Consider the following 53,807-nt stretch of genomic DNA (forward strand, 5'->3'; position numbering starts at 1 on the left):
CGAGTTGACGTCCATCGGCGTTCTCCCGGTGCTCGACCGGCCTGGCGTCGGCCGCAATTTGCAGAATCACCCGTACATGTTCTTCGCACTCACGCTGCCACGCGGCAAGCGTGCCCGGGCCGATCTGCGACGCTTCGCCCTCGCAGGCCTGAGGTCGTCATCGCGAATGCCCGGCTCTCCGCCAGGCGACCTCTTCAATTTCATCATCGGGCGAGTGAGCGGAGAGTCCTATGGCCCCGACTTCGCGCTTGTGGGAAGCGCCCTCTACGCCCCGGAGTCGCGCGGCTCGGTCAGGCTGAAGAGCGCGGACCCGTCAATCGGACCGGACATCAACTTCCGCTTCATGTCGGACCCGGCCGATCCGCCACGCATGGTCCTGGCCGCGCGGCTGGCCGAGCAGCTGTTGCGTGATCCCGGTGTCGCCGCTCAGTACCACGAAGCATTCCTGCTGCCCGGCGCGCTGGCGGTGAAGCAATTCAACCGGCCCGGACTGGCTGGAAAATTGCTGTCGATGGCGGCCGAAGCCGCTGCCAACTCGCCCGCCTTTCTTCGCCGGACGATCTTCGGCCGCGCGTTCAAGAGCGGGGCACCCGCGATCTGCCGCGGTGGTGGCGCCCAGATCCCGGACCAGCGGATCCTGTCCTCCATCAGTCCGATGGGGCATCCCGTCGGCACCTGCGCCATGGGCCGCGGAGACGATCCGATGGCGGTCGTCGACGAGGACTTTCGCGTGCACGGAATGAAGAACCTGTTCGTGGTCGATGCCTCCGTGATGCCGGTGATCCCGAGTGCGAACACCAATCTTCCGACAGTGATGCTTGCCGAACTCGCGGCCGAGCGTGTAGGGCGCGAGCCCCGCTGAACACCCATCGATCCACACAAGCCCAAGGAGCCAAGACATGAGACATCCGACACGACGCAGCTTTTGCTGCGCGCTGGCTGCAGCCACCGTGGGCGCAGGCGCGGGTTCGTTCACCCCGAGTGCGCACGCACAGACCTATCCCGCCAAGCCGATCCGCATGATCGTGCCTTGGCCTGCGGGAGGCAGCACCGACGTCCTCGGCCGCGCATTGGGCACGGAAATGGGAAAGCAGCTCGGGCAACCCGTGATCATCGACAACCGATCCGGCGGCGCCGGAAAAATCGGCACCGCGCTCGCGGCGACGTCGCCCGCGGATGGCTACACGATCTATCTGGGGACCATCGCCAACTTCAGCGTGGCGGCCGCCTACGAGCCTTCGCTGCGGTACGACCCGATCAAGGACTTTGCGCCCGTCGCCTACGTCGCCGACTCTCCGGCCATGCTCGCGGTCAGCAGTTCGCTGCCCGTACACAACCTGAAGGAACTGCGCGACTACGCCCGGACTTCCGGGCGGCAACTGACCTACGCGAGTGCCGGCGAGGGAAGCGGCTATCACTTGATGGGCGAGCTGTTCAAGCTCCAGTCGAAGCTGGACCTGCTCCACGTCCCGTTCCAGGGAACTCCGCCCGCCGCGACAGCGGTGGCCGCCGGCCAGGTCGACATGACTTTCGATGCAGCCGGATTGAAGCCCTTCATCGAGTCCGGCAAGTTGCGCCCGATCGCGGTCACCGGCAAGGAGAGATGGGCCTTCGCTCCCGATGCCGCCACATTCGCGTCCCAAGGTGTCGACAACCTCGAAGGCAACAGCTGGTTCGCCATCTTCGTGCCCTCCGGAACCCCGCAGGAGTTCATCCTCAAACTGAACGGCGCTATCAACAAGTCGCTCGCCTCGCCGGAGCTTCTGGGTGTGCTGAAGGTGAATGGCTACATCCCCGTCGGTGGCACGCCGGGTGCACTCGGCAGCATGGTGGCCAAGGACATGGCGAAATGGAAAGACGTGGTGCAGACGGCCAATCTGCGCGCCGCCCGGTAATGTCGAAAGTCATTGGCTGATGAACAAGCAACGCATTCTGTTCAAGGGCGCGACCCTGCTGCCGATGGACGGCAAGTCCGAGGACCTGCCAGCGGGAGACCTGCTGGTCGAAGGCGACCTTATCGCGGCCATCGCCCCGGAGCTGCACATCGATGATGCGGAAGTCATCGACGCATCAGGCATGGTGATGTGCCCTGGCTTCGTCGACACGCACCGGCATACATGGCAAACGCCGCTGCATGGCGTTCGGACCGACTGGAATCTTCTCGACTACATGACGTACATCCGCGGCATGTACTGTGTCTGCTACGAGCCCGAAGACGCGGCGCTTGCCAACTGGGTCGGTGCACTCGAAGCGCTCGATTCAGGCATCACGACCCTGGTCGATCACTCGCACCTGCAGGTGTCCGAGGCGCACTCGGACGGCCTGGCCGAGGGCATCATCAAGTCGGGCATCCGGGGAATCTTCTGCTACGGCACCTACAGGAATCTCGTCTACACGCCGGGGCAGCCAGACCAGGACCTGCCCCGGCTCCTCGCGGATGTGAACGGTCCCCTCGACGAGTGGCACAAGCAGAACGCCGCCCGGATCCGCGACAAGTTCTTCAGCGACGATTCAGCCCGGGTCCGCTTCGGAATCGCCTCGCGCGAATTCGAAACGCTTTCGGAGGCGGGATCCATGCTCGATGAGCTGCGTTGGGCCCGGACCTTGAAGCCGGCGCGCATCAGCATCCACGTGGGGATGAGCGCCCGCGAGCCGCTGAATGTGGTGCGGGAACTGCACGACGCGGGCGAGATCGCCCCTGATCTGCTCTTCGTGCATGGCAATCACCTGACCGACGATGAACTCCGGATGGTCATCGACGGCGGAGCGTCGATCAGCTCCGAGATCGAGATCGAGATGACGTATGGAGCCTATCCCGTCGTCAACCGGTTCACGTCCATGGGTGGGCAGTCGAGCATCGGCGTCGACGCGACGATCGACCTTGCCGGGGACATGTTCGGGCCCATGCGGGCGCTCCTGAACGTGTGGCGGCTTGAGCGCTCGCTGAAGAATCCGCTCAGGATGACCCGGAAAGTGCATCAGAAGAAAGTCCTGGAGATCGCAACCGCCCACGCGGCCAAGGCCATCGGCCTCGGTGACATCACCGGCTGCCTCGCTGTCGGGAAGAAGGCGGATCTTCTGCTGATGAGAACCGACTCGCTGGGACTCGCGCCCATGTGGGACCCCTATGCGGCGGTGGTGAACTACGGACACCCCAGCCTCGTCGACACCGTGATGGTCGACGGAAGGATCGTGAAACGGCATGGCAAGCTGGTCGGCGTCGACTGGCCGGCGGTACGCAGGGAACTCGAGCGTTCGAGGGCCAACATTCGCCGACGCTTCTCCATGATCCCCGAGCCACCGATTCGCGACAGGTGGACCCAGGGCTTCCGGATCGACATCACCGACTGACAGGCCCTCCAAACACTCGCTCACCCAGATACCCGACATGACCAATCCATTCAAACTCGCGGCAAAAATCGCCTCCTCCTGCGTCCTGGCATGGATGGCCTTCAATCCTGCCTTCGCGCTTGCGCAGTCCTCCCCGTATCCGAACAAGCCGATCCGGCTGGTGATCCCCGTTCCTGCGGGTGGGCCCACCGACGCCTTGGGGCGGCGCGTTGCACAGTCGCTCAGCGAGACACTCGGACAGTCGGTCGTCGTGGACAACAAGCCCGGCGCGAGCGGAACCATCGGCAGTGCCGAGGTGGCACGCGCCGCGCCGGATGGCTACACCTTGCTCTTCTCGAACTCGGATGTGTTCATCAACGTCACCGGCGTCGTGAAGAAGATGCCTTACGACCCGCTGCGCGACTTCACGCCTGTCTCCATCGTCTGCCGCTACGGCGTGGCGATGATGGTGCGGCCCGGCATGCCGGCTCCCGGAGGCCTTCCCGATCTGCTCAAGTACATCAAGGACCACCCGGGCAAGGTGACCTACGGCTCCTGGGGGCCCGCCACCTACCCGCACCTCATTGGCGAGGCGCTCGGAAACCGGGCAGGCGCAGCGCTGGTGCACGTACCCTACCGAGGAGCTGCCCCTGCACTCCAGGATCTGCTCGGCGGCAACATCGACATCGCGTTCCTGGGCACGGCAGTGGCGGCAGGCTATGCACAGAAGGGACAGGTCAGGCTCGTCGCGGTCACGGGCGAACGGCGCGATCCTGTCGTGCCCGACACGCCGACGTTTTCCGAACAGGGAATGACCGACAGTCTCGTGCGCATGTCGCCCTGGATCGGCATTGCAGCGCCTGCGCGAACGCCCGACGCCATCGTCAAGAAGCTGCAGCAGGCCGTGGTCACCGCCATGGCGACGCCGGAGGTTCGCCGGACCTTGCGCGATCTCAGCATGGAAGCCGTGGCCTCGACACCCGCCGAATTCGCCACTCAGCTGAACAACGATTTTCCGCTGATGACGAAACTGATCCGCGATGCTGGCGTTGTCCCGGAATAGGCCGCCACCCGACTTCATTTGATGCAAACCACACGACTACCGAGAGCTGAATTGAACATGACCCAACTTGACATCGTCGGACTGTGCGGAAGCCTGCGTGCAGGCTCGATCAACCGGATGGCCCTCAACCTGGTCGGCCGGTCCATGCCGCAAGGCATGACGCTCGACACGGTTGAGCTCCGCGACATCCCCTTTTTCGACGGGGATGTTCTCGCCAAGGGCTTTCCGCCGTCCGTCCTGGCGCTGCGGGAGCGGATTCGCAAGTCCGATGGCGTGGTGATCGCCACGCCCGAGTACAACTTTTCGATCCCCGGGGTGCTCAAGAATGCGCTGGACTGGGTCAGCCGCGGCGACGACCAGCCGTTCGCCCACAAGCCCGTCGCGATCTTGTCGGCCTCGCCGGGCCCGCTCGGAGGTGCGCGGGTCCAGTACGACCTCAGGAAGGTCATGCTGTTCATGAACGCACAGGTGCTGGCCAAGCCAGAGGTCTTCATCGGTGCCGCGTCGGGGAAGTTCGCACCGGACGGGAGTTGTACCGACGAGGCGACCCGGAATTTCGCCTCCGACCAGATGGCTGCTTTCCAGCGCTGGATCGCTGGCGTGCAGCGGATGGCTCTTGCTTGAGCCGCACCGAGACTCACAGTCCCCACAGGAGCAAGGAATGTCCCAGGATGATCTCGCCGCGCTCAAGGCGCGCGTGCAGGAACTGGAGGATCGAAACGCGATCCTCGACACGCTGATGCGGTACGGCAGTGCCCTCGATTACGGTGACGTCGATCGTCTGGTGGACTGCTTCACCGAAGACACCGTGCGCGAGACCCGCCGGCCGGATGGGACCGTCAACCGGTGGGAGGGCGGTGCCGGCACCAGGGAGTTTGCGACCACCCATTCGCATGCGCCCGACAAGTACCACAAGCATCTCGTGCTCAACAGCCTCGTCGAACTGCACGGCGACACCGCGAACGTCGAAAGCTACATGTTCCGCTTCGACGCGAGCGACGGCGAGCGGTCCTTCGTCTGGGGCATGGGCCGGTACCTGGACACGATGAGGCGAGATCCCGACGGCCGCTGGCGCATCATGCGGCGGGTGACCTACATCGAGGATGAATGGCCAGGTCGTTCGCGACCTGCAACGGGTCTCGTGTCGGCAGAGCCGGCTGCGTCGCCAAAGTAGAAGGAACAGCAGCTGCCGCCGTGGCTGGCGCCTGGCCTTGCCACCGCGGCAGAGGCCGAAGCTACGCCAGCGCCTGCGGCCCGCGTATCAACCCGCCCGGCAGCGCACCGGTCACCTGGCCGTTCTCCATGATCGTCTCGCCCCGCTTCAGCGTCGCGCGATAACCCTCGGCGGTCTGCACCAGCCGCCGCCCGCCTGCCGGCAGGTCGAAGGCCACGTAGGGCGGCGGCAGGCGCAGGCGGTCGAAGTCGATGATGTTGATGTCCGCCAGGTATCCCGGGGCGAGCAGGCCACGATCGCGCAGGCCGTAGATGGCGGCGGTGTCGCGGGTCTGGCGCTGCACCATCAATTCGAGCGGAAGCGTCGGACCACGGCGACGGTCGCGCGCCCAGTGCGTGAGCATGTAGGTCGGCATGCTCACGTCGCAGATATAGCCGCAGTGCGCGCCGCCATCGGCCAGGCTCATCATCGTGCGCGGATGCTGCAGCTGCGTGTGCAGCTGGCTCAGGTCGTTGTAGGCGTAGTTGAAGCTCGGGAAGTAGATGATCCCGCGGCCCTCGTCGGCCATGAGCATGTCGTACGCCACCTCGAGCGGCACGCGGCCCTCGCGTTCGGCAATGGCGGCGATGCTGCTCTCCGGCGGCGGCTCGTAGTCGGGCTCGCTGCCCAGCGCATACATCTTCTGGAAGCTCTGGGTCAGGTAGGCGAGGCGCGTGTCGTACTTCGCCGCACCCATCAGCGTCTCCATGTCGGTGAGCTGCGCGCGCACTTGCGGGTCGCGCAGGCGGGCCAGCTTCTCGGGCCAGGGCAGCGGCGCGATCTGCTGCCACAGCGGATGCGACATGAAGGGATGGGTGGACCCCAGCCACGCCATCAGGATGCCCGCCGGCCGCCCAGCCACCGCGCCATACAGCGGGATGCCGGCCTTGTGCGTGTCGTCGAGCGTCGCCAGCAGCCGGGCCCAGGTGTCGGGCGTCTGGTCGGTCTGCACCAGCGCGAAGGCCACGGGCAGCCGGTTCTCGCGCGCCACCTCGGTGAGCCACGGCACCTCGGTTTCCATCTGGTAATGGTTGGAGGTCATCTGGAAGACGCCGTGGCCGACTTCGCCCAGCGTGCGCGCCAGGCCGAGGATCTCGTCCGGCGATGCGAAGGTGCCGGGCGGGTACTTGCGGCCGTCGTACTTGTGGATGATGGTGCGGCTGGTCGACAGGCCCAGCGCACCGGCGCGCAGGCCTTCGCGTGCGAGCGCCACCATGGCACGGATGTCGTCCTGCGTCGCCTCGTCGTGCGTCACGCCGCGTTCGCCCATCACATAGGCACGCAGGGCCGAATGCGGGATCTGGGCGCCCACGTCGAGCGCTCGCGGCATGCGCTCGAGCGCGTCCAGGTACTCGGGAAAGCTCTCCCAGTCCCAGCGGATGCCCTCGGCCAGCACCGTGCCCGGGATGTCCTCCACGCCTTCCATGACGCTGATCAGCCACTCGCGCCGATCGGGCTTGACCGGCGCGAAGCCCACGCCGCAGTTGCCCATCACCACGCTGGTCACGCCGTGGTCGGTCGAGGGGCTGAGGTAAGGGTCCCAGGTGGCCTGGCCGTCGTAGTGCGTGTGCACATCGACCCAGCCGGGCGTGACGATGGCGCCGTCCGCATCGATGGTGCGCCGGGCCGGGCCCAGCTTGTCGCCGATCTCGGCAATGCGGCCGGCGGCGATGCCGACATCGGCCCGCCGTTGCGGCGCGCCACTGCCGTCGATCAAGGTGCCGCCGCGAATGAGGGTATCGAACATGGGTGTCGGTCTCTTTCTTTCAATCGAGCTTGATGTTGGCGCTTCGGATGACTTCGCCCCACCGCTCGCTGTCGCTCTTCACGATGGCGGCGAACTCGGGCCCGCTCACGCCCGAAGGCTCGTTGCCCTGGGCCTCGATCAGCTTGAGCATCTCGGGCATCCGCGCCACCTTGGCAAGCAGCGACGCCACCTGCTTCGCGAGTGCCGGGTCCATCTGCCCGGGGCCGAAGATCCCTTGCCAGCCCACGATGTCGAGGCCTTTCACGCCCTGCTCGGAGATGGTGGGAAGGTCGGGCAGGACCGAGACGCGCGTCGGCGTGGCAGCGCCGATGCCCTTGGCCTTGCCGGCCTTGATGAGCGCAACGGCGCTCGCGGTGCCGTCGAAGTACAGGTGAACATCGCCACTGACCAGCGCCCGCGACGCATCGGCCGTTCCCTTGTAGGGGACGTGCACCATCCGCGTCCCGGTGCGCATCTGCAGCAGTTCGCCGTTGAGGTGCGACGTGGAGCCCGCGGAGTACGAGGCGTAGTTCAGCTTGCCCGGGTTGGCGCGCGCATAGGCCACCAGCTCCTGCACGTTGTTGACCGGCGCCGACGGGTTGGCGATCAGCACAGTCGCCGACTTGACCATCTGCGCCAGCGGCGTGAAGTCGCGCACCGGGTCGTAGGGCAGCTTCGCGTAGAGGTGCGGGTTCTGCGTGTGCGTGATGACGATCGTGTAGAGCAGCGTATGCCCATCCGCCGGCGCGCGTGCCACTTCCTGTGCACCGATGAAGGTGCCGGCGCCTGGCTTGTTGTCCACGATCACCGGATGCCCGCCGAGTTCGTCGCCCATCAGCTTCGCGATCACGCGCGCGGTCGTGTCCGAGCCGGAACCGGCGGGGAAGGGCACGATGATGCGGATCGGCTTGCCGGCGATCGGCCAGGACGGCTGGGCAAGGGCCGGCAATGCGAGCGCGGCACCAGCGACGAGCGCGCCTTGGAGCAGCAGGCGACGTGAGGAAGTGGGAGCGGTTTTCATCGGGGGTCTCCAGAAGGTGGGGCCCTGAAACGCAAGGCCCGGGCGTCTTATGCAAGCGCTTGCATTGAGCTTAAGGCGATGACGCAGAAGATGTCCACTAGGGGATTTCCCTGAGAGAACCAGGAATTGAGCGCCGGCGCCGGCCTTGCTGCTGCAAGCGCTTGCAAATTCGTATGATCAGCGTGCTCGCACGCCATGCCGAATTCACTCCGCCCATCGTCCCGCGCCGCCGCATCGAGCGCCCGCTCGGCCTCCCTGGCCGACGTGGCCGCGCTCGCGGGCGTGTCCACGGGCACCGTCTCCCGTGCGATGTCGAAGCCGGAGATGATCAGCGAGGCGACCCGGGTCCGCGTGATGGAGGCGGCCGACCGGCTGGGTTACGTCGTCAACGGTGCGGCGCGCGCCCTCGCGATGCGGCGCACCAAGACCATCGGCGCCGTCGTTCCGCGCTTCGGCAGCTCTTCCTTCCCGGCCATGATCCAGGCGCTGGAGGCCACCCTCGCCGAGCAGGGCTACACGCTGCTGCTGTCGGCGCCCGAGGGCCGGCGCGAGAAGGAGCCGGACATCCTGCGGGCGATGCTCGAGCGCGGCGTCGATGCCGTGGCGCTCCTGGGCACCGACCAGCCGCCGGCCGTCCTCTCCATGCTGGCGGCCCATCGCACGCCCTATGTGCAGATGTGGGCGCCGCCCGGTTCGGGCAGCGACGCCGTGGGCTTCGACGAGCATGCGGCCGGTGCGCAGGTGGTGGCCCACCTGGCTGCGCTGGGGCACAAGCGCATCGGCTTTGTCGGCGGCCGCAGCAAGGACAGCGAGCGCGCCCGGCACCGCTTCGAGGGCCTGGCGCTTGCATTGGCGCGGCACGACATGGCGCTCGACGAGCGCGCCATCATCGAAACGGAGTACGGCTTTGCGGAAGGCTTCACCGCCATGCAGGAGATCCTGGGGCGGCGCACGCCCGTGACCGCGATGGTCTTCGGCACCGACTACCTGGCGGCCGGCGCCCTGGCCGCGCTCGACCAGGGCGGCATCGCGGTGCCGCAGGCGCTTTCCGTGGCAAGCTTCAACGACAACGACTTCGCGGCGTACCTGCATCCGCCGCTGACCACGGTGCGTTTGCCCATCCGCGAGATCGGCGAGGCGGCGGGCCGGCTGCTGCTGGCGCGGCTGGGCGGCGAGCACTTCGAGCCGCCGCCAATGCACGTCGAGCTGATCGTGCGGCGCAGTACCGGGCCGGCCTGACATTCAGCGCCGGCATTCGTCACACCAGGAACCGAATGGAGCAAAGATCATGACCCAGGGAATGTTCGATCGTGAACTTGGAGACACCGGCAACATCGTTGCTCTCGAACACGTCAATCTTGCAATCCCCGACCAGCAACTCGCAACCGTCTTCTATGTGATGGGACTGGGCCTGACGCGCGACCCCTATCTCTTCACCGGCACCAACAACATGTGGATCAACATTGGCCGCAATCAGATTCACATGCCGACCGGCGCGCCGATGGTCTTGCCCGGCACCCTGTCGCTGGTGATGCCGCACCACGAAGCCCTGCTGCAGCGATTGGCGGGCGTGTCGGAGTTGCTCGCCGGGACTCGATTCACATTCGAAGCGCGCGCCGACCACGTTGCCGCCACCTGCCCGTGGGGCAACCGATTCCGCATCTTCGAGCCCTCGGAGCGCTTCGCACGCGCGCGCCTGGCTTTGCCGTGCGTCGAACTCGATGTCCCGCGTGGCACGGCCGCGGGGATCACGGCGTTCTATCGGGAGATCATGGGGGCCCGCGCAACGGTGGACTCGGACAGTCAGGGCGCATCGGCGCGCGTCATGGTCGGCCCGGGCCAGACGCTGGTATATCGGGAAGGGGACGAAACGATCGTGCCGTATGACGGCCACCATATACAGATCTATGTGAACGATTTCTCGGGGCCGTACGAGCGCCTGCGTGCGCGAGGGCTGGTCAGCCAGGAAGACGATACCTACCAGTACCGGTTCCGCCAGATCATCGATCCCGCGACGTCGCAGCCGCTCGTCATGCTCGAGCACGAGGTGCGCAGCCTGCTGCACCCACTCTATGGCCGACCGCTGGTGAATCGCGATCCGCGTGTGACCAACCGGAACTACGTGGCGGGTTGCGAAAGCTTTCGCTAGGGTCGTGGAAACCCGTTCAAGATGAGGGAAGTCGCGATTCAGGCGAGCAGTGCGCCTGCACCGGGAACAACGGGTTCGAGGTCGAGGTGATCGAGCATGCGCCGCACAGTGCAGACCGCGGTCGAGACGGTCCGGATGCCAAGCATGTCCTCGATGCGCTGGATGGCGGGCAGGGATGGCATTTGCACGCACGCGGATGCCACCACGACGTCGGCGCCGCGTGTGTCGAGGCGCCGCACGTCGTCGATGAGCAGCATCGGATCGCGCAGCCCGACCTCGAGGTTGTCGGGGATCTCGAAGCAGATCGAGTCGATCACCTCGATGCCTTCGTTTTCAATGTACTTCACGACCAGATCCGTGAGGGGCCGCATGTACGGCGCCATGATCGAGACGCGCCTGGCGCCCAGCGTGTTGAGGCCGTCGATCAGCGCACCAGCCGAGGTCATCACCGGTGCGATCGACTGGTTGGCGCGCGCCACTGCCGTCAGCTCGCCCTCGGTCTCCCGGTGGTAGCCCAGTCCCATCGCCATGATCGCGACCAGGCAGGCCGTGCTCATCACGTCGACCCGCGCGTCGGCCAGTTCGGCTGCGCAACGCAGGCTTTCCTTGTTCATAGCCTCGAGTTCTTCCTTCGTCACCTTGTGCATGCGCATGCGGCTCGAGTGGAAGGTGAAGCGCTCGGGTCGAATCGCTTCGCGCGCGCGCAGCATCGCGGGCACCTCGGTCTCCATCGTGGTGTTGGAACTGGGCACGATTTGCCCGATCCGGAAGTTGCGGGTCGTCATGAGGTTTCTTTCAGTCCAATGAAATGCTGGCGCGCTTGACGATGTCCGCGAAGCGGCGGGTATCGGCGGCGGCGACACGCGTGATCTCCGCAGGTGCCGCGCTCCAGGGATCGAAGCCGAAGCCAGCGAAACGCGCGCGCACTTCCGGCTCGGCCAGGGTCTTCGCCACGCTCGCATTGATGCGGTCGATCACTGGCTTGGGCGTTCCCCTGGGTGCGTAGAGCGCGACCCACGTGCGCAATTCGAAGCCGGCCGGGCCGCCGGCCTCTGCGACGGTCGGCACATCCTCGTAGCCGGCCAGTCGTTTCGCGCCGGCATAGGCCAGCAGCCGGACCTTCCTGGCGCGGTAGAGCGGATCGACGGTCGCCGCCGTACCGAAGGCCCAGTCGACTTCGCCGGTCGCGACTGCCGTGTACAGCTGCGGCAGCTCCTTGAAGGGAACGTGCATCATTTCCGTGCCGGTGGTGCCCTCGAGCTGGGCCGTGCCCACATGGGCCACGCTGCCGATGCCCCAGCTGCCAAAAGTGACCTGCCCCTTCTTCGCCTTGGCGGCCGCGATCAGGTCGGCCATGTTCTTCCATGGCGAGTTGGCGCCGACGACGACGAAGAAGTTCGTCGAATACAGCGGCGTGACCGGTTCGAAGTCTTTTACCGGATCGAAGGGCAGTTGCTTGTAGAGGTTCGGCTGCAGCGTCATCGGCGTGGCGTCGACGACCAGCAGGGTGTGGCCGTCGGGCGCCGCACGCTTGACCTCGCCGAGTGCGAGCCAGCTGTTGGCACCGGGCTTGTTGTCGACCAGTACCTGCTGTCCCCATTCGCGGCCAAGCTTGTCGCCGACGCTGCGCATCACGGCGTCGGGGCCGCTGCCGGCGGAGTAGGGCAGCACGGTGCGAACGGGTTTGGCCGGAAAGGTCTGTGCGGTGGCGGCGGCGGCAACAACCAGGCACAGGGCACCTATGCCCGACGGCAGGGCAAGAAACAACGAGTTCATGGCGATGATTCCTTCAGATGCTGTGGGGGTGGAGCGCTTCGTACGCCGCGGTGAAGTGCGGATCGCGCTGCTTCAGGTCGTCGTGGCCCACCTGCCCGGTGCGGCGCATGTAGTCGTAGGCGAAGCTGACCGGGTCGAGGTGCAGCTTGTCCGCAACGCTTTCATACCAGTCCAGGCTCTTTGCCGCCGCGCTCTGGAAGCTCGACGAGGCCGGCCGACGCGTCGCCTCGAACGCGGCAAAAGCCGCTGGCAGATCCTGCGGGTGCGCGGCCATGCCGCTCTGCAGGGCGATCGCGTCCTGCATGGCCATGCGCGTGCCCGACCCGAGCGAGAAGTGCACCGTGCGCAGCGCGTCGCCGAGCAGCACGATATTGCGATGCGTCCACTGCTCGTTCTTGACGATGTTGGCCTCGAACCAGAGCGACCGGTTGGTCAGCAGTTCGTTGCCGCCGAGCTCGGGGCGAAACACCTCGGCGCAGAAACGCCGGCTGTCGTCTTCGCTCGCGGTATCCAGGCCAGCGCGCCGCCACGTGTCGGGGTCCACCTCCACCAGGAAGGTGCTCAGTTCGGGGCTGTACTGGTAGCTGTGCGCGATGAACACGCCATGCGGCGTCTCGCGGAAGATCAGCGACACGGGGTGAAAGCGCTGGCGCGTGCCGTACCACGCGAACTTGTTGCGGCGCTTCTCGAAGCTCGGCCGGAAGTGGTCGGCGAACTGCCTGCGCACCTCGCTGTTGCCGCCATCGGCGGCGACCACCAGGTCCACCTCGCTGGCCAGCGCCTGCACGTCGTCGATGCGGCGGCCGTATTCGATCTGCACGCCCAGCCGTTGGCAAGCGCGCTGCAGCGTATTCAGCATGTCGATCCGGGCGGTGCGCGAGAAATGATTGCCGTGGATCTGCACGTGGGTGCCGCGGTGCACCACTTCCATGTAGTCGCACTTTTCATGGTGCGCGGTGAACTCGGCGAAGAACTCGGGGTCGGCTTCTTTCAGGAACGCCAGCCCGATGTCCGAGAACACGACGCCCCAGCCGTAGGTGGCGCCCTCCGGGTTCTGCTCGTAGATGCGGATCTCGTGCGAGGAATCGCGCTTCTTCGCGAGCAGCGAGAAATACATGCCGGCGGGACCGGCGCCGATGACTGCGATCTTCATGAGTTTGTCTCCTGGGTGGGATCGGCCTTGGCGCAGGCATCGCGGTAGCCCTGCAACGCCTGGCGGAAACTGTGCGGAATCTCGATGGAGCGGCGTTCGTCGCGCGCCACGCACACCGGCGTGAGCTTCGCGACAAACACGACCTCGCCCTGCAGCGTGCGGCCCGTGACGTCGAGCACGTAGGTGCGGCTGTGAATGTCGGCCACTGTCACGGTCATGTCGAACTCGTCATCGGGCCGCAGCGAACGATGGAATTCGAAGGACAGCGCGCGACTCGGCGTGCCGAAGCCCTGCTCGCGCTTGGCCCGCTGCGGCGTGGTGTCGAACAAAGCGCCATAGAACAGTTCGGCCGCCGAGATCACGTACTCCGAGAAAGTCACCGTGTAGACCACGCCGGCCGGGTCGCAATCGCCCCATTTCACGCGGCGCCGGATGACCAGGGGCAGCTGGCTCAGCACCTGCTCGGTGGCGATCATGTCGTGCTCCCCGCGGCTTCGGCGAGTTCGGCGGCCAGCTGGTCGGCGATGCGCTGCTTCAGTGCCGGCTTGTCGACCTTGCCCACACGCGTGAGCGGGAAGCTGTCGATGGCCTCGACGCGCTCCGGGCACTTGTATTTGGCCAGGCCCAGACCCACGAGGAAGGCGCCGAGGGTCTTGACGTCCGGGACGGTCATGCCGGGGCGCGGCACGATGTAGACGCACGCTTTTTCGCCATAGAACGGATCGGGCATCGCGATCAGCTTGGCGTCGGCCACCGCCGGGTGCTGGCTGATGAACGCTTCGACCTCTTCGCAGCCGATCTTCTCTCCGCCGCGGTTGATGTTGTCCCGAAGCCGCCCCTCGAAGGCGTAGCAGGTGAGGCCGTCGACGATGTGCGCGGTCATCATGTCGCCGGTACGGTAGAAGCCGTCGGAGGTGAAGGCCTTTGCATTCGCCTCGGGGTTGCCGAAGAAGCCGGTCAGGCTGGACGGGCCGCGAAAGCACATCTCGCCCATCTCCCCGGGCGCGCTGGGCTCCTCGCTGCCGGGCACGAGCAGGCGGATCTCGTCCTGCGGGCAGCCCGATGCGCCTTGCGTGTGGTGTCGAGCGAAGGCTGGCGCGTCGGCGGGAGACCCCAGCAGCAAGCCCTCGGTGATGCCGTACAGGTTGGAGCAAGGCAGGCCGAGGTGCTTTTCCAGGCTATCGGAGCGGCTCATCGTCGCGAACAGCTGCAGCGACGACAAGTCATGCCGGCCGATGTCGGTGTAGGCCAGCAATTGAGGCGCAATCGGCCCGATGGACAGTGCGTGCGTGACCCGGTGCTGCTCTATCAGCTCGAGCATGCGGCCGATGTCGACGCGGGGCATCAGCACCGTGGTTACGCCGAAGGCAGCGCATGGAATCAGCGCGTACAACTGCCCGGCGTTGTGCAGCAGCGGCAGCGACCAGATCACGCGGCTGTCGACCCCAATGCGATAGCGCCGCATCCAGCACGCCGCATGGCCGAGGTATTCGGCATGGAAGCGCGGAATGATCTTGGGAACGCCGGTGGTGCCACCCGACAGCTGGAAGCTCACCACGTCCTCGCAGCCCAGCGGCAGGCCGGACAGGCGTTCTCGCGCCGTAGCAAGCGGCATGCTTTCGATCAGGGCCTCCAGGCTCGACGCGCCGGCAGCCGCACCGCGCACGACCACCAGATGCCTCAGCGTCTGGTGTTCTTCGAGCATGCCTGCCGCGAAGCCGACGAGATCGAAGCTGCTGAAGTCGGCCTGCACGAAGTAGCCGCGGGCGCCGGATTGCCGGGTCAACTGCCCGATCTCGACCTCGCGGTGCTGCGGCAGGGAGCACACCGGGACGATGCCGGCCTTGAAGCAGGCGAGCAGCACCATGGCCGTCTCGACATTCGTGCCAAGCTGGCAGATCGCGCGGTCGCCGGGGACGAGGCCGAGATCCAGCAGCGCCGCCGCGAGGCGTTCTGTCATCTCATCGAATTCGCGGTAGGTCAGCGTGCGCTCGTCGCTGATGTAGGCGGCGCGATCAGGGTGGCGTTTTGCCGTAGCGCGCAGCGCATCGCCGACCGTCGCGGGAAACCACGATCCATTGGCCAATGAGGCCGCGGCGCGCTCGGGCCGCGGATAGCTTACGCCCTCGATGGGACTCAAGATGTTCGTCACGGTGTCTCCTGCTCTTGTCTGTGTTCAGGCTTGCGATGGCGCAATGACGACGCGGTCGCGATCCAGCACCTCGACACGGCCATGCACGCCGCCCGTGAACAGGCCGTACCAGACCGCCGGCTTCAGTTGGAGGGCCTTGCGCCGGAACTCGATCGGGGCGTCGGCCTCGATGCAGTTGTAGCCCTCGCTGGAACTGACACGGCAATCGCCGCGCGCGGCAGCGTCCTTCACGATCGAGGCGAACTCGTCGACCTTGGGCACGTAGATGCGCACGCCAACGCCGGTGCGGCCGTCGCGTTCGTCGAGCAAGGCCGCCTTGCGCGACCAGATTTCGTCGATCGCGGCGACGCGCCTGCCGGCACGTTCGGCAGCGTCTTCGGCTTCGATCGCTGCCTGCAGCGTGAGGGCGGCGTCGGTTGCATCGGTGTCGTCGAGAGGGCGTAGCTTGCGAGTGAACTCGACGAAGTAACCGTTCGGATCGCGCACGTAGATCGACTCGATCACCTCGTGGCGCGTCTCGACGGACACATCCAGGCCCTTGGCTTCGAGGCGCTGCTTCCAGGCTTGCAGTTCCTCCACCCCGTCGACCAGCCAGGCGGTGTGGGTGGCGTCGAACACGTGGTCTTCAGGCACCGGCTTCATGGCCGCCCGGCCTTCGAGACCCGCCGGCTGCTCGCTGCCGAGATAGTAGAAGAAGGCGATCGTGCTGCCGTTTCCACTGTCGAAAAAAAAGTGCAGGAAGTCGGGATGCGTGGCCGGGCCCCAGCCACGGGCAGAGATCACGTGCACGAGCGGCAGGCCGAGCTTGTCGCGGTAGAACTCGATGGTTTCGCGCAGCCTCCAGGTCGGGCGGGCAGTGTGGTCGACGCCGCGCAGCGCCGGCGCGGGAAGGTTCGAGGCAGGCATGGGCTCTCCAGGTTCGGGTCAGGCGGGAAAGGTGTCGTGCAGCCAGTGCGCCAGCAGGCGCCCGGCGGCCAGGCGGCCGGGCTCTTCATCAGTCGACAGTGCACGGCCGTGGTGGTCGCCGCGCACGCGTTCGTGGCGCTTGGTCGGGGAGGCGATGTCATCGACGATGCGGCGCACATCGCCCGGGAAACAGGCCTGGTCGCCGGTGTATTCGACGACCAGGACGGGCTGGGTGATCGACGCGGCGGTTTTCGCCAGGCTGGCGTTGGACGACAGGCCCGACCAGGTCGACAGCCAACTCTCCGGCGTGCACTGGCGGGCGAAGCCGACCGCGCCGTAGTTCGACGCGTACGGGTCAGCGCCCCAGAGTGAACCGAACTTGCGATCCGAGGGATCGAGCGAGAGATCGAAGCAGCGCAGATCGCCGTCGGTGCGCCAGACGTTGATGATGGGCGTGTGTGCGGCGACGCGCTTGTCTTCGGCCGTGGCCGCGGGACCGGCCTCCTTGACGCGCCGGCGCGCCGAGAGCCGCCGTTCGATCAGTTGGCGGGCCGTGGCGTCGATGCGGGCCACGCGCTCGCGCTGTGCCGCGCGGTAGCGCTCGACGAACGCAGCGTCGTAACGCGTGCCCTTCGGCCCGGCGTAGCCGTTGTCCGGATTCAGCGGATCGAGCGCAGGATCGACCGACAACGCATCGGTCTCGCTTGCGACTGACGGGTCGATGCAGTTCATCAGCAGCGCGCCCTGACCCGGATGCGGACCGATGAACACCAGGCCGTCGACGGTGGGCATCTCGAGCTCCGCCAGTTGCGTGGGCTTGCCACCCGGTGTCTTGGCGACGCGCTCGGCGCCGGGCAGCGCCGACTGCTGCGCATAGTACGCGTAGAGCCCGGCACCGCCGGAGTTGCCGAGCAACACGATGTGGCGGAAGCCGCGAGCCTTCAGGTGCGCAAGGCCCGTGGCCACGTCGTGCAGCGCGAATTCGTGCTCCAGCCGCAAGTCGTTGCCGACCGAGCGCGGCGCTTGCGACCATGCGGCGTAGCCGGCGCCGACGATGTCGGGAATTAGGTAATGGCAAGCCATGAACTCCCGCGGATGCATGACGCACACGACGGTGTCGCTCGGCGCGGCGGGTTCGTACAACGAGCCGCTGGTCGCCGCATTGTCTGCCGTGCGCAGCACCACATTCGTGGTGGTCGTGCCGGTCGGCACGTTGCGAGGGTTCCAGTCGGTATTGAGGAAGCCGGCGGTGGCCTGTCCCGAGGAAGCGGGTGTGCTCATCTGTCATTTCGCCGCGGTGCGGCGCCTCTCATTGATCTAACTCAATGGTAGGTTGATTTGACAGAGTCGTCAAATATTTGACGTTAGTGTTAACCCTTGCGCAAGTTAGCCCCGCTTGTGTGCCTGTCAGCGTCCCGATGAACGTTTCGTCTGGCTTTCGAACACGGCGAGGGCCTCGCGCATCTGGCCGATGGCGTCATCAATACCAGTGGCCCGTCCGCGCCGCGGCCTGTCGGGCACGAGCATGCGCAGGCCGAAGTCGACGATCGTGGCGGCGACAGCGTCAGCGGAGAGTTCGCCGTCTTCATGGAACCACCAGGCGGTCCAGTTGCACATGCCGATGATCGAAAAGGCCGCGATGCGCGCGTTGGCGTCGCGGCGGAATTGACCGCCTTCGATGCCTCGCTGGATCACGCGCACGAAGTGCTCGAGCAACGCGCGCCGTGCGCCCTGCGCAGCTGAGCGATGCGGCTCGGGCAGGCTGCTTTCGCTGCGCTCGACCACGCGGAACTGCAGCGCGTGCGAGAGGATCAGGCCCGCATGCTGGAGGATCAATTGCCGCAGGGCGTCGTCGGGCGGTAGCTCATCGCGGCCCGAGACCGACTGCGCAAGCTGGCTGGCCTTTTCGGTCACTTCTTCCGTCAGCGCTTCGAGCATCGACTCCTTGCTGGGGAAGTAGTAGTAGAGCGCGGTGCGTGTTGTGCCAACGGCGTCGGCGATGTCGTTGATGTTGGTGCCGCCGAATCCCTTGGCGATGAACAGCAACGATGCCGCATCGAGGATCGCCTGGCGCTGCGCATCGTTGCGCGTGGCCCGCGGCTTGGCAACAGTGGGTGGATTGGTCATATGTTCTCTCGCGTCGGACGCTCATCTGTCCTGCGGCTCATGGCGCCTGCACCGGGATCGTACCGGCACTGAGTCCGGCACAACGAGCTGACCGAGCGATCTGCGGATCAGGTCGTCTGGTCGCCAAGCATGGCCAGTGCTGCCTTGACGGCTGCCCGGTAGCCGCCAGGACCGAGGCCGGCGATCACCGCGGTGGCGACCGCGGACATCAACGAGTGGTGGTACATCTCTTCGCGGCGATGAATGTTGGAGATGTGGACCTCGATGATCGGGCCCGGAAACATCTTCAGGGCATCCATGATGGCCATCGAAGTGAACGAATAGGCGGCCGGGTTGATGATGATCGCGCTGCCCTCGTCGATGGCCTCGTGAATCCAGTCGATCAACTGCGTCTCGCTGTTGGACTGGCGAAACTCCACAGCGGCGGATCCGGCTTCGTCGCGGCACATGGCTTCGATCTCGGCGAGTGTGGTCTTGCCGTAAATCTCGGGCTCGCGCTTGCCCAGACGATTGAGATTCGGGCCATTCAGGATGAAAAGTGGCTTGGTCATGGGGATACGCTTTCAACAGGGCAACGGACTCAGCCCTTGTAGCCCATCACGCGTGGGAGCCACAGGACGGTTTCAGGCACGAGCGTGATGATCGCCAGCACGACGATCGCCATGCCCATGAAGGGCAAGGCCTCGCGCACCAGGGTCATCAGCGGCTGCTTGGTCATGTTCGCGACCACGAACAGCAGCAGGCCGAAGGGCGGCGTCAGCAGGCCGATCATGATGTTGACCACGACGACCACCCCGAAGTGCACCGTGTCGATGCCGAGCAGCTTCGCCGCCGGGATCAGGATCGGCACGATGATCAGCAGGATGGTCGAGCCTTCGAGCAGGCAGCCGAGGACCAGCAGGATCGCGTTCACGAGCAGCAGGTAGGCCAGCGGCGTCAGGTGAAAGCCGCTGATGAACTGTTGCACCGAGAGTGGGACCTGCTCGATCGTCACCACGTAGTTGAAGACCAGCGCGCCGGCGATCAGCATGCCGACCGAGGTGGTCGAACGCGCGCTGCCGAGCAGCACGTTGTAGAGCTGCCGCCAGGTCATCGAACGATAGATCAGCGCGGATGCCAGCAGCGCGTAGGCCGCGGCGGCCGCGGCGCCTTCGGTCGGCGTCATGACGCCGCCGTAGATGCCGAACAGCAGCACCACCGGCAGCATCAGGGCAGGCAATGCATCGAGCGTGATGCGCGGAATCTCGCGCATCGGGACCGGTGGCTCGACGGGGTAGTTGCGGCGCCGGGCGATGAACGCGTTGGTGATCATGAAGCCCAGCCCCAGCAGCAGGCCTGGCATGACCCCGCCGAGGAAGAGATAGCCGATCGAGGTGTCGGACACCAGCGCGTAGATCACCATCGGGATCGACGGCGGAATGATCGGGCCGATCACGGCCGCCGACGCGGTGATCGCGCCGGCATACGCCACCGGGTAGCCGTTGCGCGTCATCATCCCGATGATCACCTTGCCGATGCCGACGGCATCGGCGATGGCCGAGCCGGACATGCCGGCGAAGATGATGTTGGCGACCACGTTGACGTGGCCGAGGCCGCCGCGGAACCGGCCGACCAGGAGGAGGCAGAACCTGAGCAGTCGATCGGTCAGGCTGCCGCTGTTCATGAGCTCGGCCGCGAGGATGAACAAGGGCACCGCGAGCAGCACGTAGCTGTTGAAGAGGCCGTTGAGGATCTGTTCGGCGGCCGTGCCCAGGTCGAGCCCGGCGAGCAGCAAGTAGAAGATCGAGGCGCCGATCATCGACAGGCCGATCGGCAGGCCGAGGACCGCCAGCCCGACCAGGACGACGATGCAGAGCGTGAAGTGGCTGGGCATGTTCAGGTCGCGTCGTCGGCCATGCTGCCGGCTCCAGGCGATGCGCCCTTGATGGCGCGCCAGGCGAGGACCGCGTGCCTCACGACGATGGCCAGCGCGAAGATCACGTAGACGGAATAAAGGATGTCGAATCGCATGTGCAGGTAGGCCGTGCTCTCGCGCTTCATGAAAGTCACGTAGTTCCAGGAGGCGGGCAGGGAGATGAGAAACAGCACGACGATCGCGATGCTGGAGACCGCGGTAAAGGCCCGGCGGGTGCCCGGAGAGACTGCACCGCAGACGATGTCGAACCGGATCTCGTCGGCATCCGACAGCACGAACGCGGCGCACCAGAGCACGGCCCAAACCCAGCAGAGCACGGTGACCTCGTCGGTCCAACCCAGGGGTTGGTTGAGAAGGTAGCGAAACCCGATCTGCAGCAGGAACGAGACGAACATCAGCGCCATGAGCGCCACGGCCACATCGTTTGCGCGCCTGCGCAACCAAGAGCCCGCCGTGCGAAGTCGAGTCATCATCGTCTGTGGTCTCCTGCTGTTTCCGGCGCCCGACCGGTCATCGGGTCGAAAGCCGCGCAAGCCGCTCAGCGTGGGAGTCGAGCCCCCGGTTTCAAAGCGCGTTGATGCGTTCGAGCGCGCCCTTCGGCCATTCGCTGCCGTACTTGTCCACGTACTTCTTCTGCGCGAACTTGCGGAACGCGGCGAGGTCGGGCGTGTAGACCTTCTTGCCTTCCTTCTTGAAGGCCTCGAGCACTTCCTTCTCCTGCGCCACGAACTTGGCCGTGTAGTCGTCGATGGCCTTTTCCGCCGCCGCCTGGAACTGCGCCTGCCGCTCGGGCGGCATCGCGTCCCACAGCTTGGTCGTGATCACCATCACGTCGTAGCCGAGCACGTGCCCCGTGAGCACGAACTGCGTGGTGACCTCGTTGAACTTCATGAGGCGGCTTGCCACCAGGGGATTGTCCTGGCCATCGATCGCCCCCGACTGCAGCGCCGTGTAGACCTCGGCGTAGGCCACCGGCGTGGGATTGACGCCGATCGACTCGCCCAGGAACTGCCAGTACTCGCCGGGTGGCATGCGCAGCTTGATGCCTGCGAGATCGGCCGGCGTCTTGATCTCCTTGGTCGGCTTCAGGTTGACGTTGCGCGAACCGAAGTACACCGGCGTGATGATCTGGATGCCGAGCTGATCGCGCGCCATCTTGATGAATTCGCGGCCCACGTCGCTCTTGAAGGTCTTCTTCAGGTGATCCACGTCCCGGAACAGGTACGCCGAGGTCATGAGAGACCAAGCCGGAACCTGCTTGCTGATGTCGGCCGGCGCGAGGTTGCACATCTCGAGGTTGCCGCGCTGCAGGGCCACCAGTTCGGTGCCCTGCTTGAAGAGCGTGTTGCCCCAGTAGGGCTCGAAATCGAAGTTGTCCTTGATGGCTGCAGCGAAGTTCTTGTAGGCCTCGGTACGCAGGTCCTGTTCGGTGAAGGCCGAACTGAAGCGGAGCTTGGTGCGGGATTGCGCGAATACCTGGGGAACGGCGCCCAGGGCCAGCGCCGAAGCGCCAGCGGCGAGCGTCGCGCGGCGGGAAAAGGTCGAACTCATGAAAGTCTCCTGTTATGGCCGCGGACGCGGTGTCCGGATCGTATTGAATCATCAGACGATATGCAATCTCTAAGATAATCGGGGTATTCTCTGATCCAGGGCCGCTGCCAATTGCAAGCGCGGTCAGTTTCGATCCGGCCAGGAGCTCCACGTGCCAACCGATCTCTCGCCTGAATCCGCGGACAGCGCTTCTGTAGGCGAAGCCGCCTATCGCCGCATTCGCTCGGACATTGTTCTGGGCCGTCTGACGCCAGGGCGCCGCCTGCCGCTAGAGCGAATGAAAGAGGCCTATGGGGCCAGCGTCAGCACGCTGCGCGAACTCTTCAATCGCCTTGCCACGGAAGGCCTGCTCGTTGCCGAAGGGTCGCGCGGCTTCCAGGTCACTGCGGTCTCTTCGGCCAACCTGCGCGATGTGGCATCGATGCGGCTCCTGTTGGAGAGCCACGGACTCAAGGAGTCCTTCCTGCGCGGCGACCTCGAATGGGAAGGCCGCGTCGTCTCGGCCCACCACAAGCTGGCCACGATGGAGAAGAAGATGGCGGTGAACGATCCGTATCCTGCGGAAACGTGGCGCCAGTACGACTGGGCGTTTCACCTTGCGCTCATCTCCGCATGCGCATCCGACCTGCTGCTGCAGACCTATACGTCGATCTGCGACAAGTACCTGCGCTACCAGATGATCGCCGCCATCTTTCGAGGCCAGGAGGCGGCCGACGAGCACCGCGTGCTGCTCGAGTGCGCACTCGCCCGAGACTGGCAGCGCGCGCAGCAGACGCTGACCACGCACGTCGAGGAGTGCGTCACGCAGATGGCATCGGTGCTGGACGCCAGCGGCGTTCCGCTCGAAGCCGCCCGTTGAGCCGGGGGCCGCAAAGATGTCGCTTCTAGGCAGTGCAGCATTGGCCATGTGGTGGGACATGGCGCCCGAAACCAAGTCCGAGTTCGAGGACTGGCATTCTCATGAACATTTTCCCGAGCGGCTCGGTGTCCCCGGATTCCGGCGGGCGTCGCGCTGGACAAGTGCCACTGGAGACGAAGGCATCTTCGTCCTCTACGAGCTTGAGTCGTACGACGTGCTTTCGTCGGAGGCCTACCTCAGCCACTTGAACAGCCCGACACCGTGGTCCGCTCGCATGATGCCGCACCACAGGAACATGGTCCGCAGCCAGTGCCACGTGCTGGAGTCGTCGGGAAGCAGCGCTGCACGCCACGCGTTGACCTTGCGTGTTTCGCCACTGCAAGGCCGCGACAAGGACCTGCGCGAATTTTTCGGCAAACTCTGCGCCGCCCTGGCCCGGCGCCCGGGAATCGTGGGCGCGCATCTGTTGCGGCACCAGACGCCACCCATCGCCGAAACAACCGAACAGCGCATCCGCAACTCAGCGGATCGCGTGGCCGACTGGGTGTTCGTGGGCATGGGCTACGAAACGCATGTCCTCGAGTCGCTTGTGAATGCGGACCTCGCTGCGACAGCCTTGCAGGCCTCAGGCGCGGGCGAAGGCGCAATCAGCGGTTTGTACTCGCTCTCGCATTCGGCGACGCCCGAAGACATCCACCGGCGTTGAATCTTGCGGGCTGTTGGGTGGGGCGGAACTTGTCGGCGCTACCTCCCCGTCACGATCACCGTCTAGATCAGGAGGCGTGCCCGTCAGCGCTTGGTCTCCAGCCGGGCCTTGCTACTGCGAAGAAGTCACGATATCCGGCGTCTACCGTCAGATAGAGCGGGTTTGCCGTCTGGCCTGCGGCTAGAGTCCCCGCAGCCGCGTCGCCCGCTGCGGCACGAACAACAACGGCGAGCCCCATGCCCAGACGCAAAAAGTCGAGTGCTGTAAACGACATGATCGAGGTGGTGTCGATGCTCCCGTGGTGGACGGGCGCGGCGATGGCCCCCGTCTGCTACGTGCTCCTGCATGCGTGGGCCGTGCGTGTTGCGGCCGAGATGACGACCAAGCCGCAGCTCACGTCAGGCATCTACTACGCGCTGGCCTCCATCGGCCAGTATCTGCTGCCCTTCATCTGCCTTGCCGGCGCGGCGATGTCCGCATGGCGGCGCCACCAGAGAAAGACGCTGGCCGACAACGTGAGCGCCGCGAAATCCGCGGATGTACTTGAAGGCATGAACTGGCGCGAGTTCGAGCTGCTCGTGGGGGAGGGATTCAGGCGCAAGGGCTTTCAAGTCGAGGAGTTGGGAGGCACGGGGGCCGATGGCGGCGTCGACCTCGTGTTGCGAAAGGGCGGCGAGAAGTACCTGGTGCAATGCAAGCAATGGCGCGCATACAAAGTTTCGGTGCAGGTGGTGAGGGAGCTCTACGGGGTGATGGCCGCGAGCGGGGCTGCGGGCGGGTTCGTGGTGACCTCCGGGCGGTTCACCGCTGATGCGCGGGAGTTTGCTCAGGGGCGGAATGTCGAGTTGATGGATGGCAAAGCGCTCTTTGAGTTGATTCGGTCGGTGCGTGGGATGGTCCGGGATGTGCCGTCGCGCAGTGTTGAAGGCAAGGGGCGGGTTGACCCGGAGGTTGCCAGCAACGCATCGGCGGTTCCGACGTGCCCGCGATGCGCTGGGCAGATGGTGCGGAGGACCGCGAAGAAGGGCCCAAATGCGGGTGAGTCTTTCTGGGGGTGCGCGGCATTTCCGAGATGCAGAGGCATCGCGTGAACGCGGATGAGGGTTGCGTACGACGAGGCTGTGGGTATGCGCCACCGAGGCGGCTCAAGCGTCGCTGAAGTTCGGTTTCCAAAACGTCGGTCTCTCCGAAATCGTGGCGCTGACGGTGCCCGGCAACGCGCGTTCTCGTCCCGTGATGTCCAAGCTCGGGATGACGCGAACACCCATCGATGACTTCGACCATCCGCTCGTCCCGGCTGGTCACCCGCTGACAAGGCATGTCCTCTATCGCTTGTCCAAAAATGCATGGCTCGCCAGGATGACATCAGCCGGGCACCGACAAGACTGTCAACACTTTCCGACTTGAAAACTGCGCCGCCGGAAGTTATCTTCTTGCGCGCCAAGTTTTTAGAGGAGGTGTCATGTCCGTTGAATTCTTGAGGCAGATTGCAAGCTCGCCGCTTCCCAGATCGTTTGCAGCGGCGGACGATATCGACGCGATCAGGGTCCTGCGTCAGGCCGGCCTGGTTCTCGCGCTGATCGACGAGCCGCCTGAGCGTGGCGCCAGGGTTCTGGCCATTACGGAGAAAGGGAATAACGAGCTACTTCAGTTTCATTACCCGGAAGCTCGTCAGAAGCCAGGCTTCGCAAAGGTCGGCTGGTTGCAACTCGCCGCAAGGCGTGCACGCGAAGCGATCAAGTCGTCCCGTCGGCATGACGGCGCATAAGCTTGTCCGTGTTCAACCAGCTGCCATGAAAGAAAGGAGTTGACGATGTCTTGCGGATTTGGCTCTGCCCACTCGGGAAACGCCCAACGACAACCCCGGCCGCGGAAGGTCCGTCATGTGATGAGCGAGAAGGAGATCGAGGCGTACCTCGCCGCCAAGGACACCGTACGCCGCATCAAACGCGCCGCACCGCTCTTCGCCTCTTTCCAGCGGCCAAGGATTCGCTGAGGTTGATCGCCGCCAGGCCACCTGGTTGACGCCGGACTCCCGGCTTTCCATTCCCCAGAGGAGCGACTCGCGATGGCTGTCCCGGACATCGGCCCTTTCTTCCATGGCACGCGGGCGGACCTCCAGGTGGGCGACTTGCTCACCCCGGGCTTCCGCTCAAACTACGACGGCCGCGTCGTCATGAACCACATCTACTTCACCGCCTCGCCGAAGGGCGCGGGGTTGGCCGCCGAGATGGCAAAGGGCGACGGCCCGGGCCGCGTCTACATCGTCGAACCCACGGGCGCCTTGGAAGATGACCCGAACGTGACCGACAAGAAATTTCCAGGCAATCCCACTCGCTCCTATCGCAGTCGGGAGCCGCTTCGGATCGTCGGCGAACTGGAGCGCTGGGAACTCTTTGATGCGGAGTACATCCGGCAGCTCAGGGAGCGCGTACGCGCAGGCATGGGAGAGATCATCAACTGAACGGCCTGTCGAGTTGCATGCCGCATGTGGCAGGTTGGGTTGCCGCCGCGGCGATGGTGCGGTAGCCTCCCGGCTGCAAAAGTGTTCACCAGGAGTCTTCTGATGCCCCGTCGCCTCGTTCTTTCCACCGCCGCCGCCGTTGCAGTTGCCGCTGCCTTGATCGCCGGGTGCGGTGCCATGCGGTCGTCGGGCAGCAATCCGATGAGCTTCTTCATTACCAGTGTCAACCCTGGCAAGGGCGGCGACCTCGGCGGGCTGGCCGGAGCCGACCGCTTCTGTCAGTCGCTGGCGACCAGCGCCGGGGCGGGAAACAGGACTTGGCGCGCTTACTTGAGCACTGCCGCGATGAACGGGCAGCCGGCTGTCAACGCGCGCGACCGGATCGGCACCGGACCGTGGACCAACGCCAAGGGCGTCGTCGTCGCCACCAGCGTGGCCGACCTGCACAGCGCCAGCGCCAAGCTCGGCAAGGACACGTCGCTGAACGAGAAAGGCGAGGTTGTCTCCGGCTTCGGCGATCCGGTGAACCGCCACGACATCCTCACCGGCTCGCGCCCCGACGGCACGGTGGCGGTGCCCGATCCCGGCAAGGACACCACATGCGGCAACTGGACCCGGAGCGACGGGGGCTCCGCCATCGTGGGCCACCATGACCACCGGGGCACCAATCCGGACCCGGTGGCCAACGCTTCGTGGAACTCTTCTCACGGCACGCGCGGCTGCAGCGTCGACCAGCTCAAGATGAGCGGCAGCGCGGGCCTGATGTACTGCTTCGCGACCCACTGACCTGGTTAGATGGGGCGGGCCTCCGCTGGCGTGATTGAACCCGCCGTCCAATCTGACTTTCAGTCTTGACGACGGCTTCCGGAAAGGTCCGATGTGCGGAATGGCGCGCAAAGCGACCATTCGCCACGGCCTCTTGCGGCCCTTTCGCGAGGCGCTGCATCAACCCTCGCCGGCCCCGGCTGCAGCCCCTTACCACCGCGGCAAATCGTCCGCCCGCTTCCGCTCCACCCGCGCAGCACCCCAGACCACGTGCAGCTTTCGGCCCTCCCGCGCCAGGCTATCCGCCACCTTCTCGATCACATGGCGCCGCCGCATGCTGCCGCCCGGCACGTCCAGCTCCCAAAGCTCCAGGGAGCCGTCGGGCCTTTCCTCCACGAGCATGGAGAAGCGGCCATAGCCATCGCGGTATTGGAGGGTGCGGCAGTACATCGGGGATTCGTGGAAGAGGGAAGCGCCAGTGCGTAACCGCAGGTCCGCGAAAGTTCCCTTTGCGACTCGGAACCGCGCCTTCGCCGCCAGTGCACTAGGCTCGGAGAAGCGCAGCGCCTCGGGTGCCGCATCCTCGAAAAAGCTCAAGAAGCGTCGGTGCGTGCCGCTCGAACCGCGATGTCGAAATGCAGCACGTCTTCGCGCACGCCCAGCTTCGAATACAACGCCACCGCCGGCGCATCCGGCGGGTCTGCCTGGACGAAGATGACATAGGCTCCACGCTCCGCGCCGACGCGCTGGAGCTCACGGATCAACCCGGTGGCCACCCCCTTTCGCCGGTGCGCCGCGGCGACGGCAAGGTCGTAGATGTAGATCTCGCTGCGCTCCTGCTCGAACTTCCTCAGTTCGTACGCAGCGAGGCCCCCGATGACTTGCGAACCTTCCACGGCGGCCAATGCAATGAAGGTGTCGCTGGCGAGCAGTTGCCGCAGGTACTCCGGCCGAGGCCGCTTGGCGCCGTAGGTGTCTGCGTCCTCGAAAGCCTCGCCGAAGACGCCGAGAAGCGCGTTCATGAGCTCCCCCGAATCCCCGGAGAGACGCTGGATGGCGTACGACGAAGTGCGTGGCATTGGCTTGCTGCAAGTTGAATGCGCTGCATTGTGCATTTGCAGAGAGATCAATTCCAATCGACACGGGACTGGCTCATCACGCGGGCATCGAGAAGATCCGCTCGAGCTTTGCGCTCAAGCAGGTGCGCTACAAGACGGCGCTGCCCTTGCCCGGGCCTCGCATGCGTTGATCGTGCGCTGATCCAGGCCAACCGGGCGCGCCGGGCTGGGCCAGCATGAGCGCGAACAGCTCACTGCGGAAATGGATACCGATCCGCGCAAAGGCGCGGTTGCGGTAGGTCTTGACGGTGGGCAGGCTGATGCCGAGGTCCACCGCGATGCCCTCCTGCGACATGCCCTGGAGGATGCGGGTGCAGACATCGAGCTCGCGCGCACTCAGCGCCGGCTGCAGGTCCAGCAGCCGCTCGCGCATGCCCGGGTTCGACACGGGGCTTGCCAGCGCAATGTGCTTGCGTGCCAGCGCCATCAGCAGGCCGCCGAGGCGGCCGAACTCGGCGAGCTGGGTGTCGCTGAGCGCGCGCTGGTGCCGGTGCCGGTAAAAGTTCAGCGCCAGGAGCGAGTCATCGGCTTCGTCCTGGATCACCGACACGCGCTCAACCACGCCGTGCGCCTCGTAGACCTTGGCGCGATGCTCGGGCGCGACTTCGCCAGCCGTGATGTGGCACAGGCGCAGCGCCTCGCCGGTGTCCCGCTGCATGGAGGGCGGTTGCGCCCGCAGGGTGCGATCGCCGGCGATCGGACCGGAGAGGTACGCACGCCAGCAATCACGGGTGGTGTCAGGCACGCCCAAGCTGGCGCTGAAGAAAATCGCCGGCTGCGCGCCGATGCGGTAGACCGACACGGAGTCGAGCGGCAGCAACCCGTGCAGCCCGTCGAGCAGGGTCGCGCCGAATCCGGGCTCCCCGAGGCTCGACACGGCCGCGGCCAGTCCGTGAGGGGCAGTGGGGGCAGGGTCGGGGGTCCAGGTGCGCATGGGGATCGAGGGTTGTCCCGTCATCTTCCGGGATGACAGGGCTGCACGGCCACCGGACTTACGCTAGCCGGATGACCGACCCCCTCGCACCGCCCGCGCTCGAATATTTCGCCGACCTGCAGGTGGACGTCGGCACGCCACAGGTGCTGGGGCAGGGGCCGGCCGGGCTGCGCCGCGTGGTCGCGATCCATGGTGGCAGCGCGCAAGGCGTTGGCTGGCGCGCACGCGTGCTGCCGGGAGGCAGCGATTTCCAGCTCATCGCCAGCGACACCCTGTCGATTCTCGATGCGCGCTACGGCCTGGAGACCGAGGCCGGGGAGCAGGTCTACGTGCAGAACCACGCGGTGCGCAGTGCGCCTGCCGAGGTGATGTCGGCCCTGCTGCGTGGCGAAGCCGTCGACCCGGCCCACATCTACTTTCGGTGCGTGCCGCGATTCGAAACCGCGGCGCCGTCGCTTCGCTGGATCAACGAGCGCGTGTTCGTCGGCGTCGGGGTGCGGCATCCCGCGCAGGTGGTGATGCGCTTCTTCGCGCTGGCCTGATCGCAATCCAATTCTTCCCTGGAGGCACCATGAACCGACCTGCACGCCGCAGCCTTCTCGCCTTCTTCGTCGGTGCTGCGCTGGTCCCTGTCGTCCACGCGCAGGCGAGCGGCTACCCCGCACGCCCAGTGCGCCTGATCGTGGGCTTTCCCGCCGGGACCGGCCCGGACATCGTCGCGCGGCTGCTGGCGCAGAAGCTGTCGGAGACCTGGGGCGGGCAGGGCGTGATCGTCGACAACAAGCCGGGCGCCGGTGGCCTGATCGCGGCCGGCGAAGCGGCGCGTGCGCAGCTCGACGGCTACACGCTGATGCTGGGCGAGACCGGCCAGCTCAGCATTGCTCCGAGCAGCTACAACAAGCTGCCTTACGACCCGCAGAAGGACTTCATTCCGGTGAGCCAGGTGGTGAGTTCGGACTTCGTGCTGCTGGTCAACCCGCAGAAGGTGCCGGCGAAGAACGTGAAGGAGTTCGTCGCCTGGACGCAGCAGCAGAAGGGGCTGTTCCTTGCGACCTTCGGCGCCGGCACGCCTGGGCACTTCGGTGCGTACATGTTTGGCGAGGCGGTCAAGCAGAAGCCCGAGCCGGTGCACTACAAGACCACGGCCGACGCGCTGGGCGGGCTGTTCAGCGGCGACGTGCAGGGCGTGTTCGCCAGCGTCGGGCTCGCGGCGCCGAACGTGAAGTCGGGCAAGCTGGCCGCGCTCGGCACCACCGGCGCGTCGCGCAGCCCCTCGCTGCCGGACGTGCCCACGATCAAGGAGCAGGGCTATCCGACCCTGGAGTTCAACTCCTGGTTCGGGATCGTGGCGCCCGCGCGCACGCCGCCCGAGATCGTCGCGAAGCTCGGCGCCGACATCCAGAAGGCGGTGAGCTCGCCGGACGGCCGGCAGAAGATCGAGGACGCAGGCTTCCGCGTCACGGGCACCACCGGCGCGGAGTTCGCGCGCATCATTGCGGCGGACACGGCAAGCTGGGGCAAGGCAGTGGCCGCAACGGGCTTCAAGGCGGACTGAGCGTCACCGCGGCGCGTCCAGCACGATCTGCCCGGCCGTCAGCGTATTCACGGTCGCGCCGGCAATCTCCATCATGATGCTCGCGCGGTCTGCGGCCATGTAGGCGGTCAAGTGCAGAACGGGACGTTCGTCCATGTCGTGCATCAACCGCACCAGCTTCAATAGCGGCGCACCCACCTCGGTCTGGATCAGTGCGGCTCGCTGCGGGTCGCTCACCGTCGCGCTGAACTCCTGCACCACGCGGCCGAACTGCACGCCCTGCATCATCAGGATCTCGTAGAGCGCCTTCTTCTTGAGCGCAGTGGCGGTGACGCGGCGGCCGACGGCCGCGGGCACCCACGCATCCGTCAGCATTGCCGGCTGGCCGTTGCGATTGGATCGAATGCGCAGCGCGTGGACCGCCTTCTCGCCGGGCACAATCTGCAGCAGCCTCGCCACATCGGCCGGCGGTGGGGCCTGCTCGACCTCGAGCACGCGGACGATCGTCTCGATCGCCGTCTGGCGCAGGCTGTCGATCACGCTGAGGCTGGGCATCGGCCGCATCTGCCCGGGCTCGCCCCGCACGAAGGTGCCGCGGCCATGCCGGCGCTCGACCAGGCCCTGCGCCGCCAGGTCCCCCAGTGCGCGCCGCACGGTAATGCGCGAGACGCCGAATCGCTCGCAGAGCGCTTCCTCGTTAGGCAACGCGCCGCCCGGAAACAGCCCCCGCGAAATCTCGTCGCGCAGCACCAGGTAGATCTGCCGGTGCAAGGCGGTGCCGCGTGCCCCGTTCATCGGCGTGGTTCCAGTCGACAAGTTCATGGCCGGAGCATAACTTCTTGACTTGTTGTTATGTTGTGATAGTCTTAGAACAACTAACTGTTTGACACCGCCCGATTCACCGCGCTTAGAGACCGCCGCCCATGACCCTGCACACCTCCCTTCGCGAACTGCTCGCCGCGCCCGGCATGCTCATCGCCCCTGGCGCCTACGACGGCATCGGCGCACGGCTGATCGAGCAGGCGGGCTTCAGCGCCGTGTACATGACCGGGGCCGGCACGGCGGCGGCGCGCGGCTATCCCGACTTCGGCTTGCTCGACATGGGCGAGATGGTGGCCAACGCCGCCTCGATGGCGCGCGCCATCGGCGTGCCGCTGATCGCAGATGCCGACACCGGTTACGGCAATGAGCTGAACGTGACGCGTACGGTGCGCGAATACGAATCGCGCGGCGTCGCCGCGATCCACATCGAGGACCAGGTCTCGCCCAAGCGCTGCGGCCACCTGGACGGCAAGGAAGTGGTCTCGCGCGCGGAATTCGTCTCCAAGATCCGCGCCGCGGCCGATGCGCGACGCACGAAGGAGTTCGTGATCATCGCGCGCACCGATGCGCGCGCCATGTTGAGCCTGGACGAGGCCATCTGGCGCGGCAACGCGGCGCTCGATGCCGGTGCCGACCTGGTCTTCGTCGAAGCCACCCAGTCGCTCGAAGAAGTGGCGGCGGTGCCCAAGGCCGTGAAGGGGCCGTGCCTGCTCAACGTGGTCCCGGGCGGGCGCACGCCGAACTTCGACCTTCGCGAAGCCGAGGCCATGGGCTACAAGCTCGCGATCCTGCCCGGCCTGATGCTGGCCGCCGCGATCCAGGCCGGCGATGCGGCGCTGGCCCAGCTCAAGGCCACGCACAAGGCACCCGAGGTCACGCAGAACGTGGCCCAGACCTTCCGCCGCTTCGGCGCCGACGAGTGGGATGCACTGCGCCAGCGCTTCAACGCCGGCGCCGCGATGGAAGCCAAGTGATGGCTGGCCGCACGCTCTTCGACAAGATCTGGGACGCCCATGTCATCCGCGACCTGGGCGATGGCTGGGCGCTGCTCCACATCGATCGTCACCTGCTGCATGACTTGTCCGGGCCGCCGGCACTCGCCGAGGTGACGGCGCGCGGCCTGCCGGTGCATGACCCGGCACTGGTCTTTGCGACGCCCGACCACGCGGTGTCGAGCCGGCCCGGGCGCAACGGCCTGACCTACGCGCCGGGCGGCAAGCTGTGGACCGCGCTGCGCGACCGTACCCGATCTGCCGGCGTGCGCCTGTTCGACCTGGGCGAGCCGGGGCAAGGCATCGTGCACGTCATGGGCCCGGAGTTGGGCATCGTGCTGCCGGGCCTCACCGTGGTTTGCGGTGACAGCCACACCTGCACCAATGGTGCGCTGGGTGCGATGGCCTTCGGCATCGGCTCGTCGGAGAGCACGCATGCCCTGGCCACGCAGACGCTGCGCCAGCAGAAGCCGCGGCGCATGCGCATCCGCTGCAACGGCAGCCTGCGTTCGGGCGTCACCGCCAAGGACCTCGCGCTGCACATCATCGGCAAGCTGGGTGCTGCGGCCGGCGTGGGCCACGCGATCGAGTACGCGGGCAGCGCCATCGAGGCCATGGAAGTCGAGGCCCGTCTCACGCTGTGCAACCTGACGGTGGAACTCGGCGCGCGCTGCGGCATGGTGGCGCCTGACCCGCGCACCTTCGACTACTTGCGTGGCCGTTCCTTCGCGCCGCAGGGCGAAGCTTTCGACGCGGCCGTTGCGCAATGGCGGCTTCTGGCCAGCGATGCCGATGCCGTCTTCGATCGCGAAGAGTCCATCGACGTCTCGCTCATTCGGCCCACGATCACCTGGGGCACGAGCCCCGAGCACGCCATTGCCATCGACGCGCGCGTGCCCGATCCGCAAGCAGTGGCCGATCCCGCGCAGCGTGACACGCTGGCGGCTGCGCTCGACTACATGGGCCTGAGGGCAGGGCAGCCCATTGCCGGCACGCCGGTCGACTGGGTGTTCATCGGCTCGTGCGCCAACTCGCGCATCACCGACCTGCGTGCTGCCGCCGAGGTGGCGCGCGGCAGGCAGGTGGCGCCGGGCGTCACGGCTTGGGTGGTTCCCGGCTCCGAGAACGTCAAGCGTGCAGCGGAAGCCGAAGGCCTGCGCGAGGTGTTCGAAGCCGCCGGCTTTGCCTGGCGCGAGCCGGGCTGCAGCATGTGCGTGGCGGCCAACGGCGAGCAGGTGCCGCCGCAGAAGCGGTCGGTGTCGACGTCCAACCGGAACTTCGTCGGGCGGCAGGGGCCGGGGGCGCGCACGCACCTGGCGAGTCCGGCGATGGCGGCTGCTGCGGCGATTGCCGGTTGTATTGCGGATGTCGGGAGCATCGCATGACCATTCCCCCCTTCACCATCGTCACCGGACCGGCCCCCTACCTGCCGCGCGCCAACATCGACACCGACGTCATCATCCGCATCGAGCGCCTGACCTCGCTCCCCAAGGAGCAACTCGGCCCCTACGCGATGGAGGCCTTGCGCTACCGCGCCGATGGCAGCGATGACCCCGATTTCATCCTCAACCGGCCCACCTTCCGAGGCGCACCGATCCTGCTGGCCGGCGACAACTTCGGCTGCGGCTCCTCGCGCGAGGGCGCAGTGTGGGCGCTGCAGGGCATCGGCGTGCGCTGCGTCATCGCGCCGAGCTTCGGCGACATCTTCTACAGCAACTGCTTCCAGAACGGCGTGTTGCCGATCCGCCTGCCGGCGCCCGACGTCGAGGCACTCGCCGTGGCCTGCGCCGAAGGAGCCCCGCTCACGGTCGATCTCGAACGGCGCATGTTGATCGCGCCCTCGGGCGCGCAGGTGGCGTTCACCATCGACCCGCTGCGCCGCGAAGCCTTGCTCCATGGCCTGGACGACATCGGACTCACGCTGCGCGACGAAGCCCTCATCCGCACCTGGCAGCAGGCCGACCGCGTGCAGCGCCCCTGGGCCTGGCCGCCTGCGCCCGCAGCCTGCTGAAGGAGACGACATCGATGCCCACCGACACCGTCATGGAACAGGAAGAAGTGCGCTGCGTGCTGATGCGCGGCGGCACCAGCAAGGCGCTGTTCTTCCACGAGGCCGACTTGCCGCCGGCCGGCGCGGCACGCGACCGCCTGCTCAAGCGCGCCATGGGCTCGCCCGACGTGCTGCAGATCGACGGCCTGGGCGGCTCCCGCCTGGTGACCTCGAAGGTGGCGATCATCCGGCGCTCCGAGCGCGCCGATGCGGATGTCGACTACACCTTTGCGCAGATCGACGTGGAGCGCGACATCGTCGGCTATGACGCCAACTGCGGGAATATCTCGTCGGCCGTCGCGCCCTTCGCCATCGACGAGGGGCTGGTCGAGGCGACCGAGCCGCTGACCACCGTGCGCATCCACAACACCAACACCGGCACCCTGCTGGTGTCGAAGGTGCCGGTGAAGAACGGCAGGGCGCGCTTGCTCGGCGACTGCGCCATCGCGGGCGTGCCGGGCACCGGTGCCGAGATCCTCATGGACTACGGCGGCACCATCGGTGCCAAGACCGGCAAGCTGCTGCCGACGGGGCAGGTCACCGATTTCGTCACGCTCGAGGACGGCCGGCGTATCGAGGTCTCGGTGGTCGACGCGGCGACCCCTTGCGTCTTCATCGCCGCCGGCTCGCTCGGCCTCACTGGCAGCGAGCTGCCGCCGGCGATCTCTGCCGACCGCGTGCTCATCGAGACCATCGGCGAACTCCAGTGCAAGGCGGGCGAGCGCATCGGCCTCTATGCACACTGGGACGATGTTCATCTGCCCGGCCTGCCGCTCGCGGTGATCGTCGCGCCGCCGGCCGACTATGTCGATGTGAACAAGGCGACGGTGAAGGCGAGCGACTGCGACCTGCGCGCGCGCCTCGTGTTCCTCGGCAAGTGCCACGACAGCATGGCCGGCACCGGCTCGATATGCACTGCTGCGGCTTCGCGCGTGCCCGGCACGCTGGTCAGCCAGGCCGTCGGAGCGAGCACCACGAGCGACACGCTGCGCATCGGCCATCCGCTCGGCGTCATGGCGGTGAAGGTGGTTGCGCAGCCCGATGCCGAACCTGCACGCACCGCCTTCTCGGCCCTCGGGCTCACGCGCACGGCGCGCCGCCTGATGGCCGGCACCGTGTACGTGCCGGTCGCCTAAGCGCCCCGATTCCTTACAAGCACGGAGACAATCCCATGAAATTCGCCTTCGCGACCGCGCTCGCGTTCACCTGCATCGCAGCACATGGCCAGGGGCAAGCGCAAGGCGCCCTTCCCGACAAGCCATTGCGCATCGTCGTCGGCTACCCGGCAGGACAGACCGTGGACATCGTGGCGCGCAACTTCGCCGCCGCCCTCGGCAAGGAGATCGGCCAGCCGGTGATCGTGGACAACCGGCCCGGCGCCAACGGCAGCCTCGGCGCGCAGGAGGTGAAGAGGAGCGCACCCGACGGCAGCACGCTGCTGCTGGGCACGCTGGGGCAGATGGCCATCAACCCGACGCTGTACAAGAAGCTGCCCTACGACACGCTGAAGGATTTCACGCCGGTCTCGCAGGTCAGCACGGGCGCGTTGCTGCTCGTCGCCACGCCCACCTTCGCGCCCAACAACCTGCAGGAACTCATCGCGTACGCCAAGGCGCGACCGGGCAAGGTGGACTTCGCTTCCGGAGGCAATGGCATCACCGCCCACCTGGCGATGGTGGTGCTGGAGAAGCAGGCGGGGCTGCAGCTCAACCATATCCCCTACAAGGGCTCGCCCGCTGCCGTGACCGACGTCATGGGCGGCCAGGTGCCGATCATGTTCGACGCGCTGGCGGCCACCTTGCCGCAAGTCAAGACGGGCAAGCTGAAGCCACTGGCGATCTCCAGTCTCAAGCGCAATGCCCAGTTGCCGAACGTGCCCACCCTCGACGAGCAAGGCTTGAAGGGCTTCGACATCAGCTCGTGGGTCGGCTTCCTCGCACCTGCGGGCACGCCTGCAGCCACCATCGATGCGCTGAACGCCGCGATCCGGCGGGTGGCTGCCAACCCCGGCGTCCAGGAATCCATCCGTGCCACCGGCGGCGAGCTGGAGATCACGAGCCCGGCCGAGTTTGGCCGCTTCCTTCGGGCCGAGGTGAAGAAATGGGGCGCCGCGGTGGTCGACAGCGGCGTTCAGATCGATTGAGGTTTCTCGACGCGGTGACGGCCGCGACGCATCTGCCGACCGCGCCTTTCCGATCCCAAGACAAAGGAGACATGAAGATGATGAAGAGCTTGTTTCGACCCGCGTGGCGCGGCCTCGGGCACGCCGGCCGGCGGCTGCGCCCGTGCATGGCCGCGCTGGCCGGAGTGGCTGCCGCAGCGGCGGCGGGCCTTCCGCTCGGCGCTGCCGCGGCCGATTGGAAGCCGGACCACCCGGTGACGATGGTGGTGCCCTACGCGGCGGGCGGTGGCACCGATGCACAAGCGCGGGTGGTGGCCAAGGAGCTGTCGCAGCTCTGGGGCCAGCCTGTCGTGGTCGAGAACCTCGATGAACACGGTGGCCACGCCACTCCCGCCGCGGGCCGGGATGCCGCCGGCATCTCGAATTGACGCACTGAACGCACTGAAACCACCGACACCCCAAGGAGCAGACATGAGCAGACTCGACATTGCCGGCGACGCCCGGCGCACCATCGATGTGATCCGTAACGGCGGCATCGCCATCGTGCCCAATGACACCGGCTACGCCTGCTGCGGTTCCTCCATGGATCCCCTGAAGAAGATCTACGACACCAAGCGCCGCGGCAGCCACAAGCGCAACGCGATGGCTGCCGACCTCGAGACGCAGCGCGAGCTGCACACGCTTGCGCCTCGGGCGCAGCAGATGGTGGAGGCGCTCGTCGTCGACCACGACCTGCCCCTGGGCGTGGTCGGCACGTTCCGGCACGACCACCCGTTGATCCGCAAGCTGGACGACGACGCCATCAAGGCGAGCACGGCGGTCGGCACGATCGGCACGCTGGTCAATGCAGGCGTCTTCCACGCAGAGCTGTGCCGCCTGAGCCGCGAGGAAGTCGTGCCGCTGTTCGGCTCGTCGGCCAACCTGTCGGGGACCGGCACTCGGTTCAGCGTCGAGGACATTCCAGATGAACTCAAGCAGATCGCCGACATCACCATCGACTACGGCCTGCGCCGCTATCACATCTACCGCCGGGCAGGCACGCTGATCAACTTCGAGACCATGGAGGTGATCCGCATCGGCGCCTGCTATGAACTGATCTCGGGCGTTCTCAAGCGCTGGTTCGATGTCGAGCTGCCGCCGGACCCGGGCGTCGAGGCGCTGCCCTCCGGGCACCTCAACGAGTTCGCATTGAAGAACGTCCAGTAGGTAGCGGCCATGCGCGCAGCGCTCTTCGATCCTCGGCGCCGTTCCGTGCTTGCCGGCGGCGCAGCCGCTATCGCGATGGCGATGCTGGGCGGCCGTGCCCAGGCGCAAGCCTGGCCGGGCAAGCCGGTGCGCCTGCTGCTCGGCTACACCCCGGGCGGTTCCTCCGACATCCTGGCGCGCGAGCTCTCGGTGCCGCTGGGAAAGCTGCTGGGCCAGCCCGTGGTGGTCGACTACAAGCCCGGCGCGAGCGGCACCATTGCCGCGGCCGAGGTGGCGCGGTCCGCGCCCGACGGCTACACGCTCGGCCTGCTCGACAACGCGCCGCTGACCATCGTGCCCTCGCTGCGCAACCCGGGCTACGATCCGGTGGCCGGTTTCACGGCGGTCGCGATGGCGACCCAGTTGCCGCAGGTGCTCGTGGTGCCGGCGGGCAGCGGCATTCGCAGCACGCACGATTTGGTCGAGGCGATGCGCAAGGAGCCCGGCAAGCTGAGCTATGCGTCGGGCGGCGCCGGCAGTGTCAGCCATCTTGCCGGCGAACTGTTCAAGCTGCGCACGGGAACCCTTCGCGCTGCATGTGCCCTACCGTGGCGCCGTCCCCGCGATCACCGCGCTGATCGCCGGCGACGTGCAATTCGCCTTCCTGACCTACACGGGCACCTCCTCCTTCATCGCCAGCGGCAGGCTGCGGGCGATCGGTGTCAGCTCGCTGCAGCGGCTGCCCGCGATGCCGGACGTGCCGACCGTTGCCGAGGGCGGCGTGCCGAACTTCGATGCGCCGGGCTGGTTCGCGCTCATGGGGCCCGCGGGCCTGCCGCCGGCCGTGACCGCGACGCTGCGCAAGGCGCTGGCCGAGGTGCTCGCCACGCCAGCGTTGGTCGCGCGCATGCAGGAGCTCGGCCAGACAGCGCTCATCGGCCAGACGGATGTGGCGCGCACCATTGCCAACGAACTGGCGATGTGGAAGCAACTCGTCGCCCAGAGAAAGATCGTCATCGACGGATGAGTCCGTCCTGGGCCTGTCGGCGCGCGGTGCCGTGCTGCCCGTCGTGCCGGTGTTCAATGTCAATGCCTGGGGCACTCAAGACGCGGCTTCGGGAGCAGCTCGAGGGGTACAGGCTGCCGGCCGGCCCGGCGGGCTGAAAAGGGCCTGGGGCTCGCCGTCCAGAAGAGTCGAGGAGATCGCGCAGATATGAAAGTTGGCGCGTTCCAGATCACTGATCAGGTCGAGGTGCTGTGAGCTGGTCTCGATGCTCTCAGGCGTACCGTCCGTCAAGCGCGCCAGATGGGCATGGCTGCATTCCTTCACACGCTCTCCGTACCTCCGTCGAGCGGCGGCGAGGTTGCGTGCGTCTTGTGGGCTGCGATGGATGAACACTGCCATCGCAAGGTTCAAGTTCGCGAGTGTCAAGGAGTACAACTCTTCGATCTCGCGAAGCCCCGCAGCGGAAAACTGCTTGCCCCCAGCGATGTTGCGTTTCTCGACGCGTTGCAGCAGGCGCTCGATGATGTCGGCCACTTGCTCGAGGTTGATTGCGAAAGTGGCAATCTCCGTCCAGCGCTGGTCATCCTCGGCGCTCAAGGACTTGCGCGAGAGGCGAGTCAGGTAGTGCTTGATGCCCGAACACAGCGCGTCGACCTCGTCGTCCATCCCCTTCATCTGGCGGGCGAGCGCTGAATCACTCTGCTGGATTGCGCGAAGGCTCCCCCGAATCATTGTCTCGACGAGATCCGCTTCATGGATCGCTTCGCGAGCTGCGCACGAGATGGCCAAGCTCGGCAAGGACAGCGAATCCGCATGAAGGCGCAGCGGACGGCCTTCGTGCGCGACGTCGGATCGATCGCGCAGCAAGAGCTGAATGACCGCTGAGAACTTCTCCGTGAAGCACAAGCAGAGCAATGCCACCGCGACGTTGAACGCCAGATGAAAGCCGACGACGACAGTGCCGTGCGAGAGGCTCGACGCTTCGGCGACGTCCAGCCATAGCGCGGTGAACGGCGCGAACAACGCGACGCCACAGACCTTGAAGAGCAGGTTGCCCAATGGCAGCCTTCGTTCTTCGACGCTGCAGCGCGAAGCGTTCAGGACGGCCAGCAGCCCACTGCCGAGATTGGCGCCGAGCACGAGGCCGATGCCGGCCGACGTCGATACGGCACCGGTCGCCGCGAGCGTGCCTGTGAGAATCACGATGGCAAGGCTCGAATAGGCAGACACGGTGAGTGCTGCACCCACGGTGATCAGGAGCAGTGGATCGCCGCTGACCGAGCCGAGCAGCGATCGCGTCACGGCCGAACCGGTCAGGGCCGATGTCGATGTGCCGATGAGGTGCAGTGCCCACAGCATGAGGCCGACCCCGATCAGGCATTTGCCGAGATGACCCGTCGTGCTTCCTTTTCGCGCCCTGCAAAGGGGAACACCCACCAGGAGGAAGAGGGGCGACATCCACGACAAGTCGAACGAGAAGATCAGTGCCATCACGCTCGTTCCCACATCGGCACCCAACATGAGAGCCAGGGCAAGGGGGAGGCTCAGGATTCGCTGCCCCACGAAGCCCGACACGATCAGCGCAGTCGCCATGCTGGACTGGAGCACAGCGGTGATGGCAAAGCCGGAACCCGCCGCGGTGACCCGGTTTCCAGCAGCGCGCGCGAGCATGTACCGCAGACGGGTACCCGAAGCCTTCAGCAGCGACGAGCGCATCACGCCGCTGGCCCAGATCAGCAGAGCGATCGCAGCGAGCAAGTTCAGGAGCTGCGTCATCGTCGCCGATCACTCCATCTTGACGCCAGCGGCACGCACCACGTCGCCCCAGGCGCGCGTCTCGCTCGCCATGAAGCGCGCGAAGTCTGCCGCACTGCCGCCGCCGGGTTCCGCCCCGTCGTCCGCAAGGGCCCTGCGCACCGCCGGTCGCTGCAGTGCAGCGAGGGTCGCCTCGGTCAACTTGTCGATCACGGCCTTGGGCGTCTTCGCCGGCGCGAGAAGGCCCGCCCACGACGTGACGGAGAATGATTTGAGACCTCCTTCCTTCATCGTCGGAAGGTTGGGTGCCGCGGAAGAGCGCTCGTCGGAGGTCACGGCCAAGCCCTTCAGCTTGCCACCCTTCACATGTCCAATGGCGCTAGGGATGGTTTCGAAGGCGAATTGCACCTCGTTCGACATCACAGCCAGCATCGCCGGCCCGCCGCCCTTGTAGGGCACATGGGTGGCTTCCACGCCGGTCATCGACTTGTACATCTCGCCAGCAAGGTGGCCCGGCGAACCGGTGCCGGCGGAGGAGAAATGCAAGTTATCCGAATTGGCCTTGGTGTAGGCGATGAACTCCTGCAGATTGTTTGCAGGCACCTGAGGCGCTGCCATGAGCAGCAGAGGGTATTTGGCCACCAGCATGATCGGCTCGAAGCTCTTCACCGGGTCGAACTTGAGATTCGAGTAGAGGTTCGGGTTGATCGACTGGCTGCTGAGGGTGGCCATGAAGATGACGTGGCCGTCGGGCGCCGCGCTCGCCGCCAGCTCGGCCGCAAGGTTGCCCGCTGCGCCAGGCCGGTTGTCGACGATGACCGACTGTCCGAGCGTCTCGGTCATGGCCTGTGCGAGCACGCGAGCCAGCTTGTCGGTCGACCCCCCGGGTGCGAAGCCGACGACCATGCGCACTGGCTTCGACGGAAAGGCCTGGGCCTTTGCCGGCTGGATGGCGGCCGTCGTCAACGCCAGTGCCAACGCCGCGACCATTCTTAGACGTGGGTATCTCATCGTGTGTCTCCAGATCTTGTCTACTGATGGAAATCCGAAAGCCCGGCGCGCCGCGCCGGCTGCGCTAGCCGAGCTCGTTCAAAGCCAGCGAGAGCACGTCGAAGTTGCGCAGCCCCCGTGTCGGCACGGGGCGCAACTTTCGGTTGAAGAGCAGCGGCACGCGCTGCTCCGACAGGCCGCCATGCGAGCGCAGCGGCACCGTGAGCCCGGAAAGGTCGTGCTTGTCCGACGACGTGCCCAGGACAGTGAGGCGGTGCGACAGCACGACGAGATCGCCGATGCGAGCGGGTGGAAGCTCGAATCGCGCTGCGGCCTGCTCCCGCGTCAGCACTTCCTCGACGCCGTCGATGGCTGCGATCAACTCGGCCATGACAGGGATGCGCGCGGCCTCGGAGACATACACGGTGGCGTAGGAGCCGAGCGCGCCGTGGTGGACAACGTAGGGGTCGGTGATCGGCAGCAGTACGCGGCCCCCCTTGCCGTCTTCGCCGGCGGCGTCCAGCACGTCCTGCAGGAAGATGATGTTGGGACGGCCGAGCGCATCGGTCTTGGCGTTCATGCCGTGGTCGGCCGTGATCGCGATCACCGCACCCAATTCGTCGAGCTGTGCGAGGTAACCGTCCATCATGGCGTAGAAAGCATTGGCGTCCGGCGTGCCGGGGGCGGCCTTGTGCTGCACGTAGTCGGTCGTCGATAGATACATCAAGTCCGGGCGTTCGGTACGCATGAGCATCACGCCCGCTGCAAAGACAAACTCGGAGAGGTCCGCGCTGTAGACCGAGGGCAGCGGCCTCCCGGTCCTGGCGACAAGAGAGTCGATGCCGTTCCCCTCGATGGTCGCCTCGTCGGCCTTCTCCGCAGAGAAGCAGATGCCCTTCAGCCGGTGTCCGAGCAGTGACCGCAGCTTGTCCTTGGCCGTGACCACCGCGACCTTCTGGCCGGCTGCCGCCATCTCGGCCAGCACTGTGGGCGCCCAAAGGTACTTGGCGTCGTTCATCAGCACTTCCTTCTGCTGCTCCTGGTCGAAGAAGTAGTTGCCGCAGATGCCGTGAACGCTGGGTGGCACGCCGGTCACGATGGACAGGTTGTTCGGGTTCGTGAAGGAGGGCATGACGCAGTTGCCCGACAGCACCGTTCCTCGCCGCGCAAGTGATTCGAGAAATGGCACGGCCTTCGCCTGAATGGCCTGGTTGATGTAGTCCTGCTCGCAGCCGTCAACGCAGACCACGACGGTGGGCGTGAGAGGCAGGCGATAGGAGCGGTTGTTGACGGTGATCGATGCTGGGTTCATGGACGGGACTCTAAGCCGTCAACATTCCTGACGCCATCGACTAATATTGCTGTTCGTGTGAGAAAAACTGACTAACAAGCCTGCCATGCCGCATTCCATGCCGCCACTCAACGCGTTGCGCGTCTTCGAAGTCGCCGCACGCGCCGGCAGTTTCACCGAGGCTGCACGCGAGCTTCATCTCACGCATGGGGCGGTCAGCCGCCAGATCCAGCTCCTGGAGGCAGCGCTGGGCCAGCCACTCTTTCGAAAGGAAGGCCAGCGCATGGTGGCGACCGAGCATGCAAAGGCCTTTGCACGCGAGATCAGCGCCGCCTTCGACCACATCACCGACGCGTCGACGCGCTACGGAAAATTGCTCACCAGCAAGGTCGTGCGCGTCAACGCGCCCGCGACCTTCGCGATGCGATGGCTCATTCCCAAGCTCGACGAGTTCCGGGCACGCCATCCGAAGACGGAGGTGCGCGTCTCCACGGCCTTCAGCAGTGACCCGATGTTCAAGGGCAGCTTCGACCTCGCCATCAGGCGCTCGCCGGGCGATCTCAGCCAGTTCGAGGTGACGTCGCTGTTCCAGGAATGGAGCACGCCGATCGTGAGCCCGACCCTCGTCAAGAAGCGAGCACCGCGCAGCCCGGGCGACCTGCAATCGCGAACGCTGCTATTCACGGAATCGAGGCCGGGCGACTGGGAAGAATGGCTCAGTGCCGTGGGGCACCGCGAGCTGCGCTCGACACAGCAGCTGCGCTTCGACCACTTCTTTGTCACCCTGCAGGCCATCGTCGACGGAATGGGGTTCGGCATGGGCACGTTTCCGACGCTCTCGGCAGACCGCGAGGCCGGCAGGATCTGTACCCCTTTTGCCGGCCAGCTCGTGCCGGGCAGCACGTACTTCTCGATCGTTCCACTGGACTCGGACAAGCCGAAGCACCTGCGCGAGTTTCAAGCCTGGCTCGAGCAGTGCTCCGCCAGATCGTCCAAGGCGTTCGAAAGCGACTTTGGTACACGGCGGTCCATTCGCTGAGGACCCGCACGCCCAACGGCGCGCCGAGCGTCAAGCCGCTGCCGTTTCCGTACCCTCCAGCGTGTACCTGGCCTCGACCTCCGGAATGTCCAGTGCCCGGCCAGGGACCTCGCCAGCCTCGTGCGCCCGGCTGCAGCAAGACCCGCGGGCCGGGCGTCACGGTGGCGAGGAGGCTCGCTTGTCGGATCGAAGCCGGCAGCGCGCCTCCTGGCGACTTTCAGCCGATCACCAGCATCACCAGGACTGTCGCGACAACCGCCAGGGCGAGGAAGGACAGGTTTCTGCGCCAGCCCGCGGCCAGCTTTTCGCGCTCCTGCTGACGGAGGTCCCAGAGTGCTTCCTGAAGCTGCGAGGGGATGGTGTCGAGCTCTGCCTCAAAGCGGTTGTGATTGCTGATCTTGTTGGCCATGCCGTCGGTTTGCGAGAGTTACGAATGTCGCAAAGTGTAGCAATTCGTTGTACCGACGAGGAGGCAAACACGGCGAATGTGTGAACTTTGTATCTACTTTACCGACCGACAGCCATGCTGAAGCGCCCCAGCGAAGCATCTGGCGAGGGCGCTCGCACAAGCGCCTAGTTGGACAGGGACCTGACGACCGCGCGGACTTCCATCAGATAGTCCGGGGCCGGCGGCGTGTCCTTCAGTTCAGGAATCGGAGAGGCCTGCTGTTCGGCCTGGGCGAGACGCTGCAGGTGATCGATCCATTGATCGCGCGTGAACGAGGGGTGCAGAGCACCCGAGGCTTCGGTTTGGCCCAGCATTTTCGTGGGCACTTCAGAAGCCGAAAAAAGAGACAGTGAGCGCAATCGCCAGCGCGACTGCCCCGACGGACAAGGCTTCGATCAAGCGTTCTCGGAAAGAAACGGTGGGAACTCGGGTGCTCAGGTGCTCCGGCATGAGGCTGCCAGGGACTGTGATTTGGTCTGGGGTGATCGCCTGCACGGGGATTGCTCCATGTCCTACGGTTGTTTCAGAGGGTCACTATAGGGCAAAAGTGCTCCGTATGGGAAAAATTCACATGACTTGATGCGTAGATGCAATACCTAAGTAGTGCATTGATGGAGCACCGCCGCATTCAGGCCAAAACCAACCACGAAGCCGGTTCGTGGACCCGCAAGCACCAAGCCAGCAAGCCCGGCAGGAACGACGAGGCACAAATGAAATCAAGAACACAGGCCAGATATGGACGGCTGTTGAGCAGGGTCGCTGCTGTCTCGACGCTGCTGGCGATCGGATTGCTCAGCATGGAGTTCATGTTTCCGACCGTGCCCGGGGCGCCTTTCTCGTCATCGCCCGACGGGGAGTTTCAGCGACTGCTCCTGGTGGTCGCGGTGATCTTTGCTCTTGCTTCCTTCGCCGGCGCGGTCTTCACGACCTTGCTCGCGTGGCTCGCGAAGTGGAGAGAACGTGAAAAAGACGAGCCTTTTGCGCGCGATGCCCGCTTCGGCCTGAGCCCGGAGCCGGCGAATGAGCGGCTGCGCGCCCTGAGGGCCGTGGCATTGGAAGAAATCTCGGTTCGAGAGCCCGGACATTCGTCCTGAGCCCTGTTGCCGGGGCGGCAAGGGTCAGTCCGGAACGAACCGCGCCTTGAACCTTGCAATGTCATCGGCCTGTTCCAAGGTCACGAGCTGGCCCATCTTGCCATCTGCGAGGCGGCAGGCGGCGAACAGGCTGTAGCGGCCCTTCAGGTCGTAGCTCGGGAGGTCGATCAGCGCGTAGGGCTGGGGCACGAATACCTGGTGTTCGAACACGACCCGGTGCACGTTGCGTGGCGAGGGAAAGAGCTTGTAGTCGGTGGTCTCGAAGGACCTTGCAGTAGCCATGTCCGCGATTCTCGCTGCAGCGAACAACGCGCGCGCTGTTCGTTTCTGAACCTCGATCGCCTTGCAGTCAGGCCGATGCGGCGAAGACTGCCTCCAATGCTGACAGGGGCAAGCGTCCCCGCAAGCCGATCGCCACCACGGCCGCGCCTTCCGCCGGCGCATCGGCCTTGCGCAGCGCGCCGTGCCGCCCCGCGAACTGGATTTCCGACCAGGTGGCCTCGCCGGTGCGCAGCACGCCTTTCAGGCGCAGCAGACCGGTCGGCGTGTCGCGCAGCCAGGCGCGCAGCATGTCCGCGTCGAAGACCTGCCCCGGCTGGCAGGACCAGGTGTCGAACAGCTCGCCGTGGTCGTGCGCTGCGCGATCGTGGTCGGCATGATCCTCATGGGTACAGCTTGCATCCGCGCAGCCGCCGGCCTTGAAAGTCGCAGGCAATGACATGCCTTCGCGCAACATCCTCGGCAGCCTCGACTGCGAGGTCTCGTACTGCGGCAAGCGGCCCGCGACGGACGACACCCATTGGCGAACGCGGGCCAGCTCGTCTTTCGTCACGCTGTCCACCTTGTTGATCACCACCAGGTCGGCCGCCCTGAGCTGTCGCTCGAGCGTGAGCTTGATGCGATGCGCCGCGCGCCGGCGCCCGCCGCTGACCGGCGGCACCGCCGACATCAGCGCTACGCTGTAGGGATGCAACGGGCGCGCGAAGAAGCTGCGACGCGGCGCGCGCTCGACGATCTGGCCCGGGTACATCACGGCGATGTCGTCGCAGATGTGCTCCACCACCGCCATGTCGTGCGAGATGAAGAGGTAGGTCAGGCCAGCTCGCGCTGCAGGCGCACCAGCAGGTTGAGGATCTGCGCGCGGATCGCGATGTCGAGCGCGGACACCGGCTCGTCGCATACCACCAGCTCAGGGTTGGTGGCGAGGGCCCGCGCGATGTTGATGCGCTGGCGCTGCCCGCCCGAGAACTGGTGCGGAAAGAGCTGCTGCTGCTGCTTCGGCCGCAGGCCCACGGCCTCGAAGAGGTCGGCGACGCGCTGCGTGCGCTCGGCCGGCGTGCCGATCTTCATCAGCTCCAGCGGTGCGCGCACCGCGGCGCCGGCGCGCTCGCGTGGGTTGAGGGAGGAGAAGGGGTCCTGGAAGATGATCTGCATGCGCGAGCGTGCCTGGCGCAACGCCGCACCCTCCAGTGTGCTGAGCTGGGTGTCCCCCAATTGCACATGGCCGCCGGTGATCGGCGCGAGCCGCATCACTGCAAGGGCGGTGGTGGTCTTGCCGGAGCCGGATCGCCGACCACGGCGAGCGTGCTGCCGCGGCGGACCTGGAAGGACACTCCGTCGACCGCTTTCACCACTTCGGCGGGGCGGCCCCAGGCGGGTGTGCCGCGGAGGAAGTGGACTTTGAGGTCGTTGACTGAGAGGAGGGTGTCGGTGCCCATGAAGGTCATTGAGTGATCTCTCTCGCTGCGACTTGTGGGGTAGGTCTTGCTCCCTCTCCCTCTCCCTCTTCATCGCCCTCTGGGAGAGGGTTGAGGGGAGGGCATTGGGCCTTCGATTGGGACGCTGCGGTTGGTGTGAGGCTGGAGCCGGGGCGTCGTCCCGGCAGCCGAGTCACTTTCTTTTGCTTCGCCAAAAGAAAGTAACCAAAGAAAAGGCGACCCCACTGCGCGCGTCCCTCCGCTTCGCTACGGGCAACCTGCGGTGCTCGCTTCAGGCGGGGTCCGCGCAAACTCGCTTCGCTCAAACACGCGCGGCCCTTGATCCGCCTGAAGCTGCGCTCCTCGGCACGCGCAGAGGGGAGTGGGACGGGCCATTGCTTCGCTCGGCCGCCAACGGCCTCGCTGCGCGAGGCCTGGGACAGGGGCACGCTTAGCGGGTCGAACGTGAGCACGGGCACGGGCACGGGCACGGGCATGGGCATGGGCGTGCGCCTGTGCGCATGCGTGTGCCTGTGCGTGTGTGTCAGCGTGAGCAAGGACCAGGAGCTCACGCCAAATTGCAAACCACAGAAGGACGCGCCATGGCGCGTTGGATTCCAAGTCCCCTCTGGCCGCGCCGAGGAGCGGAGCTTTTCGCGGATCAGGGCCGCGCGTGTTTGAGCGAAGCGAGTTTGCGCGGACCCCGCGAAAAGCGAGCACCGCAGGTTGCCCGTAGCGAAGCGGAGGGTCGCGGCCAGTGGGGTCGCCTTTTCTTTGGTTACTTTCTTTTGGCGAAGCAAAAGAAAGTGACTCGGCTGCCGGGACGACGCCCCGGCTCCAGCCTCAAACCACGCACAACGTCCCAATCGAAGGCCCGGTGCCCTCACCCCAGCCCCCTCCCAGAGGGAGAGGGAGCAGGACCTCCTCGCGCAGCCTCCTTCAGCTTGTGCGGCTGCGGCGCCCCATGGAGCCAGCAGGCTGCGCCATGCGGCATCGCGGCATGCAACGGAACGAACGCGCTCGGCAGCTCGAACATCTGCGGCACCTCGGTCGCGCAGCGTTCCATCGCATGCGGGCACCGCTCCCGAAAGGCGCACCCGCTACCCAGTTCCCAGATCGAAGGCACCATGCCGGCGATCTCGGGCAGCGCCTCGCGGTCCTTGCCGATGGTGCTGCTGCCGAGCTCCGGCAGGCATTCGATCAGGCCGCGGGCGTAGGCATGGCCCGGCTCGCCGAGCACCTGCGCCGCGGTGCCTTGCTCGATGACGCGGCCGGCGTACATGACCATGACGCGGCCGGCATACATGACCATGACGCGGTCGGCCATCTCGGCCACCGCGCCCATGTCGTGGGTGATGAGCAGAATGGCCGTGTTGTAGGCGCCCGGCGCCAGCGAAGGCCGCCGATCACCTACGCACCAGGCGTCGAACGCGTCCAACCTACTGCATTTCCGGGGCCTCGAACGCAAGCGCGGTGGCCCGTCATGCACCTTGCAGCAGATCATGGATCGAAAGGACGAACACAATGCTAGCCATGGATTACCGAGGCCCGTACCGCATCCGGGCCGTCCACAAGCCCGATCCCGTGATCGAGCATCCGAACGACGCCATCGTGCAGGTGATGCGCTCCTGCATCTGCGGTTCGGACCTGCACCTTTACCACGGGCTCGTGCCCGACACGCGCGTAGGCAGCACCTTCGGCCATGAATTCATCGGCGTCGTCACGGACATCGGAAGTTCGGTGCGCAACCTGAAGGTGGGCGACCGGGTGCTCGTGCCCTTCAACATCTTCTGCGGCAGTTGCTACTTCTGCCAGCGCGAGCTCTACAGCAATTGCCATGACACCAACCCCGAGGCCACCGCAGTCGGCGGCATCTACGGCTATTCGCACACCGCCGGCGGCTATGACGGCGGGCAGGCCGAGTACGTGCGCGTGCCCATGGCCGACGTGGGCCCCACCCGCATTCCGGACGACCTGTTGCTGGACGATGCCGTCCTGCTGACCGACGCCTTCCCGACCGGCTACCAGGCCGCGGAAATGGGCGATATCGAGGAAGGCGACACGGTCGTCGTGTTCGGTGCGGGGCCGGTCGGCATCTTTGCGGCCAAGTCAGCCTGGCTGCTGGGCGCGGGCCGCGTGATCGTGGTCGACCACCTCGACTACCGGCTGGAGTTCGTCAGGAACTTCGCCCAGTGCGAGACCTTGAATTTCCTGAGCGTGGGCGACATGGCGATCCACATCAAGAAGATGACCGACGGGCTGGGCGCCGATGTCTGCATCGATTGCGTGGGCTGCGAGGCCACCGGCAACTTCCTGCAGCGGCTCACCGGCGTCAAGCTCAAGCTGCAGGCCGGCTCGGCCACCGTGCTGCACTGGGCCATCAACTCGGTGCGCAAGGGCGGCGTGGTGTCGATCGTCGGCGTGTACGGCCCGACCTTCAACTTCGTGCCGATCGGCAACGCGATCAACAAGGGGCTGACGCTGCGCATGAACCAGGCGAGCGTCAAGCGACACCTGCCGCGGCTGATCGAGCACATCCAGGCGGGCCGCATCCAGCCGCACAAGATCATCACCCATCGCATGCCGCTGGAGGAGGTGGCCGACGCGTATCACCTCTTCTCCAGCAAGCTCGATGGCTGCATCAAGACGGTGCTGGTCCCCCCCGGCGCGCCGCAATGAGCCGCCCACCAAGGAGCCCCCGATGACAACACCCGCGACATCACCCGAATCAACACCCCAGACAACACCCCAGACGACACCCAAAACGACACCCAAGACGACACCGGAGAAGTACGCACACATCCAGGGCTGGGGCGCCGACCTGGACCACGCCAACCGCCCCGCCTACCCGCGCGAGCGCCAGCCGCCTCGCCTGGAAGGCGTGCACTGGGACCATCCCGAGCAGCAGCCGCAAAACGTCGAGGTGCTGCACTCGACAGAGCGGCCGGGCATCACGTCCGTCTTCGGCAGCACGGTGCCTCCGAGCGGGCTGAGCGGCCAGCTGCGCAGGCTGGCGTTCAGGCACAGCGAGAACGACCTGCGCCATTGGCTGTTGCTGCTCTTGGCCGACCGGGTCAATGTCGGCGAGGGCCTGATCGACGACCTGTCGCGGGGCCACGTGCCGCGGCTCTATGCGGAGATGGGCGGACGCGCCGAACTGAGGCACAACCCGGTGGGCGCGGCACGCAAGCTGTTGATCGTTGCCGGGACGATCGGGCTGTGCTGGCTGGCGCTCAGGGGGCGCCACCGGCGCGACGAGTACTGACAGGCCGCGCTACTTTTCGTCGCGCAACCAGTACCACTTGTAAAGCACACGCTGCCCCATGCGCCTGAAGGGCGCGAAGGCCGGCGACTCCACCAGCCCCAGCACGTTGGGGAAGGGCAGCGGCGAGCGGTAGATCGGCAGCTCGAACACCTCGCGCCCCGCGTCCTGGCCCGCCACGCGCTCGGCCAGGCGCTTGCCGGCCCAGGTCGAGAACGAGACGCCGTTGCCGCCGTACCCCACGGCGTACCAGATCTTCTTGTCCGGCTCGGGCTGCGTGATGCGCGGCATCATGTCGTGGCTCACGTCCACCCAGCCCCACCACGAGTAGTCGATCTGGATGCCGGCCAGCGGCGGGAACTTGCGTGCGATGGCGTCGGTGAGCAGTTTCAGGTGGACCGGGTCCTCGGCGTCGGCGCCGCTCACCGAGCTGCGGCTGCCCAGCTGCAGCCGGTTGCCCTTGAGCAGCCGGTAGTAGAAGCGCAGCGTGCGCGTGTCGGTCAGGAAGGTGAGCGACTTGAAGTTGGTGGCCTTGAGCTCGGCCTCGGTCAGCGGGCGCGTGACGACCGAGTTCGACAGGATCGGCATGATCTTGTTCTTGAGCAGCGGCGAGAGCGCCTGCCCGGTGTAGCCGCCGGTGCACACCGCCACGCGCCGCGCGCGCACGATGCCGCCGGGGGTGCGCAGGTGATGCACGCCGTCGATGGTCTGCCAGCCCTGCACCGGGCTCGAGGTGTGGACCTTCACGCCCAGTGCGCGCGCCTTGCGCATCAGCCCGAAGGTGAACTTCAGCGGATGGATGCCGACACCCTCCGACTCGAAGAGCGCGCCCACGGCCTCGCGCTCGTCGCAGTAATCACGCCGCACTTCCTCGGCGCTGAGCATGCGCGTGTCGTAGCCGAACTGCTCGCGCATGAGGCGCGCCTCGGCCTCCAGGCCGGCGAGCTTCTCCGGCCGGTGGGCCAGGTAGAGATGGCCGCCGTCGTAGGCATCGCAGTCGATCTGCGTCGTCAGGTGCCTGAAGTTCTCGAAGCCGGCGCGGATCTCGGCATCGAGGCGCCGCGCCGTGTCCAGGCCCCAGCGCTGGATCCACTGCGAGCGCTTGAGCCGGCCGCTGGCGTTCTGGCCCTGGCCGCCGCTGCGGCTGGAGCAGCCCCAGGAGGCCTGGTTGGCTTCGAGCACCGTGGCCCGGATGCCATGCTCCTGTGCCAGATAGAGCGCGGTGGACATGCCGGTGGCGCCGGAGCCGATGATGGCCACGTCCACGTCGATGTCGCGCAGCACCGGCCCGTCGTCTTCGGGCGGCGTTCCCGCGCTGGCCACCCACCACGTCGGCGCGTAGGCGCGGCCGGCGCCCGGGTCGGGTGCGACCAGGGGGTCGTAGCGCGGGTCGTAGGGCTTGGGCGCGGGCGCGGTCCGGCCGCCGGTCGAGAACTGCGCGGTGCCTGCGGTCGTCGTCATGGCGTTTCCTTCAACCGGGGAACTACTTCGCTGCAGGCAGGTTCGGCCGCGTCTTGCGGAACACGTTCTTGAGCGCGATCTTCCCGTCCTTGAAGCTGAAGACGTCGATGCCGTCCGTCTCGATGCGGCTGCCGTCGGCCGCGGTGCCGGTGAAGGTCCATTGCGAAGTGCCGAAGTCGCCGGCCACGAAATGCCGGCCGTTGCGCCACTGCGCGTCGGGCACCGCCTCCCAGGCCGCGGCGAAGGCCTTTCGCACTGCCGCCGTACCGCTGTGGCGGGTGCCGCAGGCCTCCGCTCCGGCCGCGGTCTGGAACACGCAGTCTTCGTGCATGAAGCTCATCAGGGCCTCGATGTCGTGGCGGTTCCAGGCCTCGCTGAAGGCCTCCAGGGTGGCGATGGTCACGGGGGCGGGCGATGCTGCTGCGGTCACGCGGGACTCCTGTCTTGTCGATGAGCGCAAGCGTAGAGAGCCGGCGCGCGGCGCGATAGGGCCAGATGCAAGGATTCGACCGAGCCAGTCGGCACTAAACTTTGCGCACCATGCCCAACCCCCGTGCCATCCAGTGGGCGCAGCTCTTCGAACTGCCCGAACAACCCGGCCTGCCGCTGCAGGGCCGCCTGCGCGCGGCGGTGGTGCAGGCCATCCTTGAAGACCGTCTGAGCCCCGGTGCGCCGTTGCCCTCGTCGCGCGAGCTGGCGGCGCTGCTGGGCCTGAGCCGCAACACCGTGACCTCGGCCTACCTCCAGTTGATGGACGAGGGCTTCCTCGAAGCGCGCCCGCGCAGTGGCGTCTTCGTCGCGCAGAACGCGCGGCCGCTCACCGCGGCGCTGGCCGAGCCGCTGGTGGGCCGCAGCGGTCAGTCAGGCCAGCCGCCCGACTGGCCAGCGCGGGTGCTGCGCTCCCAGGTGGCCCGGCCCACGCTTTCCAAGCCCGACCGCTGGCGCGACTACCCGTACCCCTTCGTCTACGGCACCTACGACCCGCAGCTGTTTCCCACCGAGGACTTCCGCGAATGCTGCGCGCGCAGCCTGGCGCGCTCGCAGCTGCCGCACTGGACGCCGGACTTCGAGACCGATGACGTGCCCGACCTGATCGAGCAGATCCGAACGCGCCTCCTGCCCCGGCGCGGCGTGTTCGCGCTGAAGGAGGAGATCCTCGTCACCCTCGGCGCCCAGCACGCCTGCTACCTGCTCGCCGAGGCGCTGTTCGACGAGCACACCCGCGTCGGGCTGGAGGAGCCCGGCCATCCGCATGCGCGCAACAGCTTCGCGATGCGCAACCCGAAATGGGTGGAGATCGACGTCGACGAGGAAGGCCTGGTGGTCGATGCGCTGCCGGCCGCCGACTACCTGTTCTGCACGCCCTCGCACCAGAGCCCGACCACCGCCACGCTGAGCCTGGAGCGGCGCCAGTGGCTCTTGCGCAAGGCCGAGCTGCAGGACTTCGTGATCATCGAGGACGACTACGAGGCCGAGAACCTGTACGAGGGCCAGCCGATGCCTGCGCTCAAGAGCCTGGACAAGACGGGGCGGGTGATCTACGTAGGCTCGGTGTCCAAGAGCCTCTCGCCGGCGCTGCGCCTCGGCTTCATCGTGGCACCGCGCGCCCTGATCAAGGAGTTGCGGGTGATCCGCCATGCGATGGTGCGGCATCCCAGCGCCTTCCTGCAGCATGCGTATGCGCTCTTCCTCTCGCTCGGGCACCACGAGTCTCACGCGCGGCGCGTCAACCATGCCATGCAGGAACGGCTTGCGCTGGCGGCGCAGGCACTGCGCGAGCACCTGCCCGATTTCGGATTTACGCTGCCCTCGGGCGGCGCGTCCATCTGGGTGCAGGCGCCGTCGTGGGTGGATTCGGCCGAGCTGGCGCTGATGGCGCGCAGCCACGGGGTGCTGATCGAGGCGGGGGACGTGTTCTTTGCCAAGCCGCCTTATCCGTGTCCCTTCTTCCGGCTGCGGCTGTCGTCGATCGCGGCGGGGCAGATTCCGGCGGGCATCAGGGCGCTTGGGCTGGCGGTGCAGGAGTTGGCGCAGGCGCGCGGTGAAAGCCTGAGCGCTGCGCCTCGCACCCATTGACGCAAGGTCAATGCCGCGCCGATGTCGATCCGCG

General features: G+C 66.3%; 59 protein-coding genes and 4 pseudogenes (2 of these 63 running past the window's edge). 32 read left to right on the forward strand and 31 right to left on the reverse strand.

What is annotated here, in order from left to right:
• The 6 genes in view from E5CHR_RS08495 to E5CHR_RS08520 are tightly spaced (at most 37 nt apart) and all read left to right on the forward strand, a layout consistent with a single transcriptional unit that may run on beyond the window.
• A protein-coding gene (locus tag E5CHR_RS08495) for a GMC family oxidoreductase (RefSeq protein ID WP_162579278.1) crosses the window boundary here: on the forward strand, window positions 1-862 show its 3' portion. It extends 806 nt beyond the left edge of the window; 862 of the gene's 1,668 nt are visible here — the last part of the coding sequence; the start codon falls outside the window, past its left edge; the stop codon is at window positions 860-862.
• A 37-nt stretch (window positions 863-899) separates the two neighbouring features.
• Window positions 900-1,895 (forward strand): Bug family tripartite tricarboxylate transporter substrate binding protein, encoded by a 996-nt coding sequence (locus E5CHR_RS08500; protein ID WP_162579279.1) that lies wholly within the window; start codon window positions 900-902, stop codon window positions 1,893-1,895.
• Between the two features lie 19 nt (window positions 1,896-1,914).
• Window positions 1,915-3,351 carry an amidohydrolase family protein gene (locus E5CHR_RS08505; protein WP_232061998.1) on the forward strand — a complete coding sequence of 479 codons (1,437 nt, stop codon included), beginning with the start codon at window positions 1,915-1,917 and terminating at the stop codon, window positions 3,349-3,351.
• Window positions 3,352-3,388: 37 nt separating this feature from the next.
• On the forward strand, window positions 3,389-4,393 hold the full coding sequence (locus E5CHR_RS08510) for a Bug family tripartite tricarboxylate transporter substrate binding protein (RefSeq protein WP_162579281.1): 1,005 nt from the start codon (window positions 3,389-3,391) through the stop codon (window positions 4,391-4,393).
• Window positions 4,394-4,414: 21 nt separating this feature from the next.
• A complete protein-coding gene (locus E5CHR_RS08515) occupies window positions 4,415-5,017 on the forward strand; it encodes an NADPH-dependent FMN reductase (protein ID WP_232061999.1) in 603 nt (200 codons plus the stop codon).
• Window positions 5,018-5,054: 37 nt separating this feature from the next.
• Window positions 5,055-5,567: a nuclear transport factor 2 family protein gene (locus E5CHR_RS08520; RefSeq protein ID WP_162579282.1), complete on the forward strand. Its 513-nt coding sequence runs from the start codon at window positions 5,055-5,057 to the stop codon at window positions 5,565-5,567.
• A gap of 61 nt (window positions 5,568-5,628) precedes the next feature.
• Here E5CHR_RS08520 and E5CHR_RS08525 read toward each other — a convergent pair whose 3' ends face one another.
• Both E5CHR_RS08525 and E5CHR_RS08530 read right to left on the reverse strand, forming a co-directional pair.
• Window positions 5,629-7,353 carry an N-acyl-D-amino-acid deacylase family protein gene (locus E5CHR_RS08525; RefSeq protein ID WP_162579283.1) on the reverse strand — a complete coding sequence of 575 codons (1,725 nt, stop codon included), beginning with the start codon at window positions 7,351-7,353 and terminating at the stop codon, window positions 5,629-5,631.
• A gap of 19 nt (window positions 7,354-7,372) precedes the next feature.
• On the reverse strand, window positions 7,373-8,374 hold the full coding sequence (locus E5CHR_RS08530) for a Bug family tripartite tricarboxylate transporter substrate binding protein (RefSeq protein ID WP_162579284.1): 1,002 nt from the start codon (window positions 8,372-8,374) through the stop codon (window positions 7,373-7,375).
• Window positions 8,375-8,569: 195 nt separating this feature from the next.
• On the opposite strand from E5CHR_RS08530, the gene E5CHR_RS08535 reads away from it, so the two are divergent.
• Window positions 8,570-9,613, forward strand: coding sequence for a LacI family DNA-binding transcriptional regulator (locus E5CHR_RS08535; RefSeq protein WP_162579285.1), 1,044 nt, complete (start codon window positions 8,570-8,572; stop codon window positions 9,611-9,613).
• 49 nt (window positions 9,614-9,662) lie between these two features.
• A complete protein-coding gene (locus tag E5CHR_RS08540; RefSeq protein ID WP_162579286.1) occupies window positions 9,663-10,523 on the forward strand; it encodes a VOC family protein in 861 nt (286 codons plus the stop codon).
• Window positions 10,524-10,561: 38 nt separating this feature from the next.
• Here the strand turns inward: E5CHR_RS08540 and E5CHR_RS08545 are convergent, their stop codons facing one another.
• The 12 genes from E5CHR_RS08545 to dctP all read right to left on the reverse strand — a co-directional run bounded on the left by E5CHR_RS08545 (window position 10,562) and on the right by dctP (window position 22,103).
• Window positions 10,562-11,308, reverse strand: a complete 747-nt coding sequence (locus tag E5CHR_RS08545; RefSeq protein WP_162579287.1) for a maleate cis-trans isomerase family protein — start codon at window positions 11,306-11,308, stop codon at window positions 10,562-10,564.
• A gap of 10 nt (window positions 11,309-11,318) precedes the next feature.
• Window positions 11,319-12,299, reverse strand: coding sequence for a Bug family tripartite tricarboxylate transporter substrate binding protein (locus tag E5CHR_RS08550; RefSeq protein ID WP_162579288.1), 981 nt, complete (start codon window positions 12,297-12,299; stop codon window positions 11,319-11,321).
• A 13-nt stretch (window positions 12,300-12,312) separates the two neighbouring features.
• A complete protein-coding gene (locus E5CHR_RS08555; RefSeq protein WP_162579289.1) occupies window positions 12,313-13,452 on the reverse strand; it encodes an FAD-dependent monooxygenase in 1,140 nt (379 codons plus the stop codon).
• Window positions 13,449-13,928, reverse strand: coding sequence for an acyl-CoA thioesterase (locus tag E5CHR_RS08560; RefSeq protein ID WP_162579290.1), 480 nt, complete (start codon window positions 13,926-13,928; stop codon window positions 13,449-13,451). Before E5CHR_RS08560 ends, E5CHR_RS08555 begins: the two co-directional genes overlap by 4 nt.
• Window positions 13,925-15,604 (reverse strand): AMP-binding protein, encoded by a 1,680-nt coding sequence (locus E5CHR_RS08565; RefSeq protein WP_162579291.1) that lies wholly within the window; start codon window positions 15,602-15,604, stop codon window positions 13,925-13,927. Before E5CHR_RS08565 ends, E5CHR_RS08560 begins: the two co-directional genes overlap by 4 nt.
• 24 nt (window positions 15,605-15,628) lie before the next feature.
• A complete protein-coding gene (locus E5CHR_RS08570; RefSeq protein WP_162579292.1) occupies window positions 15,629-16,510 on the reverse strand; it encodes a VOC family protein in 882 nt (293 codons plus the stop codon).
• 18 nt (window positions 16,511-16,528) lie between these two features.
• On the reverse strand, window positions 16,529-17,791 hold the full coding sequence (locus tag E5CHR_RS08575) for an alpha/beta hydrolase (protein ID WP_162579293.1): 1,263 nt from the start codon (window positions 17,789-17,791) through the stop codon (window positions 16,529-16,531).
• A 126-nt stretch (window positions 17,792-17,917) separates the two neighbouring features.
• Window positions 17,918-18,637 (reverse strand): TetR/AcrR family transcriptional regulator, encoded by a 720-nt coding sequence (locus E5CHR_RS08580; protein ID WP_162579294.1) that lies wholly within the window; start codon window positions 18,635-18,637, stop codon window positions 17,918-17,920.
• A 107-nt stretch (window positions 18,638-18,744) separates the two neighbouring features.
• The gene (gene aroQ, locus E5CHR_RS08585) at window positions 18,745-19,188 is read right to left on the reverse strand and encodes a type II 3-dehydroquinate dehydratase (RefSeq protein ID WP_162579295.1); all 444 of its coding nucleotides are present in this window, start codon (window positions 19,186-19,188) and stop codon (window positions 18,745-18,747) included.
• Window positions 19,189-19,217: 29 nt separating this feature from the next.
• A complete protein-coding gene (locus E5CHR_RS08590) occupies window positions 19,218-20,510 on the reverse strand; it encodes a TRAP transporter large permease (RefSeq protein WP_162579296.1) in 1,293 nt (430 codons plus the stop codon).
• A gap of 2 nt (window positions 20,511-20,512) precedes the next feature.
• Window positions 20,513-21,025, reverse strand: a complete 513-nt coding sequence (locus tag E5CHR_RS08595; protein WP_162579297.1) for a TRAP transporter small permease — start codon at window positions 21,023-21,025, stop codon at window positions 20,513-20,515.
• 91 nt (window positions 21,026-21,116) lie between these two features.
• Window positions 21,117-22,103 carry a TRAP transporter substrate-binding protein DctP gene (gene dctP / locus E5CHR_RS08600; protein ID WP_162579298.1) on the reverse strand — a complete coding sequence of 329 codons (987 nt, stop codon included), beginning with the start codon at window positions 22,101-22,103 and terminating at the stop codon, window positions 21,117-21,119.
• A gap of 151 nt (window positions 22,104-22,254) precedes the next feature.
• On the opposite strand from dctP, the gene E5CHR_RS08605 reads away from it, so the two are divergent.
• The 7 genes from E5CHR_RS08605 to E5CHR_RS08635 all read left to right on the forward strand — a co-directional run bounded on the left by E5CHR_RS08605 (window position 22,255) and on the right by E5CHR_RS08635 (window position 26,918).
• The gene (locus E5CHR_RS08605) at window positions 22,255-22,962 is read left to right on the forward strand and encodes a GntR family transcriptional regulator (RefSeq protein ID WP_162579299.1); all 708 of its coding nucleotides are present in this window, start codon (window positions 22,255-22,257) and stop codon (window positions 22,960-22,962) included.
• Window positions 22,963-23,020: 58 nt separating this feature from the next.
• Window positions 23,021-23,668 (forward strand): hypothetical protein, encoded by a 648-nt coding sequence (locus tag E5CHR_RS08610; protein ID WP_232062000.1) that lies wholly within the window; start codon window positions 23,021-23,023, stop codon window positions 23,666-23,668.
• A gap of 236 nt (window positions 23,669-23,904) precedes the next feature.
• On the forward strand, window positions 23,905-24,759 hold the full coding sequence (locus E5CHR_RS08615) for a restriction endonuclease (RefSeq protein ID WP_162579301.1): 855 nt from the start codon (window positions 23,905-23,907) through the stop codon (window positions 24,757-24,759).
• Between the two features lie 13 nt (window positions 24,760-24,772).
• Complete coding sequence (locus E5CHR_RS08620) at window positions 24,773-25,075, forward strand: GNAT family N-acetyltransferase (RefSeq protein WP_162579302.1); 303 nt, start codon at window positions 24,773-24,775, stop codon at window positions 25,073-25,075.
• 55 nt (window positions 25,076-25,130) lie between these two features.
• Window positions 25,131-25,436 (forward strand): hypothetical protein, encoded by a 306-nt coding sequence (locus E5CHR_RS08625; RefSeq protein ID WP_162579303.1) that lies wholly within the window; start codon window positions 25,131-25,133, stop codon window positions 25,434-25,436.
• A gap of 300 nt (window positions 25,437-25,736) precedes the next feature.
• Window positions 25,737-26,132 (forward strand): NAD(+)--rifampin ADP-ribosyltransferase, encoded by a 396-nt coding sequence (arr, locus tag E5CHR_RS08630; protein WP_162579304.1) that lies wholly within the window; start codon window positions 25,737-25,739, stop codon window positions 26,130-26,132.
• A 102-nt stretch (window positions 26,133-26,234) separates the two neighbouring features.
• A complete protein-coding gene (locus E5CHR_RS08635; RefSeq protein ID WP_162579305.1) occupies window positions 26,235-26,918 on the forward strand; it encodes a hypothetical protein in 684 nt (227 codons plus the stop codon).
• A 189-nt stretch (window positions 26,919-27,107) separates the two neighbouring features.
• Here E5CHR_RS08635 and E5CHR_RS08640 read toward each other — a convergent pair whose 3' ends face one another.
• Window positions 27,108-27,347 (reverse strand): hypothetical protein, encoded by a 240-nt coding sequence (locus E5CHR_RS08640; RefSeq protein WP_162579306.1) that lies wholly within the window; start codon window positions 27,345-27,347, stop codon window positions 27,108-27,110.
• A 143-nt stretch (window positions 27,348-27,490) separates the two neighbouring features.
• Complete coding sequence (locus E5CHR_RS08645; RefSeq protein ID WP_162579307.1) at window positions 27,491-27,976, reverse strand: AAC(3)-I family aminoglycoside N-acetyltransferase; 486 nt, start codon at window positions 27,974-27,976, stop codon at window positions 27,491-27,493.
• A gap of 83 nt (window positions 27,977-28,059) precedes the next feature.
• Between E5CHR_RS08645 and E5CHR_RS08650 the strand changes: the two are divergent.
• A pseudogene (locus E5CHR_RS08650) lies at window positions 28,060-28,140 on the forward strand (ArsR family transcriptional regulator); the annotation flags it as partial.
• Here E5CHR_RS08650 and E5CHR_RS08655 read toward each other — a convergent pair.
• Window positions 28,104-28,949, reverse strand: coding sequence for a helix-turn-helix transcriptional regulator (locus E5CHR_RS08655; RefSeq protein WP_162579308.1), 846 nt, complete (start codon window positions 28,947-28,949; stop codon window positions 28,104-28,106). The pseudogene E5CHR_RS08650 and the gene E5CHR_RS08655 overlap by 37 nt on opposite strands.
• A 71-nt stretch (window positions 28,950-29,020) precedes the next feature.
• Here E5CHR_RS08655 and E5CHR_RS08660 point away from each other — a divergent pair, with 71 nt between their 5' ends.
• Both E5CHR_RS08660 and E5CHR_RS08665 read left to right on the forward strand, forming a co-directional pair.
• Entirely contained in the window at window positions 29,021-29,491 is a 471-nt protein-coding gene (locus E5CHR_RS08660; protein ID WP_162579309.1) for a DUF3237 domain-containing protein, read from the forward strand.
• Between the two features lie 29 nt (window positions 29,492-29,520).
• Window positions 29,521-30,504, forward strand: a complete 984-nt coding sequence (locus E5CHR_RS08665; protein WP_162579310.1) for a Bug family tripartite tricarboxylate transporter substrate binding protein — start codon at window positions 29,521-29,523, stop codon at window positions 30,502-30,504.
• A 3-nt stretch (window positions 30,505-30,507) separates the two neighbouring features.
• On the opposite strand, the gene E5CHR_RS08670 is transcribed toward E5CHR_RS08665, so the two are convergent.
• Window positions 30,508-31,305 (reverse strand): GntR family transcriptional regulator, encoded by a 798-nt coding sequence (locus E5CHR_RS08670; RefSeq protein WP_174255704.1) that lies wholly within the window; start codon window positions 31,303-31,305, stop codon window positions 30,508-30,510.
• 101 nt (window positions 31,306-31,406) lie between these two features.
• Here E5CHR_RS08670 and E5CHR_RS08675 point away from each other — a divergent pair, with 101 nt between their 5' ends.
• From E5CHR_RS08675 to E5CHR_RS08715, 9 genes and pseudogenes are all read left to right on the forward strand, one after another.
• Entirely contained in the window at window positions 31,407-32,279 is an 873-nt protein-coding gene (locus E5CHR_RS08675) for an isocitrate lyase/PEP mutase family protein (protein WP_162579311.1), read from the forward strand.
• Window positions 32,279-33,682 carry a 3-isopropylmalate dehydratase large subunit gene (gene leuC, locus E5CHR_RS08680; protein WP_162579312.1) on the forward strand — a complete coding sequence of 468 codons (1,404 nt, stop codon included), beginning with the start codon at window positions 32,279-32,281 and terminating at the stop codon, window positions 33,680-33,682. The genes E5CHR_RS08675 and leuC overlap by 1 nt, the downstream gene beginning before the upstream one ends.
• Window positions 33,679-34,308, forward strand: coding sequence for a 3-isopropylmalate dehydratase small subunit (gene leuD / locus E5CHR_RS08685; protein ID WP_174255705.1), 630 nt, complete (start codon window positions 33,679-33,681; stop codon window positions 34,306-34,308). The genes leuC and leuD overlap by 4 nt, the downstream gene beginning before the upstream one ends.
• Window positions 34,309-34,322: 14 nt before the next feature.
• Window positions 34,323-35,483: a 2-methylaconitate cis-trans isomerase PrpF family protein gene (locus tag E5CHR_RS08690; protein WP_232062002.1), complete on the forward strand. Its 1,161-nt coding sequence runs from the start codon at window positions 34,323-34,325 to the stop codon at window positions 35,481-35,483.
• A 35-nt stretch (window positions 35,484-35,518) separates the two neighbouring features.
• Window positions 35,519-36,490: a Bug family tripartite tricarboxylate transporter substrate binding protein gene (locus E5CHR_RS08695; RefSeq protein WP_162579313.1), complete on the forward strand. Its 972-nt coding sequence runs from the start codon at window positions 35,519-35,521 to the stop codon at window positions 36,488-36,490.
• A gap of 77 nt (window positions 36,491-36,567) precedes the next feature.
• Window positions 36,568-36,897 (forward strand): hypothetical protein, encoded by a 330-nt coding sequence (locus tag E5CHR_RS32115; RefSeq protein ID WP_232062003.1) that lies wholly within the window; start codon window positions 36,568-36,570, stop codon window positions 36,895-36,897.
• Between the two features lie 43 nt (window positions 36,898-36,940).
• Window positions 36,941-37,675 (forward strand): Sua5/YciO/YrdC/YwlC family protein, encoded by a 735-nt coding sequence (locus E5CHR_RS08705; protein ID WP_162579314.1) that lies wholly within the window; start codon window positions 36,941-36,943, stop codon window positions 37,673-37,675.
• A gap of 81 nt (window positions 37,676-37,756) precedes the next feature.
• A pseudogene (locus E5CHR_RS32120) lies at window positions 37,757-38,179 on the forward strand (Bug family tripartite tricarboxylate transporter substrate binding protein); the annotation flags it as partial.
• Between the two features lie 13 nt (window positions 38,180-38,192).
• On the forward strand, window positions 38,193-38,681 hold the full coding sequence (locus E5CHR_RS08715) for a Bug family tripartite tricarboxylate transporter substrate binding protein (RefSeq protein WP_162579315.1): 489 nt from the start codon (window positions 38,193-38,195) through the stop codon (window positions 38,679-38,681).
• A 75-nt stretch (window positions 38,682-38,756) separates the two neighbouring features.
• On the opposite strand, the gene E5CHR_RS08720 is transcribed toward E5CHR_RS08715, so the two are convergent.
• From E5CHR_RS08720 to phnA, 3 genes are all read right to left on the reverse strand, one after another.
• Window positions 38,757-40,436, reverse strand: a complete 1,680-nt coding sequence (locus tag E5CHR_RS08720) for a Na/Pi cotransporter family protein (RefSeq protein ID WP_162579316.1) — start codon at window positions 40,434-40,436, stop codon at window positions 38,757-38,759.
• A 9-nt stretch (window positions 40,437-40,445) separates the two neighbouring features.
• On the reverse strand, window positions 40,446-41,426 hold the full coding sequence (locus E5CHR_RS08725; RefSeq protein ID WP_162579317.1) for a Bug family tripartite tricarboxylate transporter substrate binding protein: 981 nt from the start codon (window positions 41,424-41,426) through the stop codon (window positions 40,446-40,448).
• A gap of 64 nt (window positions 41,427-41,490) precedes the next feature.
• Window positions 41,491-42,717: a phosphonoacetate hydrolase gene (gene phnA, locus E5CHR_RS08730; protein ID WP_162579318.1), complete on the reverse strand. Its 1,227-nt coding sequence runs from the start codon at window positions 42,715-42,717 to the stop codon at window positions 41,491-41,493.
• An 85-nt stretch (window positions 42,718-42,802) separates the two neighbouring features.
• Between phnA and E5CHR_RS08735 the strand changes: the two genes are divergently transcribed.
• On the forward strand, window positions 42,803-43,735 hold the full coding sequence (locus E5CHR_RS08735) for a LysR substrate-binding domain-containing protein (RefSeq protein ID WP_162579319.1): 933 nt from the start codon (window positions 42,803-42,805) through the stop codon (window positions 43,733-43,735).
• 217 nt (window positions 43,736-43,952) lie between these two features.
• Here the strand turns inward: E5CHR_RS08735 and E5CHR_RS08740 are convergent, their stop codons facing one another.
• The 3 genes from E5CHR_RS08740 to E5CHR_RS08750 all read right to left on the reverse strand — a co-directional run bounded on the left by E5CHR_RS08740 (window position 43,953) and on the right by E5CHR_RS08750 (window position 44,678).
• Window positions 43,953-44,144, reverse strand: coding sequence for a hypothetical protein (locus tag E5CHR_RS08740; protein WP_162579320.1), 192 nt, complete (start codon window positions 44,142-44,144; stop codon window positions 43,953-43,955).
• 164 nt (window positions 44,145-44,308) lie between these two features.
• Window positions 44,309-44,497 carry a hypothetical protein gene (locus E5CHR_RS08745; RefSeq protein WP_162579321.1) on the reverse strand — a complete coding sequence of 63 codons (189 nt, stop codon included), beginning with the start codon at window positions 44,495-44,497 and terminating at the stop codon, window positions 44,309-44,311.
• 13 nt (window positions 44,498-44,510) lie between these two features.
• Window positions 44,511-44,678 (reverse strand): hypothetical protein, encoded by a 168-nt coding sequence (locus E5CHR_RS08750; RefSeq protein WP_162579322.1) that lies wholly within the window; start codon window positions 44,676-44,678, stop codon window positions 44,511-44,513.
• A gap of 116 nt (window positions 44,679-44,794) precedes the next feature.
• Between E5CHR_RS08750 and E5CHR_RS08755 the strand changes: the two genes are divergently transcribed.
• A complete protein-coding gene (locus E5CHR_RS08755; RefSeq protein ID WP_162579323.1) occupies window positions 44,795-45,277 on the forward strand; it encodes a hypothetical protein in 483 nt (160 codons plus the stop codon).
• Between the two features lie 24 nt (window positions 45,278-45,301).
• Here E5CHR_RS08755 and E5CHR_RS08760 read toward each other — a convergent pair whose 3' ends face one another.
• From E5CHR_RS08760 to E5CHR_RS08775, 4 genes and pseudogenes are all read right to left on the reverse strand, one after another.
• Complete coding sequence (locus E5CHR_RS08760; protein WP_162579324.1) at window positions 45,302-45,559, reverse strand: hypothetical protein; 258 nt, start codon at window positions 45,557-45,559, stop codon at window positions 45,302-45,304.
• A gap of 67 nt (window positions 45,560-45,626) precedes the next feature.
• On the reverse strand, window positions 45,627-46,133 hold the full coding sequence (locus E5CHR_RS31685; RefSeq protein ID WP_332061345.1) for a GTP-binding protein: 507 nt from the start codon (window positions 46,131-46,133) through the stop codon (window positions 45,627-45,629).
• A 33-nt stretch (window positions 46,134-46,166) separates the two neighbouring features.
• A pseudogene (locus E5CHR_RS32065) lies at window positions 46,167-47,004 on the reverse strand (ATP-binding cassette domain-containing protein); the annotation flags it as partial.
• Between the two features lie 853 nt (window positions 47,005-47,857).
• A pseudogene (locus E5CHR_RS08775) lies at window positions 47,858-48,346 on the reverse strand (oligopeptide/dipeptide ABC transporter ATP-binding protein); the annotation flags it as partial.
• Window positions 48,347-48,498: 152 nt separating this feature from the next.
• Between E5CHR_RS08775 and E5CHR_RS08780 the strand changes: the two are divergent.
• Complete coding sequence (locus E5CHR_RS08780; protein ID WP_162579326.1) at window positions 48,499-49,653, forward strand: zinc-dependent alcohol dehydrogenase; 1,155 nt, start codon at window positions 48,499-48,501, stop codon at window positions 49,651-49,653.
• Window positions 49,654-49,675: 22 nt separating this feature from the next.
• Complete coding sequence (locus E5CHR_RS08785; protein WP_232062007.1) at window positions 49,676-50,239, forward strand: hypothetical protein; 564 nt, start codon at window positions 49,676-49,678, stop codon at window positions 50,237-50,239.
• A 9-nt stretch (window positions 50,240-50,248) separates the two neighbouring features.
• On the opposite strand, the gene E5CHR_RS08790 is transcribed toward E5CHR_RS08785, so the two are convergent.
• A complete protein-coding gene (locus E5CHR_RS08790; RefSeq protein WP_162579327.1) occupies window positions 50,249-51,697 on the reverse strand; it encodes an NAD(P)/FAD-dependent oxidoreductase in 1,449 nt (482 codons plus the stop codon).
• A 22-nt stretch (window positions 51,698-51,719) separates the two neighbouring features.
• Entirely contained in the window at window positions 51,720-52,127 is a 408-nt protein-coding gene (locus E5CHR_RS08795) for a nuclear transport factor 2 family protein (RefSeq protein ID WP_162579328.1), read from the reverse strand.
• A gap of 110 nt (window positions 52,128-52,237) precedes the next feature.
• On the opposite strand from E5CHR_RS08795, the gene pdxR reads away from it, so the two are divergent.
• On the forward strand, window positions 52,238-53,773 hold the full coding sequence (gene pdxR, locus E5CHR_RS08800) for a MocR-like pyridoxine biosynthesis transcription factor PdxR (protein ID WP_162579329.1): 1,536 nt from the start codon (window positions 52,238-52,240) through the stop codon (window positions 53,771-53,773).
• Window positions 53,774-53,780: 7 nt separating this feature from the next.
• On the opposite strand, the gene E5CHR_RS08805 is transcribed toward pdxR, so the two are convergent.
• Window positions 53,781-53,807, reverse strand: the final stretch of a protein-coding gene (locus tag E5CHR_RS08805; protein WP_162579330.1) for a DUF3072 domain-containing protein. Its footprint extends 207 nt past the window's final position; the window shows 27 of its 234 coding nt (coding positions 208-234); its start codon lies beyond the right edge, outside the window; it ends in the stop codon at window positions 53,781-53,783.

The organism is Variovorax sp. PBS-H4 (assembly GCF_901827205.1).
Lineage (GTDB): Bacteria > Pseudomonadota > Gammaproteobacteria > Burkholderiales > Burkholderiaceae_C > Variovorax.

Coding starts and splice junctions, on each gene's coding strand:
- E5CHR_RS08500 (WP_162579279.1), top strand. CDS start 900: ATGAGACATCCGACACGACGCAGCTTTTGCTGCGCGCTGGCTGCAGCC.
- E5CHR_RS08505 (WP_232061998.1), top strand. CDS start 1,915: ATGAACAAGCAACGCATTCTGTTCAAGGGCGCGACCCTGCTGCCGATG.
- E5CHR_RS08510 (WP_162579281.1), top strand. CDS start 3,389: ATGACCAATCCATTCAAACTCGCGGCAAAAATCGCCTCCTCCTGCGTC.
- E5CHR_RS08515 (WP_232061999.1), top strand. CDS start 4,415: ATGCAAACCACACGACTACCGAGAGCTGAATTGAACATGACCCAACTT.
- E5CHR_RS08520 (WP_162579282.1), top strand. CDS start 5,055: ATGTCCCAGGATGATCTCGCCGCGCTCAAGGCGCGCGTGCAGGAACTG.
- E5CHR_RS08525 (WP_162579283.1), bottom strand. CDS start 7,353: ATGTTCGATACCCTCATTCGCGGCGGCACCTTGATCGACGGCAGTGGC.
- E5CHR_RS08530 (WP_162579284.1), bottom strand. CDS start 8,374: ATGAAAACCGCTCCCACTTCCTCACGTCGCCTGCTGCTCCAAGGCGCG.
- E5CHR_RS08535 (WP_162579285.1), top strand. CDS start 8,570: ATGCCGAATTCACTCCGCCCATCGTCCCGCGCCGCCGCATCGAGCGCC.
- E5CHR_RS08540 (WP_162579286.1), top strand. CDS start 9,663: ATGACCCAGGGAATGTTCGATCGTGAACTTGGAGACACCGGCAACATC.
- E5CHR_RS08545 (WP_162579287.1), bottom strand. CDS start 11,308: ATGACGACCCGCAACTTCCGGATCGGGCAAATCGTGCCCAGTTCCAAC.
- E5CHR_RS08550 (WP_162579288.1), bottom strand. CDS start 12,299: ATGAACTCGTTGTTTCTTGCCCTGCCGTCGGGCATAGGTGCCCTGTGC.
- E5CHR_RS08555 (WP_162579289.1), bottom strand. CDS start 13,452: ATGAAGATCGCAGTCATCGGCGCCGGTCCCGCCGGCATGTATTTCTCG.
- E5CHR_RS08560 (WP_162579290.1), bottom strand. CDS start 13,928: ATGATCGCCACCGAGCAGGTGCTGAGCCAGCTGCCCCTGGTCATCCGG.
- E5CHR_RS08570 (WP_162579292.1), bottom strand. CDS start 16,510: ATGCCTGCCTCGAACCTTCCCGCGCCGGCGCTGCGCGGCGTCGACCAC.
- E5CHR_RS08575 (WP_162579293.1), bottom strand. CDS start 17,791: ATGAGCACACCCGCTTCCTCGGGACAGGCCACCGCCGGCTTCCTCAAT.
- E5CHR_RS08580 (WP_162579294.1), bottom strand. CDS start 18,637: ATGACCAATCCACCCACTGTTGCCAAGCCGCGGGCCACGCGCAACGAT.
- aroQ (WP_162579295.1), bottom strand. CDS start 19,188: ATGACCAAGCCACTTTTCATCCTGAATGGCCCGAATCTCAATCGTCTG.
- E5CHR_RS08590 (WP_162579296.1), bottom strand. CDS start 20,510: ATGCCCAGCCACTTCACGCTCTGCATCGTCGTCCTGGTCGGGCTGGCG.
- E5CHR_RS08595 (WP_162579297.1), bottom strand. CDS start 21,025: ATGATGACTCGACTTCGCACGGCGGGCTCTTGGTTGCGCAGGCGCGCA.
- dctP (WP_162579298.1), bottom strand. CDS start 22,103: ATGAGTTCGACCTTTTCCCGCCGCGCGACGCTCGCCGCTGGCGCTTCG.
- E5CHR_RS08610 (WP_232062000.1), top strand. CDS start 23,021: ATGGCGCCCGAAACCAAGTCCGAGTTCGAGGACTGGCATTCTCATGAA.
- E5CHR_RS08615 (WP_162579301.1), top strand. CDS start 23,905: ATGCCCAGACGCAAAAAGTCGAGTGCTGTAAACGACATGATCGAGGTG.
- E5CHR_RS08625 (WP_162579303.1), top strand. CDS start 25,131: ATGTCCGTTGAATTCTTGAGGCAGATTGCAAGCTCGCCGCTTCCCAGA.
- arr (WP_162579304.1), top strand. CDS start 25,737: ATGGCTGTCCCGGACATCGGCCCTTTCTTCCATGGCACGCGGGCGGAC.
- E5CHR_RS08635 (WP_162579305.1), top strand. CDS start 26,235: ATGCCCCGTCGCCTCGTTCTTTCCACCGCCGCCGCCGTTGCAGTTGCC.
- E5CHR_RS08640 (WP_162579306.1), bottom strand. CDS start 27,347: ATGTACTGCCGCACCCTCCAATACCGCGATGGCTATGGCCGCTTCTCC.
- E5CHR_RS08645 (WP_162579307.1), bottom strand. CDS start 27,976: ATGCCACGCACTTCGTCGTACGCCATCCAGCGTCTCTCCGGGGATTCG.
- E5CHR_RS08655 (WP_162579308.1), bottom strand. CDS start 28,949: ATGCGCACCTGGACCCCCGACCCTGCCCCCACTGCCCCTCACGGACTG.
- E5CHR_RS08660 (WP_162579309.1), top strand. CDS start 29,021: ATGACCGACCCCCTCGCACCGCCCGCGCTCGAATATTTCGCCGACCTG.
- E5CHR_RS08665 (WP_162579310.1), top strand. CDS start 29,521: ATGAACCGACCTGCACGCCGCAGCCTTCTCGCCTTCTTCGTCGGTGCT.
- E5CHR_RS08670 (WP_174255704.1), bottom strand. CDS start 31,305: ATGAACTTGTCGACTGGAACCACGCCGATGAACGGGGCACGCGGCACC.
- E5CHR_RS08675 (WP_162579311.1), top strand. CDS start 31,407: ATGACCCTGCACACCTCCCTTCGCGAACTGCTCGCCGCGCCCGGCATG.
- leuC (WP_162579312.1), top strand. CDS start 32,279: ATGGCTGGCCGCACGCTCTTCGACAAGATCTGGGACGCCCATGTCATC.
- leuD (WP_174255705.1), top strand. CDS start 33,679: ATGACCATTCCCCCCTTCACCATCGTCACCGGACCGGCCCCCTACCTG.
- E5CHR_RS08690 (WP_232062002.1), top strand. CDS start 34,323: ATGCCCACCGACACCGTCATGGAACAGGAAGAAGTGCGCTGCGTGCTG.
- E5CHR_RS08695 (WP_162579313.1), top strand. CDS start 35,519: ATGAAATTCGCCTTCGCGACCGCGCTCGCGTTCACCTGCATCGCAGCA.
- E5CHR_RS32115 (WP_232062003.1), top strand. CDS start 36,568: ATGATGAAGAGCTTGTTTCGACCCGCGTGGCGCGGCCTCGGGCACGCC.
- E5CHR_RS08705 (WP_162579314.1), top strand. CDS start 36,941: ATGAGCAGACTCGACATTGCCGGCGACGCCCGGCGCACCATCGATGTG.
- E5CHR_RS08720 (WP_162579316.1), bottom strand. CDS start 40,436: ATGACGCAGCTCCTGAACTTGCTCGCTGCGATCGCTCTGCTGATCTGG.
- E5CHR_RS08725 (WP_162579317.1), bottom strand. CDS start 41,426: ATGAGATACCCACGTCTAAGAATGGTCGCGGCGTTGGCACTGGCGTTG.
- phnA (WP_162579318.1), bottom strand. CDS start 42,717: ATGAACCCAGCATCGATCACCGTCAACAACCGCTCCTATCGCCTGCCT.
- E5CHR_RS08735 (WP_162579319.1), top strand. CDS start 42,803: ATGCCGCATTCCATGCCGCCACTCAACGCGTTGCGCGTCTTCGAAGTC.
- E5CHR_RS08740 (WP_162579320.1), bottom strand. CDS start 44,144: ATGGCCAACAAGATCAGCAATCACAACCGCTTTGAGGCAGAGCTCGAC.
- E5CHR_RS08745 (WP_162579321.1), bottom strand. CDS start 44,497: ATGCTGGGCCAAACCGAAGCCTCGGGTGCTCTGCACCCCTCGTTCACG.
- E5CHR_RS08755 (WP_162579323.1), top strand. CDS start 44,795: ATGGAGCACCGCCGCATTCAGGCCAAAACCAACCACGAAGCCGGTTCG.
- E5CHR_RS08760 (WP_162579324.1), bottom strand. CDS start 45,559: ATGGCTACTGCAAGGTCCTTCGAGACCACCGACTACAAGCTCTTTCCC.
- E5CHR_RS08780 (WP_162579326.1), top strand. CDS start 48,499: ATGCTAGCCATGGATTACCGAGGCCCGTACCGCATCCGGGCCGTCCAC.
- E5CHR_RS08785 (WP_232062007.1), top strand. CDS start 49,676: ATGACAACACCCGCGACATCACCCGAATCAACACCCCAGACAACACCC.
- E5CHR_RS08790 (WP_162579327.1), bottom strand. CDS start 51,697: ATGACGACGACCGCAGGCACCGCGCAGTTCTCGACCGGCGGCCGGACC.
- pdxR (WP_162579329.1), top strand. CDS start 52,238: ATGCCCAACCCCCGTGCCATCCAGTGGGCGCAGCTCTTCGAACTGCCC.